48 protein-coding genes and 11 pseudogenes (1 of these 59 only partly in view) are annotated in these 56,268 nt (G+C 60.5%); 38 read left to right on the top strand and 21 right to left on the bottom strand.

Going from position 1 to position 56,268, the window contains the following annotated elements; all coding sequences use genetic code 11:
• Positions 1-1,424 carry the 3' portion of a family 1 glycosylhydrolase gene (locus CKW40_RS30040; RefSeq protein WP_143748387.1) on the top strand. Its footprint begins 262 nt before the window's first position, so only the last 1,424 of its 1,686 coding nucleotides appear in the window; its start codon lies beyond the left edge, outside the window; its stop codon occupies positions 1,422-1,424.
• Between the two features lie 61 nt (positions 1,425-1,485).
• On the opposite strand, the gene CKW40_RS30035 is transcribed toward CKW40_RS30040, so the two are convergent.
• Complete coding sequence (locus CKW40_RS30035) at positions 1,486-1,668, bottom strand: hypothetical protein (RefSeq protein WP_095203412.1); 183 nt, start codon at positions 1,666-1,668, stop codon at positions 1,486-1,488.
• A 446-nt stretch (positions 1,669-2,114) separates the two neighbouring features.
• Between CKW40_RS30035 and CKW40_RS30030 the strand changes: the two genes are divergently transcribed.
• Both CKW40_RS30030 and CKW40_RS30025 read left to right on the top strand, forming a co-directional pair.
• Complete coding sequence (locus tag CKW40_RS30030) at positions 2,115-2,945, top strand: amidohydrolase family protein (RefSeq protein WP_179298168.1); 831 nt, start codon at positions 2,115-2,117, stop codon at positions 2,943-2,945.
• Entirely contained in the window at positions 2,945-4,147 is a 1,203-nt protein-coding gene (locus CKW40_RS30025; RefSeq protein ID WP_095203410.1) for a glycosyltransferase family 4 protein, read from the top strand. The genes CKW40_RS30030 and CKW40_RS30025 overlap by 1 nt, the downstream gene beginning before the upstream one ends.
• A gap of 104 nt (positions 4,148-4,251) precedes the next feature.
• Here CKW40_RS30025 and CKW40_RS30020 read toward each other — a convergent pair whose 3' ends face one another.
• Positions 4,252-4,926, bottom strand: a complete 675-nt coding sequence (locus tag CKW40_RS30020) for a class I SAM-dependent methyltransferase (RefSeq protein ID WP_095203409.1) — start codon at positions 4,924-4,926, stop codon at positions 4,252-4,254.
• A gap of 321 nt (positions 4,927-5,247) precedes the next feature.
• On the opposite strand from CKW40_RS30020, the gene ku reads away from it, so the two are divergent.
• The 3 genes from ku (at position 5,248) to CKW40_RS30010 (ending at position 6,412) form a co-directional block, all read left to right on the top strand.
• Positions 5,248-5,790 carry a non-homologous end joining protein Ku gene (gene ku / locus CKW40_RS30015; RefSeq protein WP_342202948.1) on the top strand — a complete coding sequence of 181 codons (543 nt, stop codon included), beginning with the start codon at positions 5,248-5,250 and terminating at the stop codon, positions 5,788-5,790.
• Positions 5,791-5,856: 66 nt separating this feature from the next.
• The gene (locus CKW40_RS45615; protein ID WP_342202947.1) at positions 5,857-6,000 is read left to right on the top strand and encodes a hypothetical protein; all 144 of its coding nucleotides are present in this window, start codon (positions 5,857-5,859) and stop codon (positions 5,998-6,000) included.
• 106 nt (positions 6,001-6,106) lie between these two features.
• Complete coding sequence (locus CKW40_RS30010; RefSeq protein ID WP_095203408.1) at positions 6,107-6,412, top strand: helix-turn-helix domain-containing protein; 306 nt, start codon at positions 6,107-6,109, stop codon at positions 6,410-6,412.
• 24 nt (positions 6,413-6,436) lie between these two features.
• Here CKW40_RS30010 and CKW40_RS30005 read toward each other — a convergent pair.
• Positions 6,437-6,750: pseudogene (locus CKW40_RS30005) on the bottom strand (hypothetical protein).
• Entirely contained in the window at positions 6,747-6,962 is a 216-nt protein-coding gene (locus CKW40_RS30000) for a hypothetical protein (protein ID WP_179298167.1), read from the bottom strand. Before CKW40_RS30000 ends, CKW40_RS30005 begins: the two are co-directional and overlap by 4 nt.
• A 112-nt stretch (positions 6,963-7,074) precedes the next feature.
• On the opposite strand from CKW40_RS30000, the gene CKW40_RS29995 reads away from it, so the two are divergent.
• Positions 7,075-7,272 carry a hypothetical protein gene (locus CKW40_RS29995; protein WP_244571335.1) on the top strand — a complete coding sequence of 66 codons (198 nt, stop codon included), beginning with the start codon at positions 7,075-7,077 and terminating at the stop codon, positions 7,270-7,272.
• Positions 7,273-7,909: 637 nt separating this feature from the next.
• Positions 7,910-8,473, top strand: coding sequence for a hypothetical protein (locus CKW40_RS29985; protein WP_095203406.1), 564 nt, complete (start codon positions 7,910-7,912; stop codon positions 8,471-8,473).
• A 39-nt stretch (positions 8,474-8,512) separates the two neighbouring features.
• Here the strand turns inward: CKW40_RS29985 and CKW40_RS29980 are convergent.
• A pseudogene (locus CKW40_RS29980) lies at positions 8,513-9,532 on the bottom strand (ATP-dependent DNA ligase).
• Positions 9,529-12,183 (bottom strand): annotated as a pseudogene (ligD, locus tag CKW40_RS29975) (DNA ligase D). Before ligD ends, CKW40_RS29980 begins: the two co-directional pseudogenes overlap by 4 nt.
• Before the next feature lie 221 nt (positions 12,184-12,404).
• Here ligD and CKW40_RS29970 point away from each other — a divergent pair.
• Positions 12,405-12,548: pseudogene (locus tag CKW40_RS29970) on the top strand (transposase); the annotation flags it as partial.
• A gap of 101 nt (positions 12,549-12,649) precedes the next feature.
• Here the strand turns inward: CKW40_RS29970 and CKW40_RS29960 are convergent.
• Positions 12,650-13,261 (bottom strand): TetR/AcrR family transcriptional regulator, encoded by a 612-nt coding sequence (locus CKW40_RS29960; RefSeq protein WP_095203405.1) that lies wholly within the window; start codon positions 13,259-13,261, stop codon positions 12,650-12,652.
• Between the two features lie 320 nt (positions 13,262-13,581).
• Between CKW40_RS29960 and CKW40_RS29955 the strand changes: the two genes are divergently transcribed.
• Complete coding sequence (locus tag CKW40_RS29955; RefSeq protein ID WP_179298166.1) at positions 13,582-14,046, top strand: DUF2306 domain-containing protein; 465 nt, start codon at positions 13,582-13,584, stop codon at positions 14,044-14,046.
• A gap of 317 nt (positions 14,047-14,363) precedes the next feature.
• Here CKW40_RS29955 and istB read toward each other — a convergent pair whose 3' ends face one another.
• Both istB and istA read right to left on the bottom strand, forming a co-directional pair.
• A complete protein-coding gene (gene istB / locus CKW40_RS29950; protein ID WP_095203403.1) occupies positions 14,364-15,134 on the bottom strand; it encodes an IS21-like element helper ATPase IstB in 771 nt (256 codons plus the stop codon).
• Positions 15,135-15,156: 22 nt separating this feature from the next.
• Positions 15,157-16,698, bottom strand: coding sequence for an IS21 family transposase (gene istA / locus CKW40_RS29945; protein WP_095203402.1), 1,542 nt, complete (start codon positions 16,696-16,698; stop codon positions 15,157-15,159).
• Between the two features lie 172 nt (positions 16,699-16,870).
• Between istA and CKW40_RS29940 the strand changes: the two genes are divergently transcribed.
• The 5 genes and pseudogenes from CKW40_RS29940 to tnpB all read left to right on the top strand — a co-directional run.
• Positions 16,871-17,308, top strand: coding sequence for an alpha/beta fold hydrolase (locus CKW40_RS29940; RefSeq protein WP_095203401.1), 438 nt, complete (start codon positions 16,871-16,873; stop codon positions 17,306-17,308).
• A gap of 14 nt (positions 17,309-17,322) precedes the next feature.
• Positions 17,323-17,583 (top strand): hypothetical protein, encoded by a 261-nt coding sequence (locus tag CKW40_RS29935; protein ID WP_143748386.1) that lies wholly within the window; start codon positions 17,323-17,325, stop codon positions 17,581-17,583.
• A 51-nt stretch (positions 17,584-17,634) separates the two neighbouring features.
• Positions 17,635-18,024 (top strand): CHASE3 domain-containing protein, encoded by a 390-nt coding sequence (locus CKW40_RS29930; protein WP_095203399.1) that lies wholly within the window; start codon positions 17,635-17,637, stop codon positions 18,022-18,024.
• A gap of 44 nt (positions 18,025-18,068) precedes the next feature.
• The gene (gene tnpA, locus CKW40_RS29925; RefSeq protein WP_095203398.1) at positions 18,069-18,470 is read left to right on the top strand and encodes an IS66-like element accessory protein TnpA; all 402 of its coding nucleotides are present in this window, start codon (positions 18,069-18,071) and stop codon (positions 18,468-18,470) included.
• A pseudogene (gene tnpB, locus CKW40_RS29920) lies at positions 18,467-18,604 on the top strand (IS66 family insertion sequence element accessory protein TnpB); the annotation flags it as partial. The gene tnpA and the pseudogene tnpB, both read left to right, overlap by 4 nt.
• Before the next feature lie 49 nt (positions 18,605-18,653).
• Here the strand turns inward: tnpB and CKW40_RS43180 are convergent.
• A pseudogene (locus CKW40_RS43180) lies at positions 18,654-18,728 on the bottom strand (transposase); the annotation flags it as partial.
• Positions 18,729-18,996: 268 nt separating this feature from the next.
• Here CKW40_RS43180 and CKW40_RS29915 point away from each other — a divergent pair.
• The 4 genes and pseudogenes from CKW40_RS29915 to CKW40_RS29895 form a co-directional block, all read left to right on the top strand.
• Positions 18,997-19,206, top strand: a complete 210-nt coding sequence (locus CKW40_RS29915; protein ID WP_027145347.1) for a cold-shock protein — start codon at positions 18,997-18,999, stop codon at positions 19,204-19,206.
• A gap of 171 nt (positions 19,207-19,377) precedes the next feature.
• The gene (locus CKW40_RS29910; protein ID WP_095203468.1) at positions 19,378-19,653 is read left to right on the top strand and encodes a hypothetical protein; all 276 of its coding nucleotides are present in this window, start codon (positions 19,378-19,380) and stop codon (positions 19,651-19,653) included.
• Between the two features lie 65 nt (positions 19,654-19,718).
• Entirely contained in the window at positions 19,719-20,057 is a 339-nt protein-coding gene (locus CKW40_RS43970; RefSeq protein ID WP_179298165.1) for a hypothetical protein, read from the top strand.
• A gap of 445 nt (positions 20,058-20,502) precedes the next feature.
• A pseudogene (locus CKW40_RS29895) lies at positions 20,503-20,667 on the top strand (GlsB/YeaQ/YmgE family stress response membrane protein); the annotation flags it as partial.
• A 1,653-nt stretch (positions 20,668-22,320) separates the two neighbouring features.
• Here the strand turns inward: CKW40_RS29895 and CKW40_RS29880 are convergent.
• Positions 22,321-23,378, bottom strand: a pseudogene (locus CKW40_RS29880) (YihY/virulence factor BrkB family protein).
• An 829-nt stretch (positions 23,379-24,207) separates the two neighbouring features.
• Positions 24,208-24,768, bottom strand: a complete 561-nt coding sequence (locus tag CKW40_RS29875; RefSeq protein ID WP_244571334.1) for an ABC-type transport auxiliary lipoprotein family protein — start codon at positions 24,766-24,768, stop codon at positions 24,208-24,210.
• A 177-nt stretch (positions 24,769-24,945) separates the two neighbouring features.
• Between CKW40_RS29875 and CKW40_RS44710 the strand changes: the two are divergent.
• Together CKW40_RS44710 and CKW40_RS29855 are read left to right on the top strand one after the other, a co-directional pair.
• Positions 24,946-25,038: pseudogene (locus tag CKW40_RS44710) on the top strand (DUF2062 domain-containing protein); the annotation flags it as partial.
• A gap of 558 nt (positions 25,039-25,596) precedes the next feature.
• Entirely contained in the window at positions 25,597-25,992 is a 396-nt protein-coding gene (locus tag CKW40_RS29855) for a hypothetical protein (protein WP_095203391.1), read from the top strand.
• A gap of 585 nt (positions 25,993-26,577) precedes the next feature.
• Here the strand turns inward: CKW40_RS29855 and CKW40_RS29850 are convergent.
• Positions 26,578-27,111, bottom strand: a complete 534-nt coding sequence (locus CKW40_RS29850) for an AcvB/VirJ family lysyl-phosphatidylglycerol hydrolase (RefSeq protein ID WP_095203390.1) — start codon at positions 27,109-27,111, stop codon at positions 26,578-26,580.
• Between the two features lie 180 nt (positions 27,112-27,291).
• Between CKW40_RS29850 and CKW40_RS29845 the strand changes: the two genes are divergently transcribed.
• On the top strand, positions 27,292-27,723 hold the full coding sequence (locus CKW40_RS29845; RefSeq protein ID WP_095203467.1) for a hypothetical protein: 432 nt from the start codon (positions 27,292-27,294) through the stop codon (positions 27,721-27,723).
• 198 nt (positions 27,724-27,921) lie between these two features.
• Positions 27,922-28,287 (top strand): inorganic diphosphatase, encoded by a 366-nt coding sequence (locus CKW40_RS29840; protein ID WP_342202952.1) that lies wholly within the window; start codon positions 27,922-27,924, stop codon positions 28,285-28,287.
• A 139-nt stretch (positions 28,288-28,426) separates the two neighbouring features.
• Here CKW40_RS29840 and scpB read toward each other — a convergent pair whose 3' ends face one another.
• Positions 28,427-29,074, bottom strand: coding sequence for an SMC-Scp complex subunit ScpB (gene scpB / locus CKW40_RS29835; protein WP_439331011.1), 648 nt, complete (start codon positions 29,072-29,074; stop codon positions 28,427-28,429).
• Positions 29,075-29,127: 53 nt separating this feature from the next.
• Positions 29,128-30,087, bottom strand: coding sequence for a DUF1403 family protein (locus tag CKW40_RS29830; protein WP_244571333.1), 960 nt, complete (start codon positions 30,085-30,087; stop codon positions 29,128-29,130).
• A 338-nt stretch (positions 30,088-30,425) separates the two neighbouring features.
• On the opposite strand from CKW40_RS29830, the gene CKW40_RS29825 reads away from it, so the two are divergent.
• The gene (locus CKW40_RS29825) at positions 30,426-31,475 is read left to right on the top strand and encodes a site-specific integrase (protein ID WP_244571346.1); all 1,050 of its coding nucleotides are present in this window, start codon (positions 30,426-30,428) and stop codon (positions 31,473-31,475) included.
• A 42-nt stretch (positions 31,476-31,517) separates the two neighbouring features.
• Here the strand turns inward: CKW40_RS29825 and CKW40_RS29820 are convergent, their stop codons facing one another.
• Together CKW40_RS29820 and CKW40_RS29815 are read right to left on the bottom strand one after the other, a co-directional pair.
• Positions 31,518-32,036, bottom strand: a complete 519-nt coding sequence (locus CKW40_RS29820; protein ID WP_095203386.1) for an RES family NAD+ phosphorylase — start codon at positions 32,034-32,036, stop codon at positions 31,518-31,520.
• Positions 32,033-32,422 carry an MbcA/ParS/Xre antitoxin family protein gene (locus tag CKW40_RS29815; RefSeq protein ID WP_006339603.1) on the bottom strand — a complete coding sequence of 130 codons (390 nt, stop codon included), beginning with the start codon at positions 32,420-32,422 and terminating at the stop codon, positions 32,033-32,035. The genes CKW40_RS29820 and CKW40_RS29815 overlap by 4 nt, the downstream gene beginning before the upstream one ends.
• 34 nt (positions 32,423-32,456) lie before the next feature.
• On the opposite strand from CKW40_RS29815, the pseudogene CKW40_RS29810 reads away from it, so the two are divergent.
• From CKW40_RS29810 to CKW40_RS44705, 8 genes and pseudogenes are all read left to right on the top strand, one after another.
• Positions 32,457-33,512 (top strand): annotated as a pseudogene (locus CKW40_RS29810) (tyrosine-type recombinase/integrase).
• Positions 33,513-34,136: 624 nt separating this feature from the next.
• Positions 34,137-35,345, top strand: coding sequence for a plasmid partitioning protein RepA (gene repA / locus CKW40_RS29805; protein ID WP_095203385.1), 1,209 nt, complete (start codon positions 34,137-34,139; stop codon positions 35,343-35,345).
• A 70-nt stretch (positions 35,346-35,415) separates the two neighbouring features.
• Positions 35,416-36,402, top strand: coding sequence for a plasmid partitioning protein RepB (repB, locus tag CKW40_RS29800; protein ID WP_095203384.1), 987 nt, complete (start codon positions 35,416-35,418; stop codon positions 36,400-36,402).
• A 153-nt stretch (positions 36,403-36,555) separates the two neighbouring features.
• Positions 36,556-37,761: a plasmid replication protein RepC gene (gene repC / locus CKW40_RS29795; protein ID WP_095203383.1), complete on the top strand. Its 1,206-nt coding sequence runs from the start codon at positions 36,556-36,558 to the stop codon at positions 37,759-37,761.
• A 440-nt stretch (positions 37,762-38,201) separates the two neighbouring features.
• Positions 38,202-38,288 (top strand): annotated as a pseudogene (locus CKW40_RS45420) (helix-turn-helix domain-containing protein); the annotation flags it as partial.
• A gap of 214 nt (positions 38,289-38,502) precedes the next feature.
• Positions 38,503-39,585: an AAA family ATPase gene (locus CKW40_RS29785; protein WP_095203382.1), complete on the top strand. Its 1,083-nt coding sequence runs from the start codon at positions 38,503-38,505 to the stop codon at positions 39,583-39,585.
• Between the two features lie 157 nt (positions 39,586-39,742).
• Positions 39,743-41,920, top strand: coding sequence for a S8 family peptidase (locus tag CKW40_RS29780; protein ID WP_244571332.1), 2,178 nt, complete (start codon positions 39,743-39,745; stop codon positions 41,918-41,920).
• A 564-nt stretch (positions 41,921-42,484) separates the two neighbouring features.
• A complete protein-coding gene (locus CKW40_RS44705) occupies positions 42,485-43,084 on the top strand; it encodes a cold-shock protein (RefSeq protein WP_244571331.1) in 600 nt (199 codons plus the stop codon).
• Positions 43,085-43,487: 403 nt separating this feature from the next.
• Here CKW40_RS44705 and CKW40_RS45610 read toward each other — a convergent pair whose 3' ends face one another.
• Together CKW40_RS45610 and CKW40_RS45605 are read right to left on the bottom strand one after the other, a co-directional pair.
• Positions 43,488-43,727 carry a DUF1173 family protein gene (locus CKW40_RS45610; protein ID WP_342202946.1) on the bottom strand — a complete coding sequence of 80 codons (240 nt, stop codon included), beginning with the start codon at positions 43,725-43,727 and terminating at the stop codon, positions 43,488-43,490.
• A complete protein-coding gene (locus CKW40_RS45605) occupies positions 43,727-43,972 on the bottom strand; it encodes a DUF1173 family protein (protein ID WP_342202945.1) in 246 nt (81 codons plus the stop codon). Before CKW40_RS45605 ends, CKW40_RS45610 begins: the two co-directional genes overlap by 1 nt.
• Before the next feature lie 213 nt (positions 43,973-44,185).
• On the opposite strand from CKW40_RS45605, the gene CKW40_RS29760 reads away from it, so the two are divergent.
• The 4 genes from CKW40_RS29760 (at position 44,186) to CKW40_RS29745 (ending at position 49,064) form a co-directional block, all read left to right on the top strand.
• The gene (locus tag CKW40_RS29760; RefSeq protein WP_095203380.1) at positions 44,186-45,382 is read left to right on the top strand and encodes a DUF932 domain-containing protein; all 1,197 of its coding nucleotides are present in this window, start codon (positions 44,186-44,188) and stop codon (positions 45,380-45,382) included.
• Between the two features lie 285 nt (positions 45,383-45,667).
• Positions 45,668-47,821, top strand: coding sequence for a ParB/RepB/Spo0J family partition protein (locus tag CKW40_RS29755; RefSeq protein ID WP_179298163.1), 2,154 nt, complete (start codon positions 45,668-45,670; stop codon positions 47,819-47,821).
• A 117-nt stretch (positions 47,822-47,938) separates the two neighbouring features.
• Positions 47,939-48,331: a hypothetical protein gene (locus CKW40_RS29750; RefSeq protein WP_179298162.1), complete on the top strand. Its 393-nt coding sequence runs from the start codon at positions 47,939-47,941 to the stop codon at positions 48,329-48,331.
• A gap of 133 nt (positions 48,332-48,464) precedes the next feature.
• Positions 48,465-49,064: a DUF1419 domain-containing protein gene (locus CKW40_RS29745; RefSeq protein ID WP_095203377.1), complete on the top strand. Its 600-nt coding sequence runs from the start codon at positions 48,465-48,467 to the stop codon at positions 49,062-49,064.
• Between the two features lie 156 nt (positions 49,065-49,220).
• On the opposite strand, the gene CKW40_RS29740 is transcribed toward CKW40_RS29745, so the two are convergent.
• Entirely contained in the window at positions 49,221-49,679 is a 459-nt protein-coding gene (locus CKW40_RS29740) for a hypothetical protein (protein WP_095203376.1), read from the bottom strand.
• 246 nt (positions 49,680-49,925) lie between these two features.
• Here CKW40_RS29740 and CKW40_RS29735 point away from each other — a divergent pair, with 246 nt between their 5' ends.
• Positions 49,926-50,609, top strand: a complete 684-nt coding sequence (locus CKW40_RS29735) for a transposase (protein WP_244571330.1) — start codon at positions 49,926-49,928, stop codon at positions 50,607-50,609.
• A 38-nt stretch (positions 50,610-50,647) separates the two neighbouring features.
• Here the strand turns inward: CKW40_RS29735 and CKW40_RS29730 are convergent, their stop codons facing one another.
• On the bottom strand, positions 50,648-51,841 hold the full coding sequence (locus CKW40_RS29730; protein ID WP_095203375.1) for a DUF1173 domain-containing protein: 1,194 nt from the start codon (positions 51,839-51,841) through the stop codon (positions 50,648-50,650).
• Between the two features lie 180 nt (positions 51,842-52,021).
• On the opposite strand from CKW40_RS29730, the gene CKW40_RS29725 reads away from it, so the two are divergent.
• Positions 52,022-56,268 (top strand): strawberry notch-like NTP hydrolase domain-containing protein (locus tag CKW40_RS29725; RefSeq protein ID WP_095203374.1); only part of this gene is annotated, 4,247 nt, incomplete at its 3' end.

Below are 56,268 nucleotides of genomic sequence, written 5' to 3'. Positions count from 1 at the left end.
TGATGCATCATGGCAGCGGGCCGTCATGGTCACAGATCCTCGATCCTGATTTCCCGGAGCTGTTCGCGCGGTATGCGGGGTTGGTCGCGCAACGCTATCCCTGGATCGAGCTCTACACACCCATCAACGAGCCGCTGACAACGGCCCGCATCAGCGGTCTTTACGGATTGTGGTATCCACACGGCGCCGACGAGGCGACCTGTCTTCGACTGACAGTAGCGCAATGTCGGGCGACAGCGGTGGCGATGAAGGCAATTCGCGCGCACGTTCCGTCAGCCCATTTGGTGCAGACCGAAGACGTCGGACGGGTCTTTGCGACCGAGCGCCTCGCCTATCAGGCGGATCATGAAAACGAACGCCGCTGGTTGGCACTGGATCTTCTCGCAGGGCGCGTCGACACCCGACACCCATTCCACGATCGGTTACTGGGTGCAGGGATTGCCAAGTTGCATCTCGCAGAGTTGCAGGCTGAGCCCTGCCCGCCGGATATCATCGGTGTTGACTACTACCTCACCAGCGACCGGATGCTCGACGAGCGGATCGACCGCTATCCGAATGAAAAGGCCGGTGGGAACGGCATAGACACCTACATCGATAGCGCTGCCGCACGGTCCATGGACCGACGCGATTCAGGCCTGTTCGACAGGATCAACGAAGTCTGGAACCGCTATCACCTGCCGATCGTCGTTACAGAATTGCATAATGGTTCGACGCGCGACGAGCAGGTGCGCTGGCTGGTCGAAGGCTGGCGGTCCGCGCAAGCAGCCAGAGACTATGGTGTCGACGTGCGCGCCGTCACGGCATGGTCGTTGTTCGGCGCTGTCGACTGGAACTCAATGCTGTCGGCACAAGATGGGTATTACGAAAGCGGAGCGTATGACACACGGGCCGGAATACCCCGGCCAACGGCGGTTGCGCATGCGATCGCAGATCTGGTCAGGACCGGGCGCGTCGATCATCCTATGTTGGATCGTCCAGGCTGGTGGCGGGATGATCGCGTTCTTTGCGAGCGCGGGAGTCATCTGCTGCTGTTGGGATTCGGACGTATGATCTCGGCAATGCAGGAGTGTTGTGCCAGCCGCCGGTTGGCGACCCGTTCGGCACCGCCGCATGTAAATCGGCCGTCCGCGATCAACGATCAAGCTTGGGCGACAATTCGAGTTGCTCCATCAGATCGTGCAGGCTCGTCAGCGACCATCCTCTGCCGGTTTCCGGATGGTGGTGATTTGCAGCTGCAGTATGCCCAGCGGTGTTCCGCTGTCGAGGTGGCGAATGCAGTTCTTGATCTGGTCATTGATGGTCAGCGCGGTGCATTTGAAATCTTGCGAACCCGGCCAGGCAATCAATACGAAGTGGCTCCGCTGCCCGAGGCAAACCGCTCCAACGGTTGGTATGGTTTCGAGGAAACCAGCGACGTAGCGTAGGGCCAACATTCAACATTCCCTCATGGCGCACAGCGCCGCCACACCACGGTTTGCGCTTCCGTCAATGCCGCTCGCTTGCCACGCAAAAGCACGGCATAGCCCCCGCATTCCAGGTCGAGGCCTGCATTTGGCGGCCATGCGCGATCCCCAGCACACCGCCGAGATAACGCGCGATAGACTCCGTCTCAAAAGCCGTAAGCTGCTCGATCTTCAGATCTTGTGGCATGACTTCAGGCTTCTGCATTGCGTACCGTCGGCAATGCTCAAGATAGGCAAGCTAAGTGACCTTGGGTAAGCTTGTTATTGTGCAGTGCAGCAACGATTTTGCTTCAAGTGCATTGTGCTCAGGCTTCCGCCATTCCGGCGGATGGTATCAACACCTATCCAATCGAGATTGCGTAAAGCCACGGGCGGAGATCATGCCGCTGTCGGATCGAGCGAGCCTGCCCCCTTGGTCGCCTCGCATGCACCATCTGGAGGCTGACCTCCAAACCCTTGGGTTGCCTTTGCCGACACCCTTGGCTCTGAAGGGTGATTTCAGCCGACCCATGATGCATGGCCTCTTGTACGTCGTGGAAGGCTCGCAGCTTTCCGGATGGTGCTTCCGGGCTGGGCTTTATTCCAGGTTTACCACCCAACCATGGAACGGTCTCCGAATGCGCAAGTTGTCGCGCAGACGGAGAGCTGACAATGATCATCGACGCCCATCTTCACACGTCCGGGAGGGAAAAGTCCCGGGAGGTTTTGCAAGCCCTCGATGATGCCGGCGTGGATATTGCATTTCTTTTAGCGCCGTTTCTGACTGATCCATATTCGCTCGACGACCGGAACTCCCTGAAGGCGGGAAACAGGTATCTCTCTCGGCTCATCGAGGGTCATTCCGATCGGTTGCTGGGGTTCGCTGTCGTGAACCCGCTTCACCCCCAGGCCGCCGAGGATCTTGAAGAAGCCGCCGGACTGCCGGGGATTCGTGGCCTGAAGATGGTGCCAACCGGCTGGTTCCCGTACGACGACTGTGCCCATCGCGTGTACGAGGTTGCGGCGCGCTTCGACCTGCCAGTGCTCTTTCACAGCGGCATCTTCATCGACGGAAGGTCCGGTAGATTTTGCCGGCCGGCCTTCTACGAAGCTATTCGCGACCACCCACGCCTGCGAGCCACGCTCGCGCACCTCGGCTGGCCATGGTGCGACGAGGCAAACGCCGTCGGCCTGATCGACCGCATCAACGGTGTCAGCCCGCCAGACAGTCAGTTCCGGTTCGACATTTCATTCGGGCCGCCGCCGATCTATCGCGAGGAGGTCTTCAGGAAGGCACTGGACGTCATCGGGCCTCGTTCGATGCAATTTGGCAGCGACCGGTTTCTGCCCTGCAGCGGCGCCCACATTCGCGGCGCAATCGAGGAGGTCAGCGATCTGCTTGACCTGCTGGACGTGTCGTCGAACGACCGTGAAGCGATCATGTTTCGAACAGCGGCAGAGTGGATGAGACTGCCTCTTGCCACCTCGTTGGAGATGGCTTGATGCCAAAAGCACCTCAAGTGGTAACCGGAAATTCCAACAGTTCAACGCCCAGGATTCACGTTCTGGAGATTCTCGGCAATGCGATCGTTGGAGGGATGGAAAACTATGTCAGAAATCTTATCGCCCATCTGCCCCCCGGAGAGTTCAAAGTGACGGTGCTTTGCCCCTTTGAGAGCGCGTTCACCGGCCAGATACGAGCGCAAGGTCACGACGTGTTCATTGCACCGCTGCGGGATGACCCGCCTTGGCGCACGATCGAGATGATATGCAGCCTGATCCGCGAGACCGGCGTCGATCTCCTCCATGCGCACCTCATGAATGCGCATACCGCGGCGGCGATCGCGGGCAGGCTCACCGACACCCCCGTCGTCGCAACCCTTCACGGCATGAGCCTCCAACCACAAGAAATCAGTGTCACCCGCACGACAGGCAGTCACACAATCGTGGTCTGTCGAGAAGCCTGGTCGCAGGCCATGGCGGTAGGGTTGGCGGCGGACGCCGTCAGCCTCGTTCCCAACGGGATTGATCTGGCGGTCTATCATCCGCGATCCGCCGATCGGTCCGTTTTGCGAAATGCGATAGGGGTGACCCCGGATGACTTCCTCATCGGTTTTGTCGGTCGACTGGCTTGGGAAAAAGGCCCCGATAAATTCCTGAAGGCCGCGGAGCAGATTTTACAGGAACGGCCGAATGTTCAATTCGCGCTTGTCGGCACGGGATTGATGGAGATGGAACTGAAGGCAACCATCAAACGGGCGGGGCTAGAAAGAAACATCCACCTTGCCGGCATGTGGCAGGATCCTAGCAAGGCCTATCCCGCGCTCGATCTCATGCTTCACACATCGAGAGCCGATGCCATGCCGCTTGCTCTTCTGGAAGCGATGGCCTCGGGCGTGCCAGTCATTGCGATCGGTGTCGGCGGCGTTCCCGAGCTTATAGAGACGGGAGAAACCGGCCTCCTCATCGGCACGAATGACTGGCCTGGCATTGTCTCGGAATATCCAGGTGACTGGGATGGTGTCGCGAAGGCGGCGCTGACGCTCATTGCACATCCGGACCGATTGAAACGCATGTCGGCGTCGAGCGTCACCCGGGCGGCGGCCCATTATGACATCAGACAATCAGCCTCGGCGACCGCCCAGATATTCAAGCGGTTATCGCGGATAAAGCCGGATGGTGCTCGCCTACATTCCGTTTCGTGACGGGTGGCCAAGAGATGCCCTGTCAAGGACATGGTCCCTTACACTGCAGACCTCGTGACCTTGCCTTCAAACGCACATGACGGTTTCATTGGGTGCCGCAGCGATCACGACTTCACAGCCCGAATCCCCGTTATGACGGGATATAGTGGATCAATCACGTCAAGGCCTTTTCGATCCACCTCTTCGAACGCCAAGCCCTGCAGGAAGGCGGTAGCCGCCAGCACATTACCAAACTGCTGTACCTGAACCTGGGACGGGCCGAAACGCTCCGCGAAAAGGCGTCGCGCCGCGCTCTGGGTCATCGCCCAAAACCATTTCTCAGGCCCGTCCTGGACGTCGATTGAGGTGATCCCTGGCACTGTCGCCAACACGACGCCACCGGGCGCCAGCGCATGGTGGATGGCCGCAACGGCGCCGCGGATATCATAGATCATGTGCAGGGTTTGGGTCACGATCATACAGTCGAAGCGGTTAGCGACGATTGCCTCTACGTTCTGGAGATCGACCCTCATGGTCGCGCCTGGATTATTGCTTTGCGGGGAGTCGATGATTTCAGAACGCATCACCCGATCTCCGCCAAAACGGTGAGTGTAGACAGCGTCACCGATTTCCGCGACATCGCCACTGACGTCGTCCGCATGGCGGCGCAAGAAGCTCTCTATGTAGTAGCGGTCCAGCGGCGTACCGCGATCACCACCGAATGATCTGCTCAATGGTTCGACGCCGCTGAAATCCCCGAAATCGACCGTGCCAGGCACAGGGACATCATTCGATTTCATGCGGCTATACCTGCACAAGCCAATCGTTCGCTGCCAACACTGGTGACGGCTAGTTCTTCATCAATCTTCTGGATCCAAATGTCGGGCCAAGTCAGGTCTGTCACTGGGTCACTCTTCCACTCCATAGCGATCCGGGGCCCGCGAAAGGTCGTCGACTATCAGGACATCGCCATTGCGACCGGGGAATATGGCTTGCTACGAGCTAACCTGCCACCTTGCGAAACGTTCCGACGAAACCCAGCGGACACCCGGCTGCGGTGGATCCAAGGAACGGTTTGGGCCGACACTCGTTTGCCTTGACCTGAAACGGGGATAAACGACATGGTCGCGCCACGTGCTGTCTGGAAAGGTTTTTTGAAGGTCGGCTCGGTTACCTGTGGCGTCAAGATTGTGGGCGCCACCAGCGAAGCCTCGAAGATCCACTTCAAGATCTTGAACCGTAAGGACGGCCTGCCGGTCAAAAGCATCTATGCCGATGAGAAGACCGGGGAACCGTTTGAAACGGAAGACCAGGTCAAGGGTTTCGAGTTGGAGAAGGATGGATTCCTTCAAATTGAGCCCGACGACATCAAGGCGCTCAAGCTCACCTCGGATCACACATTTGAGGTTGGCGAGTTTGTGGCGATCAGCGAGATCGACACCCGCAATCTAGAGAAACCCTACTACCTCATTCCAGCCGACGGCGCGGCCGTCGAGGCTTACGGCGTGATCCGCGATGCCATGAAGAACAAGGGCGTCACAGCGCGGTCCTGCATCGTGCTCTACAAGAGCGGCGGTGAAGTTGTGATCGAGCCATATGGCAAGGGCATGGTGATGACCGAACTTCGAAACCGCAATGAGGGTCGCCGAGGAGAGTGTCTTTGATGGTTTGACGAAGGCAAAATATGATGCCGAGCTGCTCGAAATTGCCGGCATGCTCATCGACAAAAGGTGACCACCTTCGATCCCTCGAAATTCGAGGGCACCTACGAATATGCGCTGATTGCCATGATCGATGCGAAACGAAAGGGCAAGGCGCCACCAAAGGCAGCACCCAAGCCGAAAGAGAACGTCATCAACCTGGCCGAATCCTGAAGAAGAGTCTGAAACAGGAGGGATTGGCGACCTCCAAAAAGAGCGCCCCGGCAAAGCGCAAGAGCGCTTAGGCCAAACGCGAACACATCGACCCGAGGAGACTTACGTGACCAAATTAACCGTGGAGCAATGCCGGGCGGCGCGTGGTCTGCTGGACTGGTCGCAAGCCAGGCTTGGCGCGAAAGCGCAGGTCAGTGAGGGAACCGTTCGGGACTTCGAGAAGAGCAAGCGCGTTCCGGCCGGCGACATGCTGGTTGCGATGCGATCCGCGCTTGAGACCGCGGGGGTGGCCTTTCTGAGCGACGGTGAGACGATCCATGGCGGACCCGGCGTTCGGCTAAAGACGTCAACGTCGTCGCGGACGCATATCCAGGATGGCGAAGCGGGAATTATTCAAAACAGCGAAATGTAGGCCGTCACGGAGGCGGTGTGATCGTCAGCGCCACTGCTGATCGTTGTAAGGCTGCTTCGTTTGCCCAACCATTTTTGCCAGTTCCGAAAACGGCGGAACGTCGGATTCGCCTTGGGCGTTGTTTGCGATCTGCAGAAGCCGGATCGGGAAGCAGATGCGTCGCGGTTGGCCGGGGACATGTCTTCATAAGTCCGCTCATCGCCCGCGACGCTGGCCTCGGCCTTTCGCAGCGCAATATCGATGTCGTCGATCGAAAGCAGTCCCTTGTGGACCAGCACATTGTTGATCGACGCGACCGCCATCATTAGACCTTCTAGCTGAAGATTGGCGACATTCATGGCCGGGAACTCTTTACCTGGCCTGGTGGGTTCTGCCCATCCGACTGATGTGTCTTGTCATCGACTTCGTCCGCGGGCCGCGTCAATCCGACGCCGTCCTTGGGCTTCTTGTTTCCAGCCGCGTCCTGCGAGAAGGCATCTGATGGGTCTTTACCGGTTCTGGCCGGATAATTCGTCGCTCCGGTTTCACGATGGTTTTCGTCGCCAGACATTTTCTGTTCCTCCCTGTGTGGTCATCGACAACCATCGCCCGGCGCACCGAGTTTCCATGCCATCTGGAACATTCCTGCTGGCCGGTCGTTGGCCCGTAAAGGAGACAACGCCATGGCGAAGATCAAAAACCTCAACGATGCAATTGCAAGAGAGCCGGAGACGGCCGGCGCCGAGATCGAGCGTAAAGGCCCGGCGACAGGGACGCCGGTCAAGCACCAGTCAGTCCTAAAACGGCAGGCGCTCCGCTTAAACCTGACAGCCCTTTGGCGGACCCCTTCCCGGCCAGACGAAGCGACGCACGTCCGCTAGCCGGCAAGACACCGCGCCTAACTGACAAACGGGAGAATAGTCATGCCGCCCAAACCAGCGCCGAATGAAGAACCGACGGTGGATGCACCAAGCTGGACCCCAGACGTGCGCGAGCCTGACCCTGACCTCCTGCCGGATGAATTGCCCGTCCCCAACCCCGACGAGAACCGTCAGCCGCCAAAGCGAGCCCTTCGGCGAGAGATCATGACCGCGCAAGCGGTCGTTGAATGCGGTCCACGTCTTTCATGACCGTGACGAAAGAGCCCGCCAGCCTGTTGGGCCGGCGGGCTGCTTGTGTCGGCTACGTCTGGCGTTGCCGACCGCAATAGTCCTGACAATTCACCAGGGCGAAAAGCGTTCCACCCAGTCAGGCCGTCGGACAGATTGTGTTCGTCGAGCACCAGTCGGCAACAGTCCTTGTAAAAAAGTGTGCCGGTCGAAATGTTCCAACAGACAGGATCGGCTTTTCTGTCAAACGACGTGGGCGGACGTTCGCGGTGTTTCGGACCAGGCGGCGACCAATGACTCGGAATGACGTTGGAAATTCTGCGGATCCAGGAACCTCGCCCTGCGACGATCGTTGCTGCTGTGTCGCGCAGACTGGCGGCGGAACGCTACTGATTCTCAGGACAACATAATGGCCCAGAACTTAGGCGACCTGACCACCCGCCTTTCGCGCGAGCACGGCATCTCCGAAGACGCTGTTAGGGCTGTTCTGGACGGCTTACAGCGTGGTGGCGGCGCTATGGCCCAATTCAGTCACGCCGATTTTGGCGGCATGTCGCAATGGTCTTCGGGCATGACGATGGTTGGCGACATGTTCAACGAAAGCCTGAAGGCCAAGCTCAACGCTATCGCGGGAGAGTTGTCTGCATACCTGCGCGACCATCCCTCCGAGCGGCGGGGCGGCGACACGGGTGTGAGCTATCGTTCCGCTGGTATGGCAGCTGCGGCGTCGTGGTGGCCAGATGAGCTTGGAAACCCCTCTGCCGCCGGCTCCCAGAACCACATGCGTTATGCGGCGTTTGCGGAGAAACGCCGCCTGGTCATCGACGACCACGGAAACACGGAGATCTACGACACCGGCGACCATCGCATATCTGGTGTCTCACAGAGCCAAAGCACCGGGTCCACCTTGACCTTCATCAGCCAGCACGGGGTGGTGCCTGTATCTGATCTCAAGCGCGTGGATACAGCGTAGGTCAGGCCGCCTCGACGCTAACCGTCGCGTGCGAAGCGCTCATGTTTTCACGATCTGCTCGAAGGTGAACTGCTTTGGGTTTTTGTGAGGGCGCCAGCGCAATAATTTCGTGCCATGCCGGAAGCGATCGCCGGTGACGTGATCGAAACGCACTTCGACCACCAGTTCAGGGCGAACCGGTTCCCACTGCCCGCTCCTCTCAGTGCTCCAGCGACTTGGGCCACCTGGCGCTTTGCCGGTAAAGCCAGGCGGTGACCGTAACGCCTCAACTTGTCGCGTCAGCGCTGTCCGGTCTTCGCGAGCGATCGTCGATGTAAAGCCTACGTGGTCGAGCTTGCCCTGGTCATTGTAGAGCCCCAGCAACAAAGAGCCGACCTCGCGCGCGTTCGCCAAATACCGATATCCGCCGACGACGCAATCGGCTGTGCGCAGCCGCTTGACCTTTATCATGGCGCGCTCGCCCGGCCGATACGCATCGTCGAGGCGCTTGGCGACAACGCCATCGGTGGAACCCTGTCCGGATGCGCCAAGCCACCTCATTGCGGTGGGCAAATCCGTGGTACACCGAGACAGTTCGATACCGACGCGCCCCGCCGACTTTACCAACAGTTCCAGCGCCTTGCGCCTTGCGGACAGCGGTTCACCCATCAGGCTGGCATCCGAAGTGGCCAGTATATCTTACAGGATAAGTTTTGCCGGGGTCTCGACAGAGAGCTTTCGAATTCGGCTTTCCGCCGGATGCAGCCGCATCTGCAGCGCATCGAAAGAGAGCGAGCCGTCAACGTCGATGACGAGCTCACCGTCCACCACAAAGCCTTCGCCCTTCAGCTCACGCACCATCGCGACGACTTCCGGAAAGTATCTGCCAAGTGGCTTGCCTGATTTTGCCCGCAACTCGACCTCGTCACCGGCTTTGAAGGCCAGGCCGCGGAATCCGTCCCATTTGGGTTCGTACTGCCACTGCCCGGTGTCATCCGGCAAGGCCTCCGCGGCCTTTGCCTCCATGGGCTCCGTGTCCAAGGGAACACCAAACGACGGTTTTGATCCCTTCGAATTCATGCGGCGAGCTTCGTCGAGCCGAGCCGTTTGATGGCCGTACTGATCGACCGTTCGCCCTCGTCATAGTCGGCCCAGGCGACAGTCTTCTTCAGTAGGCCTGGCACACTGCGGACGGTGTCTCTCTTGGGGTCGAGATCCGCCTTCACCTGGCCCCATGTCAGCGGCATTGAAACCGTCGCACCCTCCCTGGCGCGGGGCGACAGAGGTGCAACGGCGGTCGCCATCGGATCATTCCTGAGATAATCGAGAAAGATCCGGGACGTCCGCAGCTTCTTGGCCATGTCGACCAAATAGAGGTTCGGGCTGTCTGCCGCCATCTGCATACAGACGGCCTTGGCAAAGGCCTTGGCTTGGGGCCAGGTCGTTTTGCTGCGTTGGCCCGCCAGCGGCGTGACGACGTGCAGGCCCTTGCCACCCGTGGTCTTGCAAAAGCTGACCAGTCCCAAATCTTCAAGACGATCACGCATTTCCTTTGCGGCCGCGACCACATCGGCAAAGGCGACTTCTGGACCAGGGTCCAGGTCGAACACCAACCTGCCGGGAACCTCGGGGTGACCGGGCTGGCAATTCCAGGGATGCAATTCCAGGCCGCCGATTTGGGCGATCGCCGCCAAGCCTTCAACGCGGTCGATCTGCAGATACGGCTTGTGGTCGCCGAAGACTTTTACGAGCTCCAGCAGATTGGAAGTCCCCGGCATGGCATGGCGTTGAAAGAACTGCTCGCCGGCGTAGCCGTCGGGCGCTCGCACCAGCGAGCACGGACGACCTTTGAGATGCTTGATCATCCAGGGGCCAATGGCCTCGAAATACTCGGCGAGGTCAACCTTGGTGACCGGCTGTCCACCGTCACCGGCATTCGGCCATAACGGCTTGTCCGGCTTGGATATGATGACGCCCATTACCACCGGGGCTTTCCCTGTCCGGGCTCTCGTCTTGGCCGGATCGGCAATCTGAGTGCCTTGAGGATCGGCGGGACGCTCAGCCTCTACCTCCTTGGCCGGTTTGTCATCGCGCAAACCCTTGAAGGCAGCCTGCCTGACATTGCCGCCACCGGTCCAGCCGGCGAATTCGATTTCCGCAACCAGTTCCGGCTTCCTCCAGAAGACCGTCGAATCCTTTTTCGGTGCACCATCGCCGGTAAACGGCGACTTGGCGGCCTTCATTTCCTTCAGCCGCGGCAGCAACTGCTTGACCTTGGCTTCGCTGTAGCCGGTTCCGACACGGCCGATATAGGCGAAATGTTCGCCGCGGTTCACACCGACCAGCAGCGACCGGAACTTGCCATTGGTCGTCGACCAGCCGCCGATGACCACTTCATGTCCCGCCCGGCACTTCGATTTCGCCCAGGTGTCGGTTCTGCCCGAGACATAGGCCGCATCCGCCTTTTTTGAGATGATGCCTTCGAGCTCGCAGCCGGCATGCCGACTGCAGCACCGCGTCGCCCCCATTGGTGAAATGCTCGACATAGCGGATGAGCTTTTCCTCGCCACACTCGACTTCACCAAGCATCTCGCTCAGCCGTCCCTTGCGCTCCAAGAGAGGCACCTTTCGCAGATCGGCGCCATCGGCGAACAACAGATCGAAGGCAAAGAAGATCAAATCCTTTGTCCGGCGCTCCGATAATGCGGCCTGCATGGCGGCAAAATCGGGTGCGCCATTCTCGCCCAGAGCCACGATCTCGCCGTCGACGATGACATTGGGGAAACCGGCCGCCTCTTTTGCGATGGCGCGAAACTTGTCCGTCCAGTCGAGGCCCTTGCGCGTCCTCAAAGTGGCGGTGCCTTCCTGGACGCGCAACTGGACGCGATAGCCGTCGAACTTGATTTCGTGAACCCAGTTCGTTCCCGCAGGCGGGCGAGAAAGGGTCGCGCAAAGCTGTGGCGCGACGAACTCGGGCATCGCAACCGCCGAGCCGCGAGCGGCTGGTTTTGCGGGGGACGACGGCTTTGACGATGCCTTTGCCGGCTTGGCGCGCTCCTCGGCGGCATGGCCGCGATTGCTGTCCCACACGGCATCGGCATCCGCCGCGGCTGAGCCTTGCATCATGAACGGCTTCGGCCCGGACCCCTTTCCGGCAGCAATCTTGTCCATGCTTCGCCCGGAGGCCACGGACCGGTCCTGTGCCAACACCGCGTCGCCATTGCCGTCCGTGGCGTATTTGTCGCGGTGCTTGATCAGCAGCCAGTTGGTCTGCTTCCCGCCGTTGCGGTCGTGCTTCATGCGCACCAGAACAAAACTTCCGTGCAGACGCTTGCCGTCGAGCGTGAATTTCAGATCGCCTTTTTCCAAGGCTTGTTCAGGAGACATGGCGCCCTCGGGCTCCCAGTAGCCGCGATCCCCAGCTGTACGGTGCCGCCGCCGTACTGCCCCTTGGGGATCGTGCCTTCGAAATCGCCGTAATCCAGCGGATGATCCTCAACCTCGACCGCCAGGCGCTTGTCCTGCGGATCCAGGGACGGCCCTTTGGTGACAGCCCACGCTTGAAGACACCACCGAGCTCAAGCCGCAGATCGTAGTGCAGCCGCGTGGAAGTGTTTCTGAATGACAAAGCGAAGCCGGTTCGATTTCGCAATCGAGTTCTCGCCGCTGGGCTCTTTCGTCTTGGTGAAATCGCGTTTGGCGCGATAGGTGGAAAGTTCGTCCTTTGTCATGAAAATGCCCCGGCTGATGAGGCAACGCGCGACTCAACGCCGTCGGGGCGGTTTGGTTCGATAGGTGATCGGGCGAAGAAAGCCTGGAGATTGCGGGTCTGAAACTGTCGCAAGCGACTCGGCCAAAGTCCCGCGCGACTGTGATCTGATCCCCAGAAACTGGACCGTTCAGAATTGGAGTTTTCCGCTGTAGTTTCCCGGCTGGGAGAGGAGCGGAAGCGATGAAAGCATCGAAGTTTTCGGACGCGCAGAAGGCGTTCATTCTGAAGCAGGGAGCGGATGGGTTTCCTGTGGCGGAGATCTGCCGGAGGGCCGGGATCAGCCAGGCGACCTATTTCAACTGGAAGAAGAAATATGACGGGCTGGGTGGAAGCCGCTCTGCCTGCATCTCGGTGTGCCGGTGCCGGACCAGTGCTATCCCAATCGCAACAACACCAAAGACTTTCAGTCGGGTCTTGCTACAGAACTAGTCTTTCGCAGGCTCTTCGGCGGCCGTCACGACATCATCAATCAACGACTCAATCTCAATCCCCTTGGCCAGATCACCTGAAAGAAGCTGTTCGTGATCGAGCATGACTAGCCCATGAAGGGCGGCCCATACGCCGAGCGCCTTCTTCCGAGCCGAGCTGGGCGTCAGTGCCGAGGTGACCTTGGCTTCAAGAAGAGCGAAGCTGGCCAATGCCGCTTGGCTCAGGTCACTGTTCGGTACGGCGCAAGCTAGAAGTCTCGAACCGAACATCAGACGATAAAGGCCAATATGCTCGCGACCAAAACGTACATAGGCGCTTGCCATGGAAGCGAGGGCAGTTGATCCTTCCGCAGCTGCCGCTGCCTCGAGCGCCTTGGAAAAAGCATGGAAGCCTTCGACGGCAACGGCGGACAACAGCGCTTCGCGGTCGATAAAATGCCTGAAGGGTGCCGGCTGCGACACGCCCAGCGTATGAGCTAAGGCTTTGAGACTCACGCCTTCGGGTCCCAACCGCTCCACTTCCCGGAACGCGGCGTGGATCAATGCCGCGCGGAGGTCGCCGTGATGATACGGCCGTCCGACCCTGGACAGAGGCTTTTGCGAAGGCATGAATGTAATATCCTATAATTTTAGTTTGACGCCAGCACATTTTTGAGTGGATATTATATCCTATAACATAAGGAAAGGCGTCGACGACGGTTCGTTCGTCATACCCTACAGAGGAATCGAACATGCGCCCGACGCTTCAACAAGGATCCAGCCGTTTGGGCCTGCACCAAAAGAATCCCGTCGCTCGCGGAGCATGGGTCGCCCTTGCCATCGCTGCCACACTCGTTGGTTTGGCCTCCTTACGCTAAGCCCTACCGACTGTCCCCTTTCCGTTAGTGGAAAATTTCGTCACACACCGGACTGCGTTGGTCGTTCATGCTGTGTCGGCCTCGGTCGCACTTTTGATCGGGCCATGGCAGTTTTTGACAACCGTGCGTCAGCGGCGTCCGTGGCTGCATCGTTATGGCGGCCGAATTTATGCTGGGGCGGTGCTCATTGCCTGGTCAGCTTCGATCCCTGTCGCCTTGCATGCCGAGACCGGCAAAGTCGCCTCTATTGGTTTCTTAGCTCTCGGTGCACTCTGGATCGCAACCACAGCTATCGCCGTGGCTCTGATACTTCGTCGCCGGATCGCGCTGCATCGGCGTTGGATGATCCGGAGCTACGCCTTAACGACTGCGGCTATCACTCTCCGAATTTACCTCGGGCTGAGTGGCGTCCTGGATATTCCCTTTGTTGAGGCGTACCCCGTTATCGCTTGGCTCTGCTGGGTACCAAACTTGCTGTTTACCGAAATTGTCCTGCTCTACAGCAGCCAAAAGCAAGCCTGGTCTTTTGTAGCCTAAGCTTGATGACATGAGGATCTTTCAACGCCAATGCCGTGGGTGGATGGGTGCTAGCCGTGGCTCGGCGGTGCAGTCGAAGAAGGTCCCCATCTATCTGGCTAGCCGCCCATTGCTCCAAAAAATCATCTATGCACGGATGCGCGCCACGAGCGCGGAGCTTTCCGGTCCCGACCTTTGGGGGTAGAGTGTGTGTGCGGAATATCTCCGCGGCTATCGCGCGCGCCGGAAACTCTGCACTTGCGCGAAATTGCGCATTCCAGCGATCGTGGGCAGCCATTCCACGCCATGGTGGGCACGTGGAGTCTGACCGACGGTTGCTATGAGTTCACGGGATTCTTGTCGGCGTCAAGAGCCTGTTTGCCAGCGATTTTGCGCATGCTTTCGCCGGTCATGTTGAGGCGGTGAGCGTTGTGAACGAGCCGGTCGAGGATAGCGTCGGCGAGAGTGGGATCATCGCCGATGACTTCATGCCACTGATCGACCGGTACCTGGCTTGTGACGATGGTGGACGCCCGTCCGTTGCGGTCTTCGAGCATCTCCAGCAGATCGATGCGCTGGCTCTGGGTGAGGACCGAGATGCCCCAATCGTCCAAGATCAGGAGCTCGACGCGAGCGAGGGATTTGAGGAGGCGCGCGTGGCGACCATCGCCGCGTGCCAACGCCATGGCTTCGAACAGCCGCGGCACGCGCTGATAGGAGACCGAGCGTCCATCCCGGCAGGCCTTGTGGCCGAGGGCGCATGCAAGCCATGATTTTCCCACACCGCATGGGCCGCAGATCGCCAAGTTATTGTGGCGAGCGATCCAGTCGCCGGCGATGAGCCTGGCCAGGAGGGCCCGATCGATGCCGCGCGGGGTGCGCAGATCGATATCTTCGACGCAGGCATTCTGGCGCAGGGCGGCGAACTTGAGGCGGGTGGTCATGCGCTTGGTGTCGCGTTCCGCCGCTTCCCTGTCGGCCATGATGCCGACCCGCTCCTCGAAGGTCAGGGCCGCAAGATCGGGTGAGGTTCTCTGTTCCTCGAAGGCCTTGGCCATACCGGCCAGCCCCAGGGCGACGAGCCGTTCATGGGTGGGATGTACGAGCATTTTTCTCTCCTGTTGATGAGGGTCAGTGGAAGTAAGAGCGGCCACGAATGTTGGCGTGGCGCAGGGGCTTTGGTTCTGGCTCCGCGTCCGTGAAGGCACGATCCAGGCCGGTCTTGAGGATGGATCGGATGGAGCCGACAGAGCGGGCCTGGATGGTGTTGCCGCGTCGGCAGGCTGCTTCCAGCCGGACAGCGCCATAGGGCTTCTGCAGGGCCAGGATACCCATGCAGGTGCGGAAGCCCTGCTCGGGATGAGGCCGAGCGGCCATGATCGCCATGGTCAGGGCGGCCGTGGATGGGCCTATTTTCTCCGCGGCGGCGGTGATCCGGGCCGGCGTCCAGAAGGCGTGCCGCCGATGGGCGCTGGGCATATGATCGGCAAGCGTGGTGTGGTTGCGACGACCGGGTGACTTGGCGTGGCTAGCAACCCGTTCGCCCTTGTAGAAGGCCTCCACGGTCCGATCGGCGATGCGGACATCGACGAGTTCGCGGATCAGGCGGTAAGGCACGGAATACCAATTGCCGCTGGCCTCGACATGATAGTCGGGCGCCACCCGGCAGCGCTTCCACACAGCGAAGGCATAGGGTTCGGCCGGCAGCGGTCTCAGCGCCGGGGCGTCCACGGAGGCAAACAGTTCAGCTCGGCTCATGCCATAGGCCCGCATGATCCGCCCATTGAGATCGGCGACCAGTTCACCAATCGCCTGGTTGAGCTCGACCAGGCTGAAGAAGCGGTGATTACGAAGGCGCGCCAGCACCCATCTCTGGGCGATTTGCACCGAGACCTCGACTTTTGCCTTATCCCGAGCCCGATACGGCCTGGCTGCGAGGATGGTGGTGCCGTAGTGCCGGGCCATGTCCTGGTAGGTGCGGTTGATGCCGGGATCGTACCGATCTGGATTGGTCACAGCCGCTTTGAGATTGTCGCACACAGTGATGGCCGTCGCTCCGCCAAAAGAGGCGAACATGCCGACATGGCAGCCGATCCAGTCGGCGAGCCCTTCGCTGGGCCGGGCTTCAGCATATACATAGCTCGAGGCCCCCAACGCGCCGACGAACAGCTTCATCGCCTGGGCTTCACCCGTTATCGGGTCGATGACATCGATGGTGTCGCCAGCGTAATCGACGAAGACCTTCTCACCGGCGGCATGGCGCTGGCGCATCGTCGGCGACACACGCTGCTTCCAGGCCTCGTAGTGCTCGCAGAACCACGAATAACCGTAACCGCCCGGATGCTCGGTCCGATATTCCTGCCACAGCAAAGCGCGTGTCACCGCCGGGCGCCGCAGTTCACGATCGACATGGGCCCAGTCAGGCTCAGGGCTGCGATCCACTGCCGTCGCGGCTGGCTGGCCCGGAAACAGCCGTCGTTCCAGTGCTGTGTCGCTTATCGCCTCGGGCAACGGCCAGCCCAACCCAGCTGCCTGAGCCCGACGCAAGTAGTCGCCCACGGACCCTTTGCTGATGCCAAGCGAGGCAGAAATTACCCGGCTGCTTAGCCCACTCTCGTACTTCAGTCGCAATAGTTCGCGTATGCGGCGCATCGACAATCTTTCGGTCGGCATCTGGCTTCCTCGTTAAAAAACGAGACAAGCCATAGCTCGCTCAGACGGTCGGTCGAGGCTCCTTCACCCGCGCTTCAACGGTGCCCACGATCCCGTGGAATGGCTGCCCATGATGGCGCGGAATTCGCACGAAATTCAGTGCGTTCCGTGTATCGAGGGAAGCGGGCGACCGATGACAACCTTTGTTATGGTGCACGGCGCGAGGCATGGTGGGTGGTGTTGGCGCAAGGTCGCTCAGTCACTGAATGTGCTGGGCTCCGATTTGTATACCCCCACGCTTACCGGCCTCGGTGAGCGAGCACATCTCGCCTCTCCCGACATCGACCTGGAAACGCACATTTGCGATGTGCTTGGTTTGCTGGAGACCGAGGACTTGAAAGATGTTGTCTTGGTTGGACACAGTTACGCGGGAATCGTGGCCTCGGGAGCCGCGGACAGGGCGGTCGGCCGGATAGCGCGAGTTGTCTATCTCGACGCCATCGTTCCCCGCGACGGCCTGTACGACTGTGCATCGGCGCAGGCCAGGGACTATTTCGAGGAGCAGGCGCGGGTCGGGGTGAGGGCTGGCGCATCCCTGCCAGCGCGGCGACCGCGCAATTCCTCGGGTTGAAGGAGGAGAGGGACGTGAGTTGGGTAATGCCAAGGCTTACCGCGCACCCGATCCGCACCTTCAGGGAGCCGGTCAAACTGAGTGCGGGTTTCCCACAGGTGCCACGGACCTACGTCAATTGCATCGGCGATAAACCACTTGGCCAGCCAAAGAGCGCGCAAGCCGCTGATATCGAGGACTACCACGAGTTGCGGACGGGACACGACGCGATGGTGACCGCGCCAGACGATGTCGCCGAGTTGCTGAGCCGGATCGCGGAGGGCATCACCGCCTAGCCCGGGCATCGGCGGACGCGCAGCAATCTGTTAATCGGCTTTCTGGCCCTGATGGCCATTGTTGCGATGAACTTTTGGTTGGGCGAGAGGGCGCAATCCTATTTTGACGATGCCATCGCGGCGCGCGACACCCGGATCGCGGCAGTCGAATTGAGAAATGCCATGCAGACGGCAGAGTCCAGTCAGCGCGGCTTCATTATCACCGGAAACGAGATCTATCTCGCCCCTTATCAATCCGCAAAGACCCAGGCGCGGCGACATCTGCAGGCCTTGCAGACCCTCCTGCTTTCCTATCCCAATTCGGATTTGGCACTGCAGCGGCTATCCGCAATTCTCACCAGCAAGTTCGACGAGTTCGATCGAACGATAGCTCTCACGCGAGATCATCGTGACGACGACGTTCTGGCGTACCCCTCCGGTGAGTGCCGCCTTGTAGGCTGAGGGCGAACGTCGGAAGTCCTAGGGATAATCCTAGGAGTAGCTCTATGACGATGCCGCGGGTTGAGGTGATCACGTCGGTTGAGAGGCGCCGGCGCTGGTCGCTCGAGAAGAAGGAGCGTCTGGTCGCGGCCTCCTTCGAACCTGGAACCTCGACCTCGGAAGTCGCGAGATCGGCAGGCATTCACGTCAGCCAGCTCTTTCGGTGGCGCAAGGACCTGTGCGATCGGGTCGATGCCACTTCATCGCAATTGATCCCAGTCGAGATCGCTCCTGCTGTTGCCTCGCCAGCTGTTGAGGCGCCGACGCCATCGGTGTCTCCCGGTCGACGTCGCCGCAAGAGCGGCATCATCGAGATCGAGCTTGGCGGTGGGCAGCGGGTCCGGGTGGATCGTGATGTCGATGTCGAGGCGCTGCGGCGCGTTCTGGACGCGCTTGGGTCCCGATGATCCCGGTTCCGAGCGGCGTGCGGGTGTGGCTGGCGACCGGCCACACCGACATGAGGAAGGGCTTTCCGGGCTTGGCGCTGGTGGTGCAGGAGACGCTGAAGCGTGATCCGCACAATGGTCACCTGTTCGTCTTCCGCGGCCGGCGCGGCGATCTGATCAAGGTTCTGTGGCACGACGGCCAAGGTGCCTGCCTCGGCGAAGGTCTCCGGCTTCGGCGATGATCGTCAGTGCATTGATCGGTCCGATACCCGGGATTCTGCTACCAAGCAGTAGCCGCGAGGCCCATTACTGAATTGCAATAATCACGCGCGCAACAAGAAGTTGAAATGAGAATTTCCCAAACCGAAAGTTGACGCCGATATGGAGATAGGATAGGAAATAGCCCTGTCGATATTGCTTGCTGAGCTTTGGTTATCGCGCGTTTGGCACCGCGCCCTGAACGAACCTTCCCTTCAAAATCGTCATCGTCACGATCGGCAGCGCTGTCGCGTTGCCGGCGTTCAATATTGCTATGAAAGGGTTCATCATGACCACTGGCACAGTTAAATGGTTCAATTCCACCAAGGGCTTCGGCTTCATTCAGCCTGACAACGGCGGCGCCGACGCCTTCGTTCATATCTCTGCCGTCGAGCGTGCCGGAATGCGCGAAATCGTCGAAGGCCAGAAGATTGGCTACGAAATGGAGCGCGACAACAAGTCGGGCAAGATGTCTGCCTGCAACCTGCAGGCCGTTTGATCGGATCAGCTTTCCTTTGACCACGGATGTACTGGCACTGTTGAAAGCGTGAGACCAAGCGAGGTCAGGCAGAAATGCCTGACCTTTTTTATATCCGGCCGGCCCGACCGTTTTGGTTTGCGCGCGCATCGCCGCCGCTTGTCGATGGCAGTCAAGATCGAGGAGTTCTCGATGACCGAACAGACGAACGAGCTTCAGGCAATCAATACCGCCTGGCAAATAGCCATCCAGGAAATCCTGCGAATGGTCGTGCGGGATATGTATAGGACAGGCGACGAAGCCGTGTTCAAGTCGCATATCAAGCGCATAGAAGAGGCTGCGGTCGACAGCATCTACACGGGCCTGATGCTCCGAGGGACCGACGAATGGACGGAGCTTCTCGTCAAGGAGAAGGCCAGCAATTTCGTCACTACGCTTCTGACCTCCTTCACCTTCGATCGGGTCTGAGGCAAAGCCAGCCTTCGCACCCTGTGACCCCGTAGCGTCGGCCCGCAATGCTAGCCGGCCTGACCATGGGTGCAGAACTCCCAGCGCAACGCCGGATTCTGGATGCCATTCAAGCTGGCGGGGGGAGGAAGCTCATTTCATCCGCCTCTCTCGCCGGATGTGAGCTCGCAGTAAAAATCGCAAATCTGATCGGCGACTTCAACGGCTTCAAAGTCAGTCATGTTTCGAGGGCTTTCTGCGTATCGCCCAGATCGGGGCCGGAGCGCGCACAGCGCGGTTCATCGATGGATGTTAACGGCGTCGTCGAAACCATCACGGAGATCTATGCGGATGTAGCCGAAGATGACGGAAAATCGCTGCTCTCGTGCGGGCGATCGCCGATCTGCTCGGGGCAGCCATTTTAGGAAGGGATTTGCAATTCGTTCCATAGGCAGCAAGAGGGATGTCGAAATGCGCGAGTCCGGTCGCAAAGCGCAAATCGACAGCAAGGGACTCGATCACAAACTAGATTGCAAAGCTTTGCGGGACCATTCAAATGGACCTCCCGGCAGATGCTACCGGCCTTACGTCGGTTCATTGCAGCAACTGTGGTGTTTAGCTGGGCGATTGATGCGAACTGGTGGACGATTTTTACAAGCAAGCTGCGGGCGCTCAAGCCTTCGATTTGAAAGACGGGAACATTCTCAAGAAGTAGGCGCTCCTCCGAAGCTCCTCATTCGACCTCTCGGAATGCGTCGAACCACCAACGCGTCGTGGCTTTCATGGGGATAGAGGATCGGCTATGGAGTTAGTCGGCTAGTTTGCGGGCGCCCATCGCGTAGTAAAAAAGGAAGTCCTGGGAGGATCACCATGGATCTGTCGAACGAGAGCATAATTGTCATATTGGTGGTCGGCCTTGTCGCTGGATGGTTGGCTGGGAAGATCGTGCGGGGGGCCGGCTTTGGACTGATCGCGGACATAGTAATCGGGATCATTGGCGCGTTCATCGGAGATTGGCTGTTGCCCCGCTTAGAAGGCGCCAGCAGGACGGCGGAATTACCGCACGGCTGAAGAAGCCAGGCGAAAAATCGCAGCTGAAGCCAGGTATCGATCTTCTGTCGGTCGCGACGAGCAAAATGGATCGAACTCACCCAATCAGCCTGAAAGCTTCCACCGGATCGAGTACGGTTACTCCGAATTGGCAACCTGCCTCGTCGACCGCCGATTCTCTCCGGCCGCTGACCGACGCCGTCAAGCGGGAAGACATCAAATCCCCGTAGCCAGGCCTCCGCCCGTTCCTGACAGTGGCTTGGCCATAAGGGCGAAAGGCGGACTTGCCTGCCTCGCGTTCGACGCCCAGCAGGTCAAATTCGGCGATCGCATAACTCTTGATCTTCAGCCAGTTTGTGACGATCGCTACGGTATTTGCTAACGCGGCGCTTCGAGACCATGCCCTCGTTATCGCCTTGGGGTCGCCCGGCAGGGGCCGGCTGAATTGGAAGTGGCTGTCCGCAAACGCAAAATCCCTCCGACTGGAGCACAGCCATGCCGATGTTCCTAGGAAGCATTTTCGGCCTAAGAAGGAATGGCCCGCGCCTGTTGCACAGAGCGCGGGCCGACCAATGAGGGACGTTGGCCATGCGTGATCTCGTGCAAAAAACAGGAAAGCCGTGTAAGCTCATCACCCCGCTTTCAGGTCCAACCAAGTCAACCTCAATTACTTTATGCGTCTTTTTCTTAGCCCGAGGCTACCCACAGCGCAGAGCGGCGTCGTTGAGGGTTCGAATAAAAGGCGCTGCTCACGTAACCTTGTTGATATCGCTTCGCGCTCGGTGCGCTCTGCCTCGACGATCGCGCGGTACTCGCGATCGGCTCGCTCCAGCCTTTCCTTGTCAATCGGCGCTGGGTCAAGAAAGCTCACCATAGGAAGAATACGAACGCAGTCGCTCCCAGCACAAGGAGCGTATAGACGAACAGGAGCAAGTGGATGGGGAAAAAGTCATCGTCGTAGACGCTTCGGATTTGAAAGATCAGTCTGCGTTTGAGCACGTCAAGCACAAGAGGGGTGCCAGTCACAAGCCTGTCCTCTCGCGGCCTCCCGAGACCAGGAAATCTAGCAGTGCGGCGCGTGCCCATCAGAATCAATCGCGCTGATAGCTACAGGTTCCACCCTGCTATTAGGTTTTTTCGCCAAAGCTTGAGAGAGCAAGGGTGAGCCGCCTACGGGCAAGCAACAGCCTGCCCGGTGAGTTCAAGGAAATCACCGAATACCTGTGAACACGCCATGATGGAAACGTATGCGACTGGTTCGGGTTCGGTTCTATGACACAGGGCGTCGGCGGCCATCTAACCGGTTTGCAATGCTGTGTGACGGGAGCCGGTCTGCCGAAACCGAGCGGGACAGGGAGCCGGCAAGAACGGATTTGTGCGAGGTTTCGAAGGCGCGAGCCAAGGGTGTGATCCAGCTGTCAGGAGCGCTGACGCTTAGTTTGCGGCTTAGCAAACGGGTGTGTTGGCGGCCGGCAATTTCTGTTCTGGACGATCCCTGATCAGCACAGTTCACGAATTCTATTTGCCGGGCCGGTTTCAACGTGAGGCGGCACGAGCAGGCTGCATTGGCAATCCGATCTGGGTCAAGTACGACACATTGAGACCACCCGAACCTGCCGCGACGAGAGGGATTTGGCGTCACTCAGCGACCTTGCCGAGACTATCGGCAACCACCGCCCCTCGCTGGCCCATCGGCAATGGCGGCCCGGTGGTTGAATCGCGCGATGTCTGATGTTCCATTTCAGCGTTGATCGCGGCGCCGACAATGAGAATGACGACCGAAATCCAGGTCCACATCATTAAGCCGACCACGGCGCCTAATGATCCGTATGTTACGTTGTAGTTGGCGAAATGCTGCAGATAAAAAGAGAACAGCCACGACGCGACCAACCAGACCAGCGTTGCCATCACGGCACCCCAACTCAGCCAGCGCCATTTGGCTTTCGCCCGGCTCGGGCCGAACCGGTAAGTGAGCGATATCCCGGTGAGTACGGCCAGCATGAGAACCGGCCACCGCCCTAAAACGAAGAGCACTTCTGCCCATTCGTCGAGATACAGGTACGACAAGACGACGGGAACCACTCCGACGGCCAGGAGCAAAACGATGCCGATCATCAAGGCACCCATGGTGAAGCCAATCGACATGATGTTTAGTCTGAGAAAGCTGCGTTTTTCAGTCTCCGCGTAGGCGATGTTCATGGCGTCGAAAAGCGCTTTGATACCGCTGTTGGCGCTCCACAATGCAATAGACAGGCCGACGAAAAACCCACGCCAAGAGCGCTGGTGTTCTGATGTGCCAACGCTTGCAGTTGCTGACGAATGAGATCGAGTCCGGTCGAAGGAAGCAAGCCGGCGAGATAGGAAACGTGATCGGCTACGGTTACTGGATCGGCTACAAACCCGTATAAAGACATAAAGGCCGCTAAAGCCGGAAACAGAGCAAGCAGCAGGTAGAAAGTGGCACCAGCTGCGACGAGCAGCATGCGATCCTTGTTGAATTCCTCCCACACCCGCCAAGCGATATCCTTCCAACCTAGAGCAGGAATCTGGGATGGCCATTCAGCCTCCCTGCCTCGCTCTTGCCCGACCTCACCTGCAGTCGTTAAGCGAGCCTTGGACGAATTTGCCGCGTGGCGTTCCGCCTCCCTGTCAATAAGAGATTTGCCTTCTGTGTGCTCAGGTGGTTTTGCTGGCATTTCGAAAGTTCGCATCGTCCATTAATCGGAGTTTAATCATCGACATTGCACCGGCCTTAACGCAGATGGCGCGGTGACCGAATGGGAGGCTGCTAGGGTGTCCTGAATAATTTCCACTACGATGTAACGCGTCAAAATCCACCGAAGTTCCAGGAATGAGACGTGGGGTTCGATCCAGAACTTTCCGGCTCGGGTTTTGAGCTCAGTGCCCAATGATGTGGCTGTACCTTGATAGATGTGCCGCCAAGGCGGACGATAACCTAACTGGTCGAACGCATGGAGTGTCGCGGTGCTGGTAGCCTCAGCAAGAAAATCCGAAATCGGTCGCCGCGTTATCCCGGGCTTACGACTTACTCGGATGATGTGGAGTGCGACGAGCTTTGGAACATTAGTGGTTTTGGCTTGAGGTAGTTCTTCGGATGGCGCTTCTTGGCGTAGGAAGCGGGGCAAAGGAATCCATTGGCCGCTGTGCCATCGGGGCGGGGTCCTTGGAGCAGAAAGGGAGAGATGATGAATCGGATTATTTGGGTTGTTGGCGCTATCGTAATTGTCCTTTTTATCTTAGGCTTCCTAGGACTGCGATAACCCTGCAGGATACGCCGTCCGCGGCAGCGGTCACGCTGCACTTGACTTGCACCTCCTGGCAACGTCGCCTTTGGGGAGGGAAACCAGCTTTGTGCTTTCAAAGTCGCTGGCGTCTTCGGATTATTGGACCTTGGCGCAGCAGCACCTGACTCTCTGGCGAGTCTCAATTACCAATCCAGCTGCCCCATCCGCTCATACGACGCATATTTGCTTCGGACGCAGCCGCAAGCTTGGTTTATCCGGATCAGATCACCGTATCCGTCCAGCGCACGACATCCTTCACCGCGTCGCCGAAGGCGCTGTCCAGCGCGTTGACATAGGCCGGATTGCCACGGCCCGAGACAGGTGCCCAAGCGGTAAAACTCTTCGAGGCGCGCACCTCGCCGTTGCGGTCGTTCAGAATGCGTACGGACAAATTGACCTCGGCATGCTCGCCGCCATTGACGCGGACTTCGAAGGAGCGGATTTCGACGATCACCTGATAATCGATCGCCAGCCCCTCGCCCGGCTTGCCGACGCCGGTAAAGCTGCCGGAGCGCTGAAAAGTCTCGGCTAGTCGCGCCTGCACGATCAGCGGCAGCCGGTCGGCCCATTGCGCGCCCTTGAGATACTGGATCAAGCGATCAGACGGCTTGATGACGATGTTCTGGCTGTCCAGCGCCTTGAGCGCGGAAGGCTGGGCGATCAGGATCTGGCGGCGGCTGTGGCCATGCGCATCGATCGAGGGGGCGGACAGCTCGAACGTATTCAGCAGCGCGGGTTTGCCTCCCAACGCCGCGCAACCGGCGAGCGCAAGCAACGCCAAACTAGCTCTCAGGGCGTCCGATTTGACCCCAAGCGATTTCACACGCAATTACCCTTATTCCCAATACTTCTAAACCTGACAAACCGGAACAAAGCAACACAGCCCGCGTTTTTTCTGCCTACTGCGATTACATTCCGACGGACAAGTCCCGCAGCGTTGGCGGAGTTAGGAACGAGAGTGCTCTTTCGACGCCGGAACCCTGATGGTTTCTTCGAGCGCTTACGCACTTATATGTGGCCGCGCAGTTCCTTCTCGCGCTCGCTCCAGTACGCCCGGCAGCAACGGCTGTGACTATCGCGTTATTCAGGATGTGAAGGGCTATCCTACGGAGGCGCTTCCGGTTCCGGCTCCCGGCTTCGTCGACTGCGCCAGCCTCCAGCATCAGGCCTACGGTCACGGGGTCGACTTCCAGCGGCAGGACGATGCTGCCTTTGATTTCTCGCTGTTTCAGGCGGTCCTGGCGCTCTCGACACAACCGCCGTCTGCGCTCGTCGCGCTCTTCAGCGGTGCCAGTCGGGTCGACGTCCGCGGCGTCGCTCAGTGGCTATCTCGTCGGGTCGCGAGTTCATCCTCAGCCGCCCCGCGATGCGGCACCCAATTCGCCAGACATGCGGGAACGATATCGGCCGCCATGTGTTAGAATCTAATGGACACGACGGAACCCCACGGTCACGGGATGGCGGCCGATAATGCCGAGCAGCACATCAAACGGGCCGAGCTCGCGCTTAAACACTCGGAAGAAATGCTTGCCGAGAATCTCACTTTGTGCAGCCGGATACGAACCGCGGTCGAGGCCGCGGACAGATCGATCCTACCAGGACGACTTGAATGACCATGATGATCCCGACATTTCCGCTGAACCCCGAAATCGCCCGAAGCGGCCCGATCTATCGCGCGGCCCGGCTCGCGCTGCTGAGGCATGAACTCATGCTGAGCTTCAAGGACACCGACGCCGCCGCCCAGAAGGTCGAGCGAGCGGTGGCGAAGTTGTCCAAAGCAAATGCCGGCGAAACAATCTGCGCGAGGGGTCTTTGGGACGAGAGGACGTTGTTGGAAATCCGAAGGATGGTCACAGAAATGTCGGCAGCGCTGCTCGCCAGGCGTGCGGCTGCTCAACCCACTACTGCCAACTCGATCCGAACCTCGCTCGCCTACGTACCGATCAGGCGCCCAATAGGTCCGTATAAGCCGAAACCGCCGATCCGGCCCTGTAGCAACATGTAGCGCGGCGCTCATTCGTCACGCCCGCCCGGCCACCGGCGCCAATATTCCCGCTCATAGGCACCGGCCACGATGTCGAGAGTTATCGAGGCTCGGCATCCACCGCGGTATGCTCGGCCAAGAACCGGGCCACGACCCTGACGTGTCGACGAGCTGGTAAATCGAGCCGAAGGAGCGGGCTGGAACAGAACTCGTATAGCTTCGGCATTAATGTATTTAGCCGCCAAGCGGCTGACTTCAGCGGAGCAAGTGGTCCAGGCGGTGCAGGTGGGTATGGCGGCAATGGAGGCGCTTCGGGGCTATTGCACCGGCCGGGGGCCGTCTGGCGGTCAAGGGCGGCAGGGAATGCCTGGCCCCCCGGGCGCCAACAGCAAGCCTGGGAAGGATGGGCAAATAATTGTGAGCAAGCTTGGATCGCCAGACCTTGGCACGTCAAACGGCTCCAGGCGCCCTCCGCTAAGCGCGGATCATCACTGTTCTTGGTGGTTCAGGCTTCCTAGGACGAAGGATCGCGAAGAGAGTCCTGGAGCGGAACTGTTCCGTCCGCCTGCGCCGCCGAGCGGGATTGGCCCGAATTTCCGCGAAACGTCAAGCGGTTGTTCCGATCAGATTGCCGACATTCCTGTTACCATACTTCGGGGCCATGTAGTCAGCAAGGCTCACCGATCGGGACAACACTCGCGTTCTCATGCTGGCGAGAAGAATATTTGCAAGTGCGGGATAGTCTTCGTCGAAATGGTGTCCGCCCTTGGTCTTGAGCGTTTTGAATCCTGAAAGCAGGGGGTCGGTGCAAGCTGTGTCAGGATCATCCTCGCCATAGACACACAGTACGCGCCCGGGCGGGATGGTGGCAATCGCCGGCGCGACGGAATGGTCCCCTCCAACACCCAGCCAAGTACCGAAGGTCACCTGAAACGTGATCGTATGCTGGGTGGCAAGGGGTCCGACAAACCGGATGCGGTCCTTGATTCGCTCTGGCAGCAGAACCCAGGCAAACGGAAAAGTGTCGGCGCCGAAGGAATAACCGTAAACCGCGATCGGTAACTTACCCGTTGGGTCCGCGTGCTCGATGATCGATACCGTGTCGTCGGCCATTTCCCGGCGCGTGCGACGGGCGCTCACTTTCAGTACGCCGGCAATGACGCCAGCCGAACAGCCGAGGAGCCAACCTCGCTCGGACTTGCTACCTGTGGCTGCGCCAAATTTTGTCCGTGAAAATATCCCACCAGGCTGGCTCTTGTCAGGGCCTCGGCGCGCGATAATTTTTGCAGTGTGGGGGACTTCAATCGACAGGAGCCAACCATGAAACACCAAACCCCTGACCAACTGCAGACAATCGCAAAGGTGGAACCTTTGTCGACATACCCAATCATGACCCGCCAACAGCGCATCGAGCGTTGGGCAGAACTGCTGGAAAAAGATCCTGAGCGACGCCTGGGCGCTCTTATCGGCACCGAGCATCTTAAACGGGAAGCCCGTGACGCGTCACGCTGTGAGGGCTCGCCCATCACCGTGGCCTTCGAGGATCCGGTACTGCGCGAGCTGGGCATGAAGGATGATTCTTATGGGGAAGCCAAGCGGTTCTTCGAACTGACGGACGGCCAATTGCACAACATCGTTTGCAGTTGCCACGTCGGGACCACGTTCCGAGGTGGATGGGCCGCCGCTCGGGTTCGCCAAACAATCTCTGGGAACAAGTTGCTTAAATGGCTAAGAGGGAAAATGTGGCTCTGAGACGGCCTTAGAAGCTAGGTGGTTGATTGCGCTGAGAACCGACCCGCCTGATGTATGGTGTGGGGTCTCAGGCTTTGATCAAGAGCCGGCTTCTCCTCATTTCGGTTTGGGCTGAGGTGTTCTTGAAGCGGAAGCTATCGTTGCCGTCACCAGGATGGCAGTGATGGTGAGCCGGTCGCGGCGTATGACTGGGGCTTTATCCCTTCGACGCTTGAAGATGGCGACCTCCTGGATGGCCTTGTCATTCACCAGGCCGCCACGGCTCCCGGAGTGGTGATCAAGTGCGATTTGTTGGGTGCGTTGAGCGTCAAGCAGAAGGATGAGGGCGGCGAGGTTTTGCGCAACGACCGCTATATTCTTTGGCCTCATAAGGAAGACGCTCCCGACGAGCCGCTGGCCGCGGATCACGTCCCCGACGACCTGCGACGCGAGATCGAACAATTTTTTCTCGTCGGTGGCGGGCACGGGCAAAATGATCAAGTTCAAGGGGTGGCAAGACGCTATGCCGGGACAAGGCCACAGGGCGCTTCGTTGATGACTTCTACTGCAACGGTGAGCCGATGATCGACGCACTTGGCCTGGCTGGTCAGCTTAGCAGCAGTACGGACGCACTCAACAATGCTGATCGGAGTCCCAAGTTCCTTCCGACGATCCCCGCGTCCAATACGTAACGTCGGTCGGCTCATGCGCGGCAGGCGCCGAGCTAATCCTCGATCTCGACGTCGGCATTGTAACCGTGGGAGGAAAAGTCGGGCGCTATATCACCCGCCAGCAGTTTCTCCTTCGACAGCAACCCGGCATCCTCGAGCGCCTCGAAATCCGGCAAATCGCGCAGCGTATCAAGCCCGAACTCCAGCAGGAATTCTTTGGTCGTGACATAAGTGTAGGGCGCTCCCGGCGTCGGGCTACGCGGACCGGAAGCGATCAGGCCGGCACCGCGCAGATGACCAATAAAATCGCGACTGATCTCCTTGCCGAAGAAAGATGACAACTCGGCGCGGGTGATCGGCTGGAAGTAGCCGATGCACATCAACACCAGCACTTCAGATTGTGTCAGATCCACGGCTCGCTCGTTGCCGCCGACCGCGGCACGGATGGCGTCGGCATAGGCCGGCCGGGTCAAGTGCCGAAAACCGCCGGCGACGGCGACCAGGTCATAGGGCCGGCCACGCAGCTCTTCGCGGATGTCGTCGATCAGCAGATCGATGCTGCAGCTTTTGCCGACGATCCGGGCAAGCGTCTCGCGGGATACGGGTTCGCTGGCGGCAAAAATGGTTGCCTCGACGCGCTGCATCCATTCGCGCCAGCGCGCCTCCGGCGGCAGGTGATCCAACTCCCGATCAACCAGCATTCGCTGGACATCAGCTTTTTGTCTCGCCTGTTTCGCCGTCCTTGCCATTATCGTCAGAGCCCGTAGATGCGGAAGGTTGGGCGGCCGGACAGTTCACGCACGGCGCCGAGTTCAACCAGCCGGTCGAACAGCCGGCGCAGGCCGCGATCGCTCATGCCTGAGATCTTTTCCGAGGCAACGATCGCATCGTCTGACAGGAGCTTGTCGACGACAGCGTCCGCCGCCTTGGCCCTGAGTTTCGGCGCAACGGCAAGCAGCCGGTCCGCCCGGCGACCGAGCTCGGCCGACAGATCAATGGCGCGCAGCGCGGCGCGCGCCTGGGCGGCAAGCAGACTCTTCGCACGGCCGGCTTCATCCGCGATGCCCGCAGCCGCAACGGCGATTCCTGATCGGCGCGGACGGCTGGCACCGAGACCAGCAACCACCTCCGCGCCCAGCAAGGGCACCGCATGCGCCCAGTCCAGCCGCTGCGCCAGCAAGGCATCGGCGAACCAGGATCCGACGGCGCGCCCGAGGCTGTAACGCTCGGCGGCCGCGAAGGCGCCTGTCAGCGTTGCGACCATGCCAGCGCCGGCCGCGAGTTGCCGAAGCTCGCCGGCCAGATCACCGACCGCCTCATCATCCGGGGAGTAGCCGAACTCTTCCAACACCGCAGCGAGGTTTTTCTCCGACAGCATTTCGTCCCCGGGCCGGGCCGCCAGCCGACGCCACGCGAGCAGCAAAAGCCCCGCGGGACCGACAGACAAAAAATCGCCCGGCCGTGTGAGCAACACGGCATCGCGCAGCGCATTTTCATCCTCGACGCGGCCTGCCTGCTTCGCCGTTGTCGCGGCCGCCGCAAGCGCCAGCCGCTGCCGCCAGGCGCCGGCCCAGCGCTCCTGCCGACGTACCATCGCATCGAGCGCGCCAATGGCCGCGCCAGCTGTGATCGCAATGTCCCCAATGCCTTGTCCCGCAACCCTCTGGGCGTCGAGGGCAGCAGCCCGGCGCAGCCAGCCCGGCACCGTTGCCATCGATCCGATCGAAGGGGCACCGACAAGCGGCCCGTGGTCGCGCGGAGAGGGCTTAGGACGCAGAATCATCGAAGGCACGATGAATCATGGCGGCGCTTTTAGCAACAGAAATGGGCAAAAAGCGCTGTACCTGTCGCACAAACACAACGAACGATAATCTTGCATTATCATTCGTTTTGCTCTTTATAGTGCGAATGGCCGTTTTCAGCGCGCAGAACTCGGAAAAACACGTCGACCCGACCTCCGCACCGTCCCACAGCACGGCCGCCGTCATCGATCATTCGCCAGCAGAGGCGGTCGCCGACGATCTCCCCGATATCATCGATGCCGTTCTCGCCATGGGACAGCCGTCAGACGACTTTTCGGGGGAGAACACGGCACCGGCCGCGCAGCCAATTGTTGGCCTTCCGGCTCATCTGGAAGGGCTAGCCGAGCGCGCCCGTGATTACGTCGAGGCAGCAAGCTCCGCCAACACCCGCCGCGCCTACGCCGCCGACTGGAAGCATTTTTGCGCCTGGGCGCGCCGCCAGCATCTCGATGTGTTGCCGCCAAATCCCCAAACCGTCGGCCTCTACATCACCGCGCAAGCCTCGGGGTCGGGAGGGGATAAGAAATCCGTGTCGACGATCGAGCGGCGGCTTTCGGCGCTGACCTGGAATTTTTCTCAGCGTGGCCAGCCGCTGGACCGGAAAGACCGGCACATCGCCACCGTGCTGGCCGGCATTCGTAACAGCCACGCCTCCCCTCCCCGGCAAAAGGAAGCCATTCTGCCGGAAGACCTGATCACCATGCTGGAAACGCTGGACCGGGCCGGCTTACGCGGCTTGCGCGACCGCGCCATGCTGCTCCTGGGTTTCGCCGGCGGCCTGCGCCGCTCCGAAATCGTCGGTCTCGACGTCGGCCGTGACCAGACCGAGGATTCTTCCGGCTGGATCGAATTCTTCCCGGACAAGGGCGTTTTGGTGACCTTGCGCGGAAAGACCGGCTGGCGCGAAGTCGAAATCGGCCGCGGCTCGTCCGATGCCACCTGCCCGGTTGTCGCGCTGCAGATCTGGCTCAAATTGGCGAGGATCGGCCATGGCCCCCTCTTTCGCAGGGTGGCAGGGCAAGGCAAAAAAGTAGGCGCCGAGCGGCTCAACGACCAGGAGGTGGCGCGGCTGGTCAAGCGCACCGCTCTCGCCGCTGGTGTCCGCGGCGACCTGTCCGAAGGCGATCGCGCGACAAAATTCTCGGGCCATTCCTTACGTGCAGGGCTTGCCTCCTCGGCTGAAGTCGACGAGCGCCATGTGCAAAAACAGCTCGGCCATGCCTCGGCTGAAATGACTCGCCGCTATCAGCGCCGGCGCGATCGTTTCCGTGTCAATCTCACCAAGGCCAGTGGACTGTAGGCCGCAAGCGCCCTCCCCTGCCCTTCGGATGCCGAGAATGCGTTATCGCCAGGATAGCTGGTCCTTCGGCAACCGGCCGCTCGGGTCGAATACAGTTACCTTGTGCGGCAGATCCGGACCCCAGTCCCAAAGGACCAGGTTGCGATCCTCCATCTCGGCGCTCGGCGCGAAACTTGGGACCACAATGCCGGCAATATTTCGAGGTCGCAACCGGTCGTAGATGGACCAGGACGCCGGGCGCTCTCCGTCGCTGAGAGCAGTTGCCCAGGCGCAGGCCATCTCTTCGAGCGTCACAGAAAACTCTCCCCTCCCCTCTTGCGTTGTCAGATCCGCGATGTCGTCACAATCAATCTCATAGGAGCAAAGCACGCACGGATCGATCCGCTGTGCGAAGCCCTGGTTGGCTTCCTTGATCGCAGTCATGATGGTCAGTGCCAGATAGAGTGCCGGCACGCCTTTGGGATTGAATCGGGCGCCTCGGATCGCCGCTCCTTCGCCGGAAGTCGGCTTGAATGCCCAACGTGGGTCGTGTGCGCGGTAGCAGGTTCTGACGACCCTCACGCAAACCCGCCAACGGCCATGTGATCGAGATAATCACGGACCGCTGCGGCCTTGCCGTCCTTCACCAGCGCCTCAGCGGTGCGTCCCCCAAACGCTGGAAGTGGCTGAGCCCGATACCAAGCCATCGCCTGCTCCTTGCCACCCGCCCAATCCGTTACGCGGCTGATGATCTCGAGCATTTCCCGCAGACGCCCCTGGGTCTTTACCGTGGCGCTACGCTCTGACCGGTAAAGGGTCTCGCGCGCAAGACCGGCAGTCTGGGCTAACTGGCCTTTGGACATGCCAAAACCGTCCGCGACCTGCTCGATCGCAATCTTCCCATTCCGGTCCATGTAGGACAAGATGAGAGGTCCGTTCTGCTCTGGGATCTTGAGTGCATGGGCCACGGTATTCACCCTACCATATCGAGAGTCATATTTCTTGTGCAAAAGATATGGCACTTCTCGACAGCTTTCAAGCTCAGGGACAAACAATTTAGGCTGTTGCCACCGCCCTAGCAGGCACGTGGATCAAGCCGACCGTGCGCGCGATTATGTCGAGGCAGCAAGTTCGGCAAACACCCGTCGCGCCTATGCCGCCGACGGGAGGCATTTTTGCGCCTGCTGCCGGCGTCAGTCGTTTGATCCGCAGCCGCCGGACCCACAAATCGTCGGCGTCTACATCACGGCCCTAGGCCTCGGGATCGGCAAACAACAACAAGTCGGTGTCGTCCATCGAGCGCCGCCTGTGTCGTCGCTGACCTGGAACTATACACCACGCGGTCAACCGCTCGACCGGAACGACCGGGCATCGCCACCGTGCTCGTCGGCATCCGTAACAAACACGCCTCCCCGCCCCGTCAAAGGGAAGCCATCCTGCGCGAGGATGTTCTCGCCGTGCAGGAAACACTCGACCACGTCACACTGCGCGGTCTGCGCGACCGCGCCATGCTGCTTTTGGGCTTCGCCGGTGGCTGCGCCGCTCCGAAATCGTCGGCCTTGATGTTGCGGGCGATCAAACCGAGGACGGCCGCGCTCGATTGAATTCTTTCCAGACATGGGCGTGCTGGTTGCGGGCAAGACCGGCTGGCGCGAGGTCGAAATTGGTCGCGGCTCGTCCGACGCCGCCTGCCCGGTCGTCGCCCTGTAGGCTTGGCTGAAGCTGGCCCGTATTGCGCATGGCCCCTCCCGCCGCGTCACCGGTCAGGGCAAAGTGTTGGGAGCCGATCGGCTGAACGGTCAGCAGGTGGCGCGGCTGGTCAAACGCGCGGCCTTGCCGCCGGTGTGCGCGGGATCTTTCGGAGCGCGGCCAAAGGTCTTCTGGCGCAGGCCTCGCGTCCTCCGCCGAGTTGATGAACGCTATGTGAGGAAGCAGCTTGGCCACGCCTCGACGGTGATGACACGCAAGTATCAGAGACAGCGTGGCCGTTTTCGAGCCAATCTCACCAAGAGCATCCGCGCTCTGAAAGACTCCCCTCTATGTCGCTGGAGAAGGTAGTTAGCGTCTCGATTGGAAGCGGGAAGTAAAGCGACAGCGCTTTCGTCGAAGCGGTCTCACCGAGACGCGACTTGGCATCTGTTCGGGAACCATCTTCGACGGATCGGGAAGACGACCGCTATTCACATTTCGTCTGGTGAGCGAAATCGTCCCCACCATTCCGTCCTGATGCTTGGCTTTTATCGTGATGGCGACGAAGAACTAGCGAGCGCTGCCTTCTCTCCTCCGCGCTATCAGCTGAAACGCGTGGCTTAGCTTCTTTCAAGGGAGACGGAAGATGACATGGTCAATTTGCAATGTCGGGTCAGCTTCCGGCGATTTTCATCTGCAGCTATTCGTCAGAAGCTCAATGTCACGACCACTTGCCACGCTCAGGCGGCGGTGCAGGTCGCCAGGTAAACCGCTAAGAACTGCTGCGTGACGCTTGGGTAAGCAGCATTTGTCCGCAGACAAAATCGCCGAATTGTCTAGCATATTCAGTTGTATGAATCATTCGGTGATTCTATCCCGAGACCATTAAGCTTTTGTTAACTTTAAATTTCTTGCCCGGGCGAACGAATCGGACATAATGACGGTTGCTTAGCGCCTTTGCGTCAAAAATCGTTTTTAGAGGGCATCTATCGAATGAACGTGAGTTCGCCCGTTCCTATTAAAGTCCCGCTGCTGTTCGAGAAAAGCATCCTCGATCAGGGCGACCAGATATCGAAGAAATTGCACCTGCTTTCGATGCAGCGCTTCCCTCCCCACGCAAAGAAGAGTCTTCGTTCGTTCTCGCTGGCGGAGGTTGCGACCTATCTGGGGGTTTCCCAGAGCCATCTGAAGAAACTGCATCTGGAAGGAAAGGGACCGGTGCCTGAAACCTCGACGTCGGGCAGGCGCTCGTACAGTGCTGAACAGATGCTTGAGCTGCGCCAGTATCTCGACCAGTACGGGCGATCTGACGCCCGCATGTATGTTCCCCATCGGCGGCCGAGCGAGAGACTTCAGATTTTAGCTGTGGTCAATTTCAAGGGTGGCAGCGGAAAGACCACTACCGCTGCCCACCTCGCCCAATATCTTGCGCTTACCGGGCACCGTGTCCTTGCTGTCGATCTCGATCCGCAGGCGTCGCTTTCTTCGTTGTATGGGTTCCAACCTGAACTCGACCACACGAAATCGCTTTATGATGCGATTCGTTATGACGACGAGAAGGTGCCTCTCTCGGAAATCATCAAGCCGACGAATTTCCCGGGCTTGGATATCGTCCCTGCGAACCTAGAGCTGCAGGAATTCGAATACGACACGCCTCTGGCAATGACGGACAAGTCTTCGAACGTGGGCAGGGCGTTTTTTACGCGCATCTCGAAGGCATTGATGGAGGTCGATGATCGCTACGATGTCATAGTCATCGATTGTCCGCCGCAGCTTGGCTACCTGACGATCACCGCACTGACCGCGGCCACCTCAGTGTTGATCACGATCCATCCGCAGATGCTCGATGTTATGAGCATGGGCCAGTTTCTGCTGATGCTCGGGAACATCCTGGAGCCGATCAGAGCGGCCGGCGCCGAGGTGAATTTGGAGTGGTATCGCTATCTTGTTACCCGTTTCGAGCCGACGGATCAGCCGCAAGCGCAGATGGTGGCGTTCCTGCATACGCTGTTCGGCGAATTCATCCTCAAGAACCAGATGCTGAAATCAACGGCGATTTCCGATGCGGGGATTACCAAGCAGACCCTCTACGAAGTCGAAAAGAATGCGATGACTCGTTCAACATATGAGCGGGCAATGGAAGCCTTGGACGTCGTAAATGGCGAAATCGTAGATCTGATTCATGACGCATGGGGGCGTTGACTTTGTCTGCTGACAAAAGTGGATATTTTGCCAATGCATTCAATGGACTACGCGCTATCTGGAGGTAAATATGGCACGTAAGAATCTTCTTGCAGGCCTCGTAGAAGCGGAGACCGGCGACCAGGCGTCATCTGCCTCCACTGCGGCATATCCGATCCGCGGCGCGTCAAAATCCATGATCCGCTCGGTCAACGAGTTGGCAAAGCAAGCGGATGCGTATCTTGAGGGGGAGCATGTCGTCGAACTCGACCCAAGCGCCGTCGACGGGTCGTTCGTTTCCGACCGCATGGACGACGACGAGGAACAATACCAAGAGCTCCTGGCAGCGATTCGGGAGAGGGGGCAGGACTCTCCCATACTTGTCCGTCCGCATCCGGGCTCCAACGGCCGCTATATGATCGTCTTTGGCCATCGCAGAGTCCGAGTCGCCCGCGAACTGGGACGGAAGGTGAGGGCGGTCGTCAAGGAGATCGACGACAAGACCCATGTAATTGCCCAGGGCCAGGAGAATTCCGCTCGGGCAAATCTCAGTTTCATCGAGAAGGCCATGTTCGCAAAGCGTCTTGAGGATTTGGGGTACGACAGAGACGTGATCTCGTCAGCACTGGCCTCGAACGCCGCTGCGGTCTCGAAGATGGTATCGGTTGCCACAAGAATTCCGGCATCTGTGATCGGCAAGATTGGATCAGCTACGTCTGTTGGCCGCGAGCGGTGGGTGGAGCTGTCTCTGCTCGCCGGCAAGAAATCTGAAATCGTTAATGCAATCTTGTCCGGACCAGAATTCGGTGAGTTGGAAAGCAACGAACGCTTCGAAAGGTTGCTAGCAGCGCTGAACGCGAAGGGGAAGCCGGTTCGCAAGGTAGCTGTGAAGTCCCAAGCACAATCCTGGGTCCCCGAGGACAAATCAGTCAGCGTCAGCGTCAAGAAGGCAGGCAAGGCCGTCACGATCGCCGTGAAGGAGATGAATGGCAGCCGCTTTGGGACGTGGATTTCCGATAATCTGGGCAACCTTTATGAGGCGTTCAGAAAGTCGGAGAAAACATCAACAGGAGACTGAAACCGCAAAAGAAAAAGGCCCCCGAACGTCACCGTCGCGGAAGCCCTTCTCGTCTGTCGCAAGCTGAGAATCGCATTTCCCCGAATCACTGTCAAGAGTCGTGGCGCCGTTTTGGCGAGCAGATTTCTTTTGCCTGATAGAGGGTGAAAGAAAATGGAGACGGGTATTGCAACGACGCCCTTTGGGCGGCGGCCGATGTCGCTTGCCATGCTGGCAGCGCAAAACGATTCACGTGAAATCCCCAAGGGCAGGGTCGTCGACAAGTGGCAGATTTACCGCAACCTGTGCGAGGGTAAGAGCATCGTCGGCATCGGCGATCGCGCTTTGGCCGTGCTGAATGCGTTGCTGTCATTCTATCCTGACAGCGAATTGAGTGAGGAAAACGACCTCATCGTTTTTCCCTCGAACGCACAGCTGTCGCTCAGGGCGCACGGAATGCCCGAGCCCACAGTCAGGCGGCACCTGGCGGCTCTTGTTGACTGCGGGCTGATCATCCGTCGGGATAGCCCGAACGGCAAGCGTTACGCCCGTAAGGGCAGGGGAGGGGAGATCGAGGAAGCATTCGGCTTCTCCCTGGCGCCGCTGCTGGCCCGTGCTTACGAGTTCGAGGCGGCGGCCGAGCGTGTGCGTGCCAACAACCGGGCGCTCAGGCTAATGCGCGAGCGGATCACCTTGCACCGCCGTGACATCCACAAGCTGATAGAGGCGGCCCTTGACGAAGATGTCCCAGGCGACTGGGGAGGCCTGTGGAAGCGTTTCCGCCGCGTTGTGGAGGCAATTCCGCGCCGAGCTTGCATTGCCGAGCTCGAGCCTATCGTTGCCGACCTGGCCGCCTTGCGTGATGATGTGGATAAGCTGCTGGAAATCCATATGAAATCCACGAATCCGAGCGGCAATGACTCTCAAAACGAGCGGCAGCAATCTGATTCAAATACCGACTCTATTTTTGAATTTGAACCTGCTCTAGAAAAAAGCGGGGCGACGGCCGAGCCCAGGACGAGAACCGCAGAGGCGCCGAAAACATACCCGCTGGGGATGGTGCTGAAGGCCTGCCCCGAAATTGCGGATTATGCCGTCGATGGGATCGGCAATTGGCGCGATCTCATGATTACCGCCGCCCAGGTGAGGGGATATCTGGGCGTTTCGCCGTCAGCGTATGAGGAGGCTTGCCATGTGATGGGCCAAGAGATCGCGGCGATCGTGATTGCCTGTATTCTGCAAAGGGCGCAGCACATCAACTCGGCCGGCGGCTATTTGCGGGTATTGACCGAAAAGGCGACGGCAGGGCAGTTCTCCGTCGGGCCGATGCTGATGGCGGCGCTCAAGGCGAACGGCGCGACGGCGAGGATGACGGGATGACGATCGCCAATCCCTGTCGCTTTGCACCTGGCTCAAAGCATTTCAGCGATCGCATCAGGCACGCAAGCTTCAGTGCACCAAGACAACAAGTCTGGTAGCCTACGGCATGTTGTTGAAGTGTAACCTTTGCTCACCCATATGCGCGGTGCGCCGGATGTTTCCTCCCATTCGTCTGGTCAGCTGACCGTGAATTGCGACTGGCCGGATACGAAGTTTACCGGTTTGGAGCGAACGAGCTAGTCGGCAACGGGGCTGAGCCGAGGATCGACGACTTTTTCGAAAAGCTCTTACGACTGCATCGCGTCCGGCAATGAGGTAGCCCGCAGCACGCTAGTCTAGGTCCCTAAGCGAGATCAAATCCCAAGCATGAAACGGGTAACACGGCCTGTGAAGCGGTCGGTCGAAATCGTCTTGGTCGCCACACCCCACAGGAACTGCGCCCACGGGACGCGCTCAATCTCGTCGCCGACCTCGGACTGCGCGAGATCACCGGCAGGGGACGCTACCGGGCATGGGGGATCATGTAGCCGTGCCGCGTGGACTCAATGGGGACAATTTGTCATGCAAACGTGAACCCGCGAAAGCAAGCGCCGATCTGGCAGGAGTTCACCAAATTTAGACGTGGACTGGCGGGTCACCTGCGCGAATGCTCTGGTCTGTTAAGAAGTTCTGTCTATAAACTGCTGTGGACGCTGATTGCCATGGTCGCGTCCGGCGGGGGCTCGGGAAGGTCATTTTGCTATGGCATCGGCACAACAGCTCATCGGGCTCGTGAAGAGCCACGCCGAAGGCGACGAAAAGCGCTTCTTCGATCTCGCCATGCAGCTTGCTGCAAGCGAGGAGCAGAAGGGTCATTCCCGCCTGGCTGAACAGTTGCGCCAATGGGCCGACGCCGGCCAGCAACCGCCGAAGCAGGTTGCGACCAGGCCAACGCCGCTCGCCGCGCCGCGTGGCGATCTCGCAGGTTTTTTGAGCGCGAGCTACCCGACGACTCGACTGAACGATCTGATCCTGCCTGCGCATCTAGAGGACGAACTGGCCCATATCGTCATCGAAACCCGCATGACGGAACGGCTCGAAGAGAAGGGACTACGCCCCCGCCGCCGGCTGCTGTTGGCTGGACCGCCTGGGACCGGCAAGACGTTGACCGCCGAGGCGCTCGCCGGCGAGCTCAAGTTTCCGCTGTTCACCGTCCTTCTGCATGGGCTGATTACCAAGTTCATGGGCGAGACGGCGCAGAAGCTGCGTATGATCTTTGACGCGGTGCACACAACGCGCGGCATTTATCTGTTCGACGAGATCGATGCGCTGGCGGCGGCCCGCGGCGCCGAAAACGACATCGGCGAGGCGCGGCGGATCCTCAATTCGTTCCTCCAGTTCCTCGATGAGAATACCGGCCCGTCGATCGTCGTGGCGACCACCAACCTGCCGGAGATCCTGGACCGCGCGGTGCTGAGACGTTTCGACCTCGTCCTGCCCTATGAGTTGCCGGACGCCGGAGCGATCGAAAAGGCAATGCACCGGCGCTTGCGCGGCTTCCAGACCGCCGGCGTGGAGTGGCGTGACGTCGCGCGCCACGCCGAGGGGCTGTCGACGGCCGATGTCGTCGCGGCCGGCGAAGACGCGGCTCGACGAGCAGTGTTGGGCAATTCTGAAGTCATCGAGACCGCCGCCGTGATCGCCTCACTTGCGCGTCGCCGCTCGTTACACAGTATAGGGGCGGGAGCGAATGCCGAGGGATCGCCAACACTTCATTCTGTACAGCGTCGCGGCTCGACACGAGTTCAAACCAAAGGGCGGCGGGTCGGCAAAACATCCAAGTGATGTCGCCAACCGCGCCGGCCACGCACAGGCACTGCTTCAAGCACTGGACCATCTCCCTGACATAGCGGGGCAGGGGCTTCCCGGCGTTTATCTACAAGTCGAGGGCCGCGCCGGCGAGCCGATGATCACATCTAGCCTCAACGCCAGCGACCTGACCTTGCTTCGCGTCGAGCCTGCCCGCCCTGCACTTAACCAGCCGCAGCGTGCCACCGTCTTCGCGACGGACGAAGGTCTCGGCAAGCTTCGACGCAAGGTCGAGGACTTTGAGCAGAAAGACCGCAAGAGCGGCCGGCCCTACAATGCCGATCTGGTGCAGAGCATCGGCGCGATCGTCGAGGCAGGGCTGCGCGCGCTGTGGCGTAGCCCTGCGGCAAGGTTTCCGGACGGGCAGGGCGCCGTTCCCTGGGAGATCTGGCTCGACAAGGCGGAAGCGGCGGGGTTTATCGGTCAGGGCCCTGAGTACGGTGTCGCCGTCGGCGCCGATCGCCTCGAATTCCCCGAAGACATCGTCGTGATCGCGACGGCCACCCGCGAGGCGCTAGCGCTGGCCATTCGTCGGCTCGCCGGCGTCAGGGCGCTGGCCGCACCAAGCGTCACGGCGGACTATTTCGACGCGATGAATCCGGATGAACAGGATGATTGGGTCGACAGCCTGCAAGGCTGGACGACCTTTGAGGCGGTCGACGATCCGAACTACGTCACCCTTCTCGATAGAGGCGTGAGCCGGGCCCACCCGCTGATCCAGCCGGCGCTGACTGCTGCCGATCGCCATGCCGCCGATCCGGCATGGGGTGTCGAGGATGTGGTCGGCCATGGCACCCAACTTGCAGGGCTCACGCTCTACGGCGATCTCACCGTGGCACTTCAGACGATGCAGCCCATTCGCATCCGCCATCGGCTCGAATCGGCAAAGATCATTCCGGATGCCGGACATAACCCGCACCATTTGCTCGGCGCGGTCACGCGTGCCGCGGTCAATGCCGCGGAGACGACTGGAACCCGCCGCCGCACATTCTTGCTTGCCAGCACCACGGAAGACGATTCCCCACACGACGGCGCTCCGACGTCCTGGTCGAGCGAGCTCGACCAGTTGTCCGCCGGCGTGTCCGGGATCGTGAAGATACGTCGCCTGATGCTGGTTTCCGCCGGCAACAGCGACCAGAACAGATTCGGAAATGGGGACTATCTTCCCGTATGCGATGATCCGGGCAACGAGCTCGAGTCACCGGCGCAGGCGTGGAATGCCGTCTGCGTTGGCGCCTATACCGAAAAGAATACCCTCCCTGCTGGCGAACCCGGCACGCCTCTCGCCCCGGTTGGCGACCTTGCACCCTCGTCGCGAACGGCTAGCTGGTCTTCGCATTGGCCGCTCAAACCGGACATCGTCATGGAGGGCGGCAACTGGCTGGTCAGCGGTCCGCCGCCGCCGATGAAACATGCAGCGCTGTCCCTGCTGACAACCGATCACACCTACCCGGCCCGAGCCTTCACGACCGTGGGCGAGACAAGTGCGGCGACCGCGCTCGCTGCTCGGTCGGTCACCGAATTGTGGTCCGACTATCCGGATCTGTGGCCGGAAACGATCCGGGCGGTGTTTGTGTCGTCGGCCCGTTGGACGGAGCGGATGCGCAGCCACCTGCCTATGAATCCCGGGAAAGGCCACTTCGCTCCGCTCTTCAAACGCTATGGATACGGCGTGCCAGACATGGAGCGAGCCCGTCGCAGCGCTTCCAACGCCCTGACACTGATCGTCCAGGATACGATAACGCCGTATCGCCTCAGCGACAGCGGCGGCGCCGATCATGTTCACAACGAAATGAAGCTGTTCGAGCTACCATGGCCGGTGGAGGAATTGCGCAAGCTGGTCAACCACCCGGTCACCCTTCGCGTGGCGCTCAGCACCTTTGTCGAGCCCAACCCCTCCGAGCCGGCGCGGGGCTCGAAATTTCGGTATGCATCCCACAATCTGCGCTTCAAGCTGAATCGAGCAAATGAAGGCCGAGCTGCGTTCATTGCACGTATCAGCAAGGCGGCTGAAGAGCCCGATGAGCCCGCGATCGACGAGAATGACGGCTGGACGTTTGGCCGAAACCGGCGCGACGTCGGCTCGCTTCAGATAGACCAGCTTACATGCCCGGCGTCGGATCTTGCTCGTCGCAACTTCATTGCCGTGCATCCCGTGGCCGGCTGGTGGAAAACGCGGGCGATTGAAAATCCGCATGAGCGGCCTGTTCGCTTCGCTTTGGTTGTCGAGATCGATGCAAGCGAATCCGAATCCAATCTCTATGCCGAGGTGAAAGCCGTCATCGAAACGCTCAATGTAGCCGAGGTTTGAGAGGCGGAAGCCGGTTCATCCCTCAGGAGCAGCGGACTTCAAGGTAGGCAGCGTATCGGCAGAAGATACTTGTTCGAGTCCTGCCGCCAGGATCTCAGCGCCATATCATTGGCCTGAACTGGAGGAGCCAAACCGCTGCCTTGGTAATATCTGCAGGCCTCGCCTGCGCAGGAAATGCGAAACCTAATCGCTGATTGCCGGCGATGTCTTGGCCAACTCGACCGGCGGATATCGTCGATCGTACGTTCCAGACGCCTAGCCGGTCAGCGTCGTGGCGCTGAGACCCTTCTAAGAAGGGTTGAAAACCGTATCGCAATCAGACAAATCGTTGCACATCGCATGAGGATAGCGTGAATTTCAGCAGTGTTCGAGGGGTGGCGACTCTCTGGGGGCACACGCCTGTCGGCGATGCTCAAGCCCCGTAATGCTGGTCTTGACTCTGCGGCTTGCATCCCTGCCGCGGATGCAGCAATCCCTGCTCCAATACCGAGGACAACCCGAACGGATGTCATCCGAAGCGCAGCGATGCGCCATCAGGGCCATTTGACACGAATGCGTCGCCCGATGGAGATTATACTGACGCAGGGCAGTACGATTTTCGTGCAAGTCGAGACGATCATGAGCAAACATAGAGACCATCGCGAGCCACGTCGGCGTCGATATGACGATGATCCCGTTTCCTTTCCGGAACGGGCTGTCGAGCCGAGCTACTTCCAGCGCTCCCCCGCCGCGACCACGGAGGCTCTCGATGCCGAGGTGATATGGTTCAACGCCAGCAAGGGCTTTGGATTTGTGAAAGTGTCGGACGGCACCGAGGTCTATCTGCACATCCGCGTGCTCGAAGCGGCCGGAAGCCGTGGTGTCTCCGAGGGAACTCGTCTCAAGGTCAGGATCGAAGAAGGCCTACGAGGCCGGCAGGTCGGGCAGGTGCTGGAGATAGGCGAAGACACCGCGAATGCTCCACCATCGGCGCGCCCGGTTGGAGGTGCAGTCGCGGGATCAGGTGCGCAGGGAGAAACCGAGGGGACGGTCAGATGGTACAATCCCGAGAAGGGCTTCGGCTTCATCTCGCCCGCCGGTGGAGAAGGATGTGTTCGTTCATGCCACCGCGCTGACCCGTTCAGGGATTGCCGTGCTGGTGGAAGGGCAGAAGGTGTTTGTTGAATGCGGGCAGGGTAAAAAAGGTCTTGAGGTCCGGAGCATTCGCCTCGCCTAAACCCCAATGCATTGGCCTTGGACCTGATCCGTCTCCTCAAGAACAAAAAAGCCCGCTGCCGGGAGGAGGTGGCAGCGGGCTCGATCTTCGAAAACAGCGCGGGAGGAGGTGTGCTGCGTTCTATACCGGCATCGCATCTGGGAGGAGTAGATGGCCGACAACTGGATCATAGTGATAACCGAACGTATTGCAATGCACAAATTCCTGTTCGCAGATGCGAAAGCGTTGCTTCGGCTCTTATTTCTTTCGGTGCGGCCTGGCTAAGGCAATGGCGGCATTTCTCCATCCGCTAAGCGCCACATCCATGCATCGATCTCAGGGCGCAATGCGATCAACTCTTCAATCGCTGCATCAAAGGCAGAGTCTGTCGAGGACGGAATGACGTAGAGGGCTGAGACTGAAGGTCGCGACCGCAATCAGATGCGAGGTCTCATCCGCCCCCCAAAGCGCGAGCTCACTGTCGAAACGAGCCTGAAGCCGCTGGTGAAGCACGTCATCGAGCAGGAAGACGAAACCGGGCATGTGCTTGATGACCAGTTTTTGACCGCTGCGTGCCGGCGCAAATTCCTTGACCTCGCCGATAAGGATCATCAGCTTCTGGGACCGCTCGTCGGGGGACGAGCTGTTTCCAACGCAGCCGCCCGCCGCTGCTCGATCGCCGTCTTGTCGGCAGATCGAAACGCTTCCGGCACGAAGAGCACATCACTCAGCGGTCCACCCTTGACCGTCATCTGGCGCGCGGCTTCGATAAGGTGCCAACGAATGTTCCACCAATGCCGCTTCCCGGATCGCATCGCCTCCATTGCTCCGGACGCCGCCGCATCCCACACAGCCATTGAGTCATGGATCTCTGGCCGAAGCAACCCGAGAGTTCGAGGGCCGGAATGAGGTCGGGCCTTTGGAGCTGCGCCTCCACTGGAATGCCCGGCGGTGTGGCCGTTCTGGTCCAAGGCGGTGAGTGCTAGGAGGCGGGAGAGGGCGGCCGGGGTCGGTGGCGGCGGGTCGAGGGCCGGGAGAGAGTCTCCTGGCGCCCGTCGCGGAGAAAACCCATGACCCAGATCGAAATTCAAGCGCCTACGCGCGACGCGCGCGTCGGCTACAAGGTCGATGTCAACCGCGGCCACCGGATCGGCCGCGTATCGTCGGAATGGTTCAACAGGCCTTCCGACGAACGGTACCTGTCCCTGACCGATCTCCACAATTCGGTGAAGAGGCGGTCCGAGCGTAGCCGCACGCGCATCGTCGAAAGCGAGGCGATCCGTGTCGAAGCCAGCCGCGACGATGCCGAACGCCTCACGCTGATCCTGCCCGATGCGGATGCCCCTATCGCCCCGACGCATTGGAGTTTTGGCCAACTTGCAAGCCTGGTCGGCGCCCCCGCGAATTATCTGCGCCAGCTCCCCGCGCCGCTTGCCGGCATCAATCTCCAGTACGGCCTGACCTCGCACCGGGCCGAACAGGTGAAGACGCTGGAGATCGAGAACGGTCGCCTCGAACTGCGGGCGGTAACCGGTCCTGACTACGGCAGGATCTTTGACCACGAACTTGTCGAGGCCGTACGAAAGATCGCCGGCAACGGCACCGGCGACACGCGCTGGAAAGTTCCGGGCGTGCTCGACTGGTCGACGGGAATCTACAATCCCAATGTCGATATCTCGAAGGACACGACGACGCTTTATGCGTCTGATCGTGACGTCTTCCTGTTCCTGGTCGACGACCTCAATCCGATTGAAGCCGGCAGGCTGCCGAACGGAGAGCCGGATCTCTACTTCCGTGGTTTCTATTGCTGGAACTCCGAAGTTGGTGCCCGTACGCTCGGAATCGCCAGCTTCTATCTGCGCGCCGTGTGTCAGAACCGCAATTTGTGGGGCGTCGAAGATTTCGAGGAAATCACCATCCGCCATTCAAAATACGCGGCCTCCCGGTTCGCCCTTGAAGCCGAGCCGGCCCTGATCCAGTTTGCCGATTCCTCGCCCATGCCGTTCGTCAACGGCATCAAGACGGCGCGGCAACGGATCGTTGCCAGAGACGACGAAGATCGCCAGGGCTTCCTGCGCAAGCGAGGCTTCTCCAAGTCCGAGACCACGAAGATCATCGATACTGTTCTCATGGAGGAAGGCAGACCGCCAGAATCTATTTTCGATTTCGTGCAGGGCATCACGCGGATCGCGCGCGACAAGCCGCATCAGGATGTTCGCCTGGAAATGGAGGGCAAGGCCAAGAAGCTTCTCGATTTCGCCGCCTGATCCTGCGGAGTCCGGCAGCGAAAACTTTCGTCGCCGGCCTCGCCTCCGGGCCTCTCCATCAATCCCAGCGCGGTCCTCCGCGAGCCAAGAGGACGGCGCTATTTTCGTGGGAGGACCCGGTGCTGCAAACATTCTGGAGGCCGCCTGGCTGCTCGGTCGCGTCGAGATCCGCGAGCCGGGGCCAGGTTGGCGCGAGGCCTGGAGGCAGAGGGGGGAGGGGAGGGTTGTGACGGGCTTGGAGGTTCGGGGGGTGGCCCCGGGCCGCCCGTCATGGAGACCCTGACCATGGCAAAGGCCATTCAGAAGATCGCAATGAACGCCGCGGAGAACATCCCCTACGACAAGCTGATGCTGTCGCAGAAGAATGTCAGGCGCATCAAGGACGGCGTTTCCGTCGAGCAGCTTGCCGAAGACATCAGCCGGCGCAAGCTCCTGCAAAGCCTGAACGTCCGTCCCGTGCTCGACGGCGATGGCGAGGAAACCGGCACGTTCGAGGTGCCCGCCGGCGGCCGGCGTTATCTCGCGCTCGGCATCCTCATCAAGCAGAAGCGCCTGGCGAAGAACGAGCCGATCCCCTGCATCGTCAACCGCAGGCAAGAGACCTCGGCCGAAGAGGATTCGCTTGCCGAAAACCTGCGGCGCGCCGACCTGCACCCGCTCGACCAGTTCCGGGCCTTCAAGACGCTGAGCGATCAGGGCCTCGATCCGGACGAGATCGGCGCCCGCTTCTTCGTATCGCCGGCGACGGTGAGGCAGCGCCTGCGGCTGGCATCGGTGTCGCCGAAACTTCTCGATCTCTACGAGAAGGACGAAATCCGGCTCGAGCAGGTCATGGCGTTCTCGATCTCGGACGACCACGCGCGCCAGGAGCAGATCTGGGAGCGGATATCCAACTCGCACACGCAGGAACCCTACTACATCAGGCGCCTGCTGACCGAGACGACGGTACGCGCAGACGATCGCCGGGCCGTCTATGTCGGCGCGGAAGCCTATGAGGCAGCCGGCGGCGTTATCCTGCGCGACCTGTTCGAGCAAGACTCCGGCGGCTGGTTCCAGGATGCAGCACTGCTCGAGCAGTTGGTCTTCGACAAGCTGAAGGTGGATGCCGAGGCGATCCGTGCTGAAGGCTGGAAATGGGTCGAGGCGGCGATCAGCTTTCCCTATGGCCACACCTCCGGCATGCGTCGCATCTACGCCGAGGCCCAGGAGCTCAGCGCCGAGGAGATCAAACGCTACGACGCGCTGAAGGCCGAACACGACAAGCTCGATGCGGACTATGCCGCGGCCGAGGATGCCGACGAGGCCATCGAGACGAAGCTCGACCAGCTGGGTGCCGAGCTCGATGCGATCGATGACCGTCCTCAAAGCTACGACCCCGCCCAGAAGGGCATTGCCGGTGTGTTCGTGACGCTCGCCGCGAACGGCAAGCTCCAGGTCGAGGCCGGTTTCGTGCGCGCCGTGGACGAGCCCCGGCCCGAGACCGGCGGTGGCGATGAGCGCGAGGAAGGGGACGCCGAGGGCGAAGCCCGGTCTAACGGCGACGGCGACGACGATGGCGATGCTGTTGTCGTCAACGGCAAGCCGGTGGATGACAGCTCTGGCGACGACGGCGAGGAGGACGGCATCAAGCCGCTACCCGATCGGCTCGTCTTCGACCTGACCGCACAGCGGACGCTGGCGCTGCGCAATGCGCTCGCCGGCGACGCCGACATCGCCTTCTTCGCGGCACTCCATGCCTTCGTCCTGCAGGTCTTCTATCGCTTCGCGCCGGACAGCTGCCTTGAGATCAGCCTGAAGAGCGGCAGCTTCAGCCAGGTCGACGGGCTTGCCGAGACCTCCTGGGCGAAGGAAATCGCCGAGCGGCACGAAGCCTGGGACCGTGAGCTGCCCGATGAGACGGACGGCCTGTGGGACTTCCTTCTCGGCCTCGACGAGGCAAGCCGCAAGGCGCTGTTCGGGCACTGTGTCTCGCTGACCCTCAATGCGGTGGTCGAACCGTGGAATAGGCGCCCACGCGCGCTCGAGCATGCCGACGTGCTGGCCAACTCACTTCAGTTCGACATGGTCGACGCCGGCTGGACGCCCACGGTCGAGTTCCTCGGGCGTCTCACCAAGGCGCGGATTCTGCAGGCTGTCCGCGAAGCCCGTGGCGAAGACTCCGCGCAGCTGATCGACCACATGAAGAAGGAGATCATGGCCCGTGAGGCCGCCCGACTTCTCGAGGGATCGAACTGGGTGCCCGAGCCGCTGCGCGTCGAGGTAGATCAAGTGGCTGCCAATGCTGGTGACGCAGTCCCCGGCAACATGTCGGACGAGGCAGTTCTTGACGGCGATGCCGCCGAGCTGCCGGCCTTCCTCGCCGACGATGCGGACCAGTCCTCCGACAAGCCGGTGACATTCGAGGGCGACGAAACGGACCAGCTGCAGGCTGCCGAATAATCAGGCTCCCGCTCCGAACGGGTCCGGCACTCCGCCGGACCCGTTCCAGTTGCAACTCACTCTCAAGCCCGGGATCGCCATGGTGCGCCCGGGCGCTTTCGTTTCATGGAGGTTCACATGTTCGATTGGAACAGAAGCTGCTCCTATGACGAGCAGCAGAAGAGACGCTTCCACACGACCGTCCGTTCACGGCTGAAGAAACTCGCCGCCGAACTTGCCCTGCCGCAGGGAAGCTTTGACCTGCGCTCAAACAGGGTGGGCATGGCCGTTTCCGGCGAGATTACCTTGCACCATGAACGCGCCTACATCCAGGTCTGCCAGTTCGGAGTGTCCTCAGGTCACGGCATCCTGATACGCACCTGCAAGGGCCGCAAGGACTACACCGGCGGATCCAATCATTTCGTCGCACTTGGTATGCTTGAGGACATCCCGGCGCTCGCGGCGGCTGTCCGTGCGATCACCGGGGTTGGTCGAGACGCTTTGCGTTCCTCCAATCACCGCGCCGCCTGAACTCCGCAAGCCCCATTGACGCTGATGTACGCGCCGACCGCAAGGTCGAACAGTCGACACCCACAACACCATCACGCAGTTGCGACGACGCGGTTCATGCCGCGCGTGGCTGAGCTGCGTTCAGGAGAACACCATGACCGCATATCCACCCTTCAGGAAGGTGCTCGACGGCGTTGCCACCCGCGAGCAGATGTTCCAACTATTCAGCCGACACAAAGACACTCCCGGCATCGATCCGCTTTCCGGAACTCCCTATTCAGGCGAGTGGTTCGAGATCACCGCGTCCGAATACCACTTGATGCTCGATTTGCTGCCGCCGCTCTTCATGCGCACCGGAATGTTCGGCATGTCGGAGTATAAGGCCGGCAACGTCACCAGCGTATTCTTCGGGATCCGCATCCGGGGACGCGAGCGCTGGTTTCATGGTTTCTGCGATCTCACGGATCGGCAGTCGCCAGACAAGATGCGCGGCGCCATCATCGCCCACGAGACCGGCGCGGGCGACAGCATGACCCGCGCGGAAACGCTCGAGGCGATCTGGAACATAACCCCTGTCGAGCTCAGGGGGACCGCCCGCAATGCAGACCCCGAGACCGGGCGGGCCGACCATCGCGGCAAACGCACGATTCTCGTTAACGCCGGAAGGCATGATGCTGTCTTCAGGCTGCTCGATGATCTGTCGGATCTCGAGATCGACGAGTTCCTGTCCAAAGTGCGATTTCGTCGGAGCTGACGAAGGAAAGGCGACGATGGGCGTCTGTAAAAACCGCGCCTCGTCTCCATGACGGTGACTGACTATGGCTCAATGGCACCGGCGTACGGCCCATGCGAGACCGTATGGCCAACTGCAACGAGGACACAAGCATCCGGCCCTCAGCAAAACGTCGGGTCAGTGCCTGCCACGCGGGAAGTAGCCGGCATTGCGCAAAGCGCCGATGAACAGGCTGGCCGGGCCGGCGATGCTCATCTTGGCCTGCGTTGCGAGCGGCAGCGTGTTCCAGTCCTCCAACGGAGCGATAAAGCTGGAGAAAGTGCCATTGACCATGCAATGGCTGGTCAACAAGCCCTGCTTATCCAGCACCAGAACCCCTGTCTGATTACTTGGATACCGGATGGCGGCGACGCGCTGAAGTTCCATGTCGCCATCAATGCGCAAATTGAAAAGCACGACGCCGTGGCTTCTGTGGGCGATTTCTGCGACTTTTTCCGTGAAAGGAATAGAAAGCGCAAGAACGCTTTCGACTGCCATCCCGAAAACAAGCGCGTCCAGCTCATCCGCCGCCATGAGAGGATTAGTTCCCAAGAATATAAGGATTGCAATCGCTCCAGCCGGATTGTGCACAGTCATCGTACACCGCCGGCTAGACGCCTGAGCATCGCGTGTATGATGCAGCTCTGAAGTTCAGCCCATCACCTCTCAGTAGGGATGTTTGCCCCCGTTGATTGAGCCGGCTGCCCAAGGCCCATGACACACCGCTTGCTCGTTGCGGGGTTCCTCCGATAAAGCACGGCGAGAGCGATAAGATACCTCGGGTTCTCGCTAACACGAACTGCGACTTGGCTTGCAAGTCATGCTCACATCAAGGAACAGACTATGAAGCGCCAGATCCGGCCATTCATCGTGGAAATGAAACAGAAGCGCGGCCTGCAAAAGCCAAGTCATTCGATCTGGGGCGATCTTGACCTGTCCAAGATTGCCACGGAGATGACGCAGCCGGCTGATGCTGCTCAGCTACCAAATTCCCAGGTCATTGACTTCAGTATAAGACCCCTTGATGCTGAAGAAGGGGACAAGCCACAAGCGGAGTATATCATGGCCGATTTTCAGGACGCTCAAACTGTTCAGACGACGGTGGCGCCAGCCAAAGTGGAGGTGCCTGAATCCAAGAAGAAAGTTCTGCGAACAAAGAAAGCGAAGGCAGAGCTCACCAAGCCGGCCCGCAAGAACGGGGCGAGACCAGTGCCCCAGGCCGCGGAAGCTCCCGTGGCAGCGAAGACCGCCCGCAAGACATATTCCGAGAAGGAGCGCGCCCAGAAGCTTGCCCAGATCGGTAAGTCGATTGCCGGCGGCGCTACCCTCAAGCACGCCGTCGGTCAGGCGGGCATATCCGAACAGACTTATTATCTCTGGAAGAAGGCCGCAGCGCCTGCCCAGAATAGCGGCGATCTCAAGGATCTGCTCGCGCTTGAGGAAGAGAACAAGCGACTGAAGACCCTGCTTGCGGACCGTTTGCGCAAAGAAAATCACGAGTTGAAGAAGAAGCTAGGCCTCGCCTAAGTTCACTTGGACCCGCCAACGAAGGATCCGCGCGACGATCAAACTGGCAGTGGCGGCATATCGCCATCGCCGACCCGCCATACCCAAGAGCCGATGTCCGGTCGCGCGGCGACCATCTCCTCGAGCGAAGCCTCGAACATGCCATCTGTTCCGGCCGGAACGACAAAGAGCGCGATCGGCTCCTGTCTGTTCGGAAGCAGTGCGTTGGCGATCGGCTGGTCGGGTTGCAGATCGTAGCGCAATCCCTTCACGCTCTTGTCGCGAAGGCGGGCAAGCGCATCGACGAGCCTCTTTTCAGGGACCGTCTCGTAAGGAATCCAGTTCTCGGACACCACCATCAACGCGATTTCCTCGACAATGGCGAGGCCGGCCGGGTTCAGTCCGAACGTCGCGATCGCTATCAGATTTGATCTCGAATCCGCTTCCCACAGCGACAATTCCCTCTCGAAGTGAGCCTGCAAACGCCGGTGCAATGCATCGTCGATGATGAAGGGAAAACGGGGCAAATGCCTGATGACAAGTTTCTGACCGGATCGGGCTGGCACGATCTCCTTCACTTCACCGACCAGGACCAGCAACTGTCGCGGCCCCGATTTCGGCGGTAGTGCTGGAGCAAGGACCGTGTTGCGACGCTGTTCAATCGCTTGCCTGTTCTCGGCCCGGAACGGCTCGGGGACGAACAGGATATCCGCGAGCGGTCCACCCCTCACCGTCATTTGCCCGGCAGCCTCCAGAAGATGCCAGCGGACATTCCACCAATGTCGCTTGCCGGCCCATCTGGATGTCCAGACCGTCAATTCGGCCTCGTGCCAGAGAAAGTGAAGGAGGCCACGTAGTGACATCCTCCTGGGATCTCCGGTTACACTGGCGGAGTTTTGGCCAGCAGGCATGGACGCTGCCCGCCCGCCCGTCTTCGACAGGCTGAAATCGAGTTTCAAAGCCGCCATGCCGCTTTGCTGATCGAGCTGGATCGCGCTGCCCATCAAGGCGCCCAGCCCGGACAGTTCGTAAGGGGGCTCGTAGGAATCGCAGGAAGACTCGTGCCCGCCGCCGCTAAGCGGCATGCGCTTGATCAGGAAGAGGTCGCCGATGCGCGCGACATACATCGGGCAGCCCGGCTCACGGCACAGGCATAGTGGACGCTCCCTGCGGGCGTAGGCGTTCGCTAGCGCCGCCTGCAGGTCAGGCGCTCCCTCCTCGTAGACCTCACTGCCAATTCTGAACCCTCGCATCACCTCCGCAGCTCCAGGTCGCCGCCGCATCCCGCGCATTCAAGTCATGGCTTTGCGCAGAGTGCAACCCGTTTGGTGCATCGGCCCCAGAGGGAGAGGGGAGCCGGGAGGAGTGCGGCCCGGCTGGCGCGGAGAGAGTGCCGGCGCACAGGCCATTCCCCTCTCGCGAAGGACATCTTCATGAACATCGTCACGACACCATCGACCGTCGGCCGCACGGCCGCTCCCCTTGCCGCGCCGGCACCCGTCCCCATCGCCAAACATAACGCACAGGCGATCCACCAGGCGGCAACGCTGCTTTTTCCCTCCCTCGAGCAGGGCAAGCTCGTCACCAGCAACGCACTCCACGCCGCCATGACGGAAAGCTTCGGCGGCACCGATGCCGAAGGCTTTTGGGTCTGGAAGGACGCCTATGAAGCCCTCGAAGCCGCGCAGGTCCTGTTCATCCGCAGGTTCGGCCCGACGATCCTGTCCCGGTCAACGACAGCGCAGGCGACGCTCACGATGATGAAGCGCGTTGCCGAACTCCTTCCCACCCATACACGGCGCTCGGACGAGAGCCAGGCGATGCAGCAGTTGTCGACGCCGCTTCCGCTTGCCTTCGTTACGGCACGTGCTGCCGCGATCGCGTCGTCGGATATCGTTCTCGAACCGTCGGCAGGGACCGGCCTTCTCGCCATTCATGCCGAGATCGCCCAGGCCTCGCTGGTGCTCAACGAGCTTGCGCCAACGCGCGCCGACCTGCTCGGCCTGTTGTTCCCGCGCGTCCCCGTCTCACGGCACGACGCGGCGCATATCGACGATCATCTCGATGCGGACATCCAGCCTTCCATCGTGTTGATGAACCCGCCCTTCACCGTCGGCGCTCATGTCGATGGCCACGTCGCCGATGCGGCGTGGCGGCACCTGTCGTCCGCATTCGCGCGACTGCGCCCGAGCGGTCGCCTTGTCGCCATCACCGGCACAGGGATCTCACCAGGAAATCCCAAGTGGATGCCTGCCTTCGAACGACTGCAGGAGCACGGCACCGTTCTCTTCACCGCTGCGATCGACGGCCGCATCTATGCCCGCCATGGAACTACGGCCGAAACCCGGCTGACCATCATCGACAAGGTGCCCGCTGCCGATCCTTCCCGGTTTATCGCCTCGCCGGGAAAAGCCATGACTGCCGAGACATTGCTCTCGTGGATCTCCGATCTGCCGCCGCGGACGCCGGGTGCCTATCCGAACTCGATCGGCGCTCTCGCGAGCAGCATCCTGCGCGACACCGCCTTGCGCATGGCTGGGCGGTCCGCGGCCAGGTCCGCGCCTGCCTCTGTCCCAAAGACCGAGCAGCCGGTTCGCCCAGCCGCCCGGACCACGCCTCCCCGCCCGGTCATGGCAAGCACGCCGGCTGTCCCCCTTGCCTATGAACTGAGGGACTGGATGCCGGAGAAAGGCGGCCGGCTCACCGACACGATCTATGAGCCCTACGCCCTCCAGGCGATCCATATTCCTCAGGCGAAGCCGCATCCGACACCGCTTGTGCAGTCGGCGGCGATGGCGGCGGTCGCACCGCCCCGGCCGGCCTATCGCCCGTTGCTGCCGGTGGCCGTCGTCCAAGAGGGCCTGCTGTCCGACGCCCAGCTCGAAAGCGTCATCTATGCCGGCGAGGCCCATTCCGGCCATCTCGCCGGCGCCTGGACGGTGGACGACACCTGCGATGTCGTCTCGGCCGCACCGGAGAACGCTGAGAACGCCGTGCGCTTCCGCCGTGGATGGTTCCTCGGCGACGGCACCGGCTGCGGCAAGGGCAGGCAGGTCGCCGGCATTATTCTCGACAACTGGCTGCAGGGCCGTCGGCGAGCACTATGGATCTCAAAATCGGACAAGCTCCTGGAGGACGCCCAGCGCGACTGGGCAGCGCTCGGCCAGGAACGGCTTCTCGTCCAGCCGCTCTCGCGTTATCGGCAGGGCACGCCGATCCGCCTTGCCGAGGGCATCCTGTTCACAACCTACGCGACGCTCCGCTCGCAGGAGCGCGAGGGCAAGAAGTCCCGGATCGCCCAGATCCTCGACTGGGTGGGGCAAGAGGCGGGGAGGGTCGGAGGCGCGACAGGGACTGGAGAGAACGCGGCGGGGAGCGCCGAAGGTCCGACGCGGGCCAAAAGGTCTTTCGACGGCGTCATCGTCTTCGACGAGGCGCACGCCATGGCAAACGCCGCCGAGGGAAAAAGCGAACGCGGCGACGTCGCTCCCTCGCAGCAGGGCAAAGCGGGCCTGCGCCTGCAGCACGCGCTGCCCGATGCCCGTGTCGTCTATGTGTCGGCGACCGGTGCGACCGCCGTGGAAAACCTGGCCTATGCGCAACGTCTCGGCATCTGGGGCAGCGAGGATTTTCCGTTCGCCAACCGGGCCGAGTTCGTCGCGGCCATCGAGGACGGCGGTGTCGCTGCCATGGAGGTGCTCGCCCGCGATCTGAAATCGCTCGGCCTCTATATGTCGCGTTCGCTCTCTTATGACGGCGTCGAACACGACCTCCTCGAGCACGCGCTGACAGAGGAGCAGATCCGCATCTACAATGCCTATGCCGACGCCTTCCAGGTCATCCACAACAACTTGATCGCAGCGCTCGAGGCGGCCAACATCACCAGCGATTCCGCCACGCTCAACCGCAACGCCAAAGCGGCGGCGCGATCGGCCTTCGAGAGCACCAAGCAGCGCTTCTTCAACCACCTTATCACCTCGATGATGACGCCGACGTTGATCGGCGCGATCGAGCAGGACCGTGTCGCCGGCCATTCGTCTGTCGTGCAGATCGTTTCTACCGGCGAGGCGCTGATGGAACGGAGGCTGGCCGACATCCCCACCGAGGAATGGTCGGATCTCCACGTTGATGTCACGCCGCGTGAGTACGTAGGAGGGTATTTGATGCACTCCTTCCCGACGCAGCTGTTCGAAGAGTACTCGGACGCCGAGGGCAACGTCACTTCGCGGCCCGTCCATGACGCGGACGGCAATCCCGTCCAATGCCGCGAAGCGGTGCGCCGGCGCGACGAGATGATCGAAAAACTCGCGGCGCTGCCACCGGTCGGCAGCGCGCTCGACCAGATCCTCCATCACTTCGGCACCGATGTCGTTGCCGAGGTTACAGGCCGCTCGCGGCGTATCGTGAAGAAGACCGGCCGCGACGGCGTCGACCGGCTTGCCGTCGAGAACCGTCCCGGTTCGGCCAACCTCACCGAGACGCAAAGCTTCATGGATGACGACAAGAGCGTGCTGGTCTTTTCGGACGCCGGCGGCACCGGCCGCTCCTATCACGCCGATCTCGGCGCAAAAAACCAGAGACTGCGCAAGCACTATTTGCTCGAGGCCGGCTGGCGCGCCGACAACGCCATCCAGGGTCTCGGGCGGACGCACCGCACCAACCAGGCGCAGCCGCCACTGTTCCGGCCCATGGCCGCCAATGTGAAGGCCGGCAAGCGGTTCCTGTCGACGATCGCCAGGCGGCTCGACACGCTCGGCGCGATCACGCGCGGCCAGCGCCAGACTGGCGGGGCAGGGCTGTTTCGCGCCGAGGACAATCTTGAAAGCCCCTATGCCCGCGCGGCGCTGCGCCAATTCTACTATCTGCTCCACCAGGGCAAGATAGAGGGCTGCTCACTCATGACCTTCGAAGCGGTCACCGGCTTGTCGCTGACCACCGACGAAGGTGGGCTGCGCGACGAGCTGCCGCCGATCACGACCTGGCTCAACCGCCTCCTGGCGCTGCGCATCGAAACCCAGAACCTGCTCTTCGAGGTGTTCGAGCAGCTGATGACGGCGAAGGTCGAAGGCGCCATCGCTGCCGGCAACTACGACAAGGGCCTGGAGACGATCACGGCCGAGAGCATCGTCGTCACGGATCGTAGGACCGTTTACACACACCCGGTCTCGGGCGCGCAGTCGCATGTGCTTGCCGTCGCGCGCAAGGACCGCATCCGGCCGCTCGGCCTTGTCGATGCACTGGCGATTGCGCGCGCCGAGCAGCGATCCCTCATGCTGGTGAACACCCGTTCGAGCCGTGCGGCGATACAGCTTCCGACGGCGAGCCTAATGCTCGACGACGGGACCGTCGAACACCGCGTCCGCCTGCTACGGCCGACCGACGAGCTGCGCTTTAGCCTCGACGCCCTTGCCGAAACCCACTGGCAGCCGACTGAGCGAAACCTGTTCTGTGACCTCTGGCAGACTGAAGTCGCCGCCGTCCCGGAGTTCACGACGAGCACCTTCCACATTGTCACCGGCCTGCTGTTGCCGATCTGGCGGCGGCTGCCGGACGATGACTGCCAGGTCTACCGCATCCAGACCGATGCCGGCGAGCGCATCATCGGGCGTCACATCGCATCGACGCTGGTGGCGACCCTGTTCCGGAATCTGGGTCTCGACGATGTGCCGACGCTCGCGCC

The sequence above is a fragment of the Mesorhizobium carmichaelinearum genome, assembly GCF_900199455.1.
In the GTDB taxonomy this organism is placed as follows: Bacteria; Pseudomonadota; Alphaproteobacteria; order Rhizobiales; family Rhizobiaceae; genus Mesorhizobium; species Mesorhizobium carmichaelinearum.
The sequence above is the reverse complement of the archived record's forward strand: the minus strand, read 5'-3'. Positions and strand labels throughout refer to the sequence as shown.

Excerpts from the sequence above, each read along its gene's own strand:
- CKW40_RS30035 (WP_095203412.1), bottom strand. The coding sequence starts at position 1,668 with ATGCAGAAGCCTGAAGTCATGCCACAAGATCTGAAGATCGAGCAGCTT.
- CKW40_RS30030 (WP_179298168.1), top strand. The coding sequence starts at position 2,115 with ATGATCATCGACGCCCATCTTCACACGTCCGGGAGGGAAAAGTCCCGG.
- CKW40_RS30025 (WP_095203410.1), top strand. The coding sequence starts at position 2,945 with ATGCCAAAAGCACCTCAAGTGGTAACCGGAAATTCCAACAGTTCAACG.
- CKW40_RS30020 (WP_095203409.1), bottom strand. The coding sequence starts at position 4,926 with ATGAAATCGAATGATGTCCCTGTGCCTGGCACGGTCGATTTCGGGGAT.
- ku (WP_342202948.1), top strand. The coding sequence starts at position 5,248 with ATGGTCGCGCCACGTGCTGTCTGGAAAGGTTTTTTGAAGGTCGGCTCG.
- CKW40_RS30000 (WP_179298167.1), bottom strand. The coding sequence starts at position 6,962 with ATGTCTGGCGACGAAAACCATCGTGAAACCGGAGCGACGAATTATCCG.
- CKW40_RS29995 (WP_244571335.1), top strand. The coding sequence starts at position 7,075 with ATGGCGAAGATCAAAAACCTCAACGATGCAATTGCAAGAGAGCCGGAG.
- CKW40_RS29985 (WP_095203406.1), top strand. The coding sequence starts at position 7,910 with ATGGCCCAGAACTTAGGCGACCTGACCACCCGCCTTTCGCGCGAGCAC.
- CKW40_RS29960 (WP_095203405.1), bottom strand. The coding sequence starts at position 13,261 with ATGCCTTCGCAAAAGCCTCTGTCCAGGGTCGGACGGCCGTATCATCAC.
- istB (WP_095203403.1), bottom strand. The coding sequence starts at position 15,134 with ATGCTCGTACATCCCACCCATGAACGGCTCGTCGCCCTGGGGCTGGCC.
- istA (WP_095203402.1), bottom strand. The coding sequence starts at position 16,698 with ATGCCGACCGAAAGATTGTCGATGCGCCGCATACGCGAACTATTGCGA.
- CKW40_RS29940 (WP_095203401.1), top strand. The coding sequence starts at position 16,871 with ATGACAACCTTTGTTATGGTGCACGGCGCGAGGCATGGTGGGTGGTGT.
- CKW40_RS29930 (WP_095203399.1), top strand. The coding sequence starts at position 17,635 with ATGGCCATTGTTGCGATGAACTTTTGGTTGGGCGAGAGGGCGCAATCC.
- tnpA (WP_095203398.1), top strand. The coding sequence starts at position 18,069 with ATGACGATGCCGCGGGTTGAGGTGATCACGTCGGTTGAGAGGCGCCGG.
- CKW40_RS29915 (WP_027145347.1), top strand. The coding sequence starts at position 18,997 with ATGACCACTGGCACAGTTAAATGGTTCAATTCCACCAAGGGCTTCGGC.
- CKW40_RS29910 (WP_095203468.1), top strand. The coding sequence starts at position 19,378 with ATGACCGAACAGACGAACGAGCTTCAGGCAATCAATACCGCCTGGCAA.
- CKW40_RS43970 (WP_179298165.1), top strand. The coding sequence starts at position 19,719 with ATGGGTGCAGAACTCCCAGCGCAACGCCGGATTCTGGATGCCATTCAA.
- CKW40_RS29855 (WP_095203391.1), top strand. The coding sequence starts at position 25,597 with ATGACCATGATGATCCCGACATTTCCGCTGAACCCCGAAATCGCCCGA.
- CKW40_RS29845 (WP_095203467.1), top strand. The coding sequence starts at position 27,292 with ATGAAACACCAAACCCCTGACCAACTGCAGACAATCGCAAAGGTGGAA.
- scpB (WP_439331011.1), bottom strand. The coding sequence starts at position 29,074 with ATGCTGGTTGATCGGGAGTTGGATCACCTGCCGCCGGAGGCGCGCTGG.
- CKW40_RS29830 (WP_244571333.1), bottom strand. The coding sequence starts at position 30,087 with ATGGCAACGGTGCCGGGCTGGCTGCGCCGGGCTGCTGCCCTCGACGCC.
- CKW40_RS29825 (WP_244571346.1), top strand. The coding sequence starts at position 30,426 with ATGGGACAGCCGTCAGACGACTTTTCGGGGGAGAACACGGCACCGGCC.
- repA (WP_095203385.1), top strand. The coding sequence starts at position 34,137 with ATGAACGTGAGTTCGCCCGTTCCTATTAAAGTCCCGCTGCTGTTCGAG.
- repB (WP_095203384.1), top strand. The coding sequence starts at position 35,416 with ATGGCACGTAAGAATCTTCTTGCAGGCCTCGTAGAAGCGGAGACCGGC.
- repC (WP_095203383.1), top strand. The coding sequence starts at position 36,556 with ATGGAGACGGGTATTGCAACGACGCCCTTTGGGCGGCGGCCGATGTCG.
- CKW40_RS29785 (WP_095203382.1), top strand. The coding sequence starts at position 38,503 with ATGGCATCGGCACAACAGCTCATCGGGCTCGTGAAGAGCCACGCCGAA.
- CKW40_RS44705 (WP_244571331.1), top strand. The coding sequence starts at position 42,485 with ATGGAGATTATACTGACGCAGGGCAGTACGATTTTCGTGCAAGTCGAG.
- CKW40_RS45610 (WP_342202946.1), bottom strand. The coding sequence starts at position 43,727 with ATGATCCTTATCGGCGAGGTCAAGGAATTTGCGCCGGCACGCAGCGGT.
- CKW40_RS45605 (WP_342202945.1), bottom strand. The coding sequence starts at position 43,972 with ATGGCTGTGTGGGATGCGGCGGCGTCCGGAGCAATGGAGGCGATGCGA.
- CKW40_RS29760 (WP_095203380.1), top strand. The coding sequence starts at position 44,186 with ATGACCCAGATCGAAATTCAAGCGCCTACGCGCGACGCGCGCGTCGGC.
- CKW40_RS29755 (WP_179298163.1), top strand. The coding sequence starts at position 45,668 with ATGGCAAAGGCCATTCAGAAGATCGCAATGAACGCCGCGGAGAACATC.
- CKW40_RS29750 (WP_179298162.1), top strand. The coding sequence starts at position 47,939 with ATGTTCGATTGGAACAGAAGCTGCTCCTATGACGAGCAGCAGAAGAGA.
- CKW40_RS29745 (WP_095203377.1), top strand. The coding sequence starts at position 48,465 with ATGACCGCATATCCACCCTTCAGGAAGGTGCTCGACGGCGTTGCCACC.
- CKW40_RS29740 (WP_095203376.1), bottom strand. The coding sequence starts at position 49,679 with ATGACTGTGCACAATCCGGCTGGAGCGATTGCAATCCTTATATTCTTG.
- CKW40_RS29735 (WP_244571330.1), top strand. The coding sequence starts at position 49,926 with ATGAAGCGCCAGATCCGGCCATTCATCGTGGAAATGAAACAGAAGCGC.
- CKW40_RS29730 (WP_095203375.1), bottom strand. The coding sequence starts at position 51,841 with ATGCGAGGGTTCAGAATTGGCAGTGAGGTCTACGAGGAGGGAGCGCCT.